Genomic DNA, 57,671 nt, shown 5'->3' with positions numbered 1-57,671 from the left:
GCAATGATTAGTATGTTTTTATTTCATTATGCTGGGGAAACTATTTTATCAATAGAGGATTTGCGTTGAGACGATTTCGTAGTGGCTTACCAGGGTTTTTAAAAGGGCATGCCATTTTGCTTGCATCCTTATTGCTATTTGGTTGTAAAAGCCAGCCCAAATATACACCAGAAGAGGATCCTGCACTAAGGTTACCCTTCAGGGTTGCGCATACATCAGATAAAGCTATGATACGGCTGCAAAAGAACCTTGCCAATCACGGTGTAAAGGTTGTCACTATAGGTGAAGATTATTTGGTCAGTATCCCTTCCTCTGCGTTGTTCCCTGATCAATCACCTCGATTAACCTGGGCTTCCTATGGTTTGTTAAATAAAGTGGCTTGTTATCTAAAAGAATTTCGTAAGGTTGGTGTGAATGTAACCGCATATAGTAGCAAGTATGTCTCAGCAAAACGTGAGCATGCTTTGACACTTGCAAGAGCAAGAGCTGTAGCTGATTATTTATGGTCGCAAGGTATCGATAGCCGTTTTATCTTTACAGAAGGGTTGGGGAGTGATAAACCTATAATGACCTACACTCAGGCCGGTGATAAATCACCAAATTCGCGTATTGAAATTACTTTTAGAGATACGATTGTTTAAATGAGGGTGCAATGAGTCGAGAGACTTGGAATACAATAAAAAATTCTAAGACGTTTTATATTCAAACCTATCGTAGGGCGAGTAAATACCTTATTGTATCGGGATGTATAAACTTACTCTTGTGCTTGATTATATATTACCTTCACCTTCATCAACCGGAACGTGATTTTTATGCTACCAGTGGGATTACTCCTCCTATAAAGTTGAATCCCCTGAATGAACCAAATTATACAGGCAACGCATTGCTTGCGCCTGATCCAACTAATGATGAAGAAGTGAAAGTTATACCGCAATAACCGAGGAAATTATGGCTGAAGATGCTTTGACAATTGTTGCTATGAGGAATGATTTTTACCGTGATGGCCAACGTAAAACGATGATCACGCTTATCATTTCAATATTAGTCAATTTCGTTCTGGCTTCACTGTTAGTTTACATGATTACTCATCCACCGGCGCCTAAGTATTTTGCTACAAGCATCAACGGCAGAATCACTCCCTTGTATCCTCTTAATGAGCCTAACCAGTCCGATTCTGCAGTACTGCAATGGGCAAACCAGGCTGCTATTGCTGCCTTTACCTATAATTTTGTGAATTACCGTGATGAACTGCAAGCTTCGTCAGGATTCTTTACTGCTGATGGTTGGTCCCAGTTTTTAACTGCTTTGCAGCAATCAAATAATTTGGATGCGGTAAAAGCCAAGAAACTTATTGTCTCTGCAGTAGCGACTCGGGCTCCCATTATCTTACAAAAAGGGATCTTAAATGGCCGGTACTCTTGGCGTGTGCAAATGCCGATTTTGGTAACCTACCAGAGTGCTAGTGAATTTTCACAGCAAAATAACGTAGTGACCATGTTAATCACGAGGGTATCAACACTTAACTCTCCTCGTGGGATTGGTATATCGCAGTTTGTTGTTGGGCCAGCTAGCGGTGGTATAAGTTGATGAATAAGAAGAAAAAAGCCGTTCTTAGGCTTGGTGCGCTTACTGTTTTGTTAGGCAGTGTGATTCCTTTTGCTGCTTATTCTGCTGATCAATCTGATTCAGCACAACAGGCATTGCAACAACTCCGGCTTTTGCAACAGCGTTTATCGCAAAATCAAGGCCAACCGGGGCAACCCCAACAGCAAGGCAGGCCAGGTGTTCGGCCGCCGCAAAATACAGTTCCGCAACCGACGGCACCCGCTCCAGCAGTTCCAGATGGTCAGGTTGTCAGTGATGCTGATAATGAGCTAATTGATGTTAAGGCGTTTGAAGGCGTTACAAGGCAAATGTTTCCACTGACACCGGAGCAGCTCTTGCGCCTTAAACAACTTTACCAAACCAATGAGTATGCTAAAGCAGCAACAGCAGGTGTTCCACCAAAACCAACCGCGACATCTCAATTCGTTAATTTGTCGCCCGGTTCGACGCCGCCGGTTATTCGTTTGTCACAAGGATTCGTTTCTTCCCTCGTTTTTCTTGATTCAACCGGTGCACCATGGCCCATCAGTGCTTATGATTTGGGTGATCCTTCCGCTTTTAATATTCAATGGGATAAAACAAGTAATACGTTAATGATTCAGGCTTTGAAGTTGTACAACTACGGTAATCTTGCGGTCAGGCTTCGCGGCTTGAATACGCCTGTTATGTTGACCCTCATTCCTGGCCAGAAGGCAGTGGATTATCGTGTTGATCTCCGTATCCAAGGCTACGGCCCAAATGCGAAGAGTACACCGATGGAGAATGGCATTCCACCTAGTGCGAACGATCTTTTATTGCACGTTCTGGATGGGGTTCCCCCACCTGGCAGTCGACGCTTAACCGTAAGTGGTGGTGATGCAAGAGCTTGGATAATCAACGACAAAATGTATGTCCGAACCAATCTTACTATTCTGTCTCCGGGTTGGATAGGAAGTATGACCAGTGCTGATGGTATGCATGCTTATGAAATGCAAAAATCGCCTGTATTACTGGTTTCCTGGCATGGAAAGGTCATGCAGCTCAAGGTAGAAGGGTTATAATCAAATGGCAGGCAAAAAAGAGAATATTAAGGCATTATTTACCAATACCCGTTCACGGGTAATTATTCTGTTCACAGGCATTTTGCTGATCACAGCGATTGTAATTGGCGTAACAAAGTTAAAATTCTCAAGTGATTTAGGACCAGAAGCCAGTGCCAATGTGAGTATGGTTCCAGGGGGAATTCAATCGATTCCTGGTGCACTTGATCCAACGGTACAATACGCAAAATTACAGGAAGCTCAAAATGTTGAGCAGGCGCAATCAGCACTAAAAACTGGCGGAAGTTCTATACCAACTATTATTCGTACTCAGGCTTTGGGGGCGGGTGTCGAGCCGGTAGGGGCGCAAGCGGGGCAAGGTGGTGTCGGATTTACGACTTTGGCAATGGAAGATCAGGGCGGAGCCCAGAGAAGTTTATGGCTGCAAGCGTTAAAGAACAGCAACTGTAGTAAAGCTACAGTGACTAAGGTTGTAAATGAAGGAGCAGCCCTTGCTGATTTGAAATCCGCGTGTACTTGTATTCAATTAAAAGATAGTGGCTACCAACTTTCTGACCTGGAGGGGATTTGCTCTTGTAAAGAATTAAGAGCCGCAGGTTTTAACGCTCGCCAATTGAAAGATGCAGGGTTTAGTGCAGAAAGGCTTAGACTTTGTGGGTTTGATGCCTGCGAATTGAGAAATGCGGGATTTACAGCCCAGCAGATGAAAGATGGTGGTTTTTCTGACGGTGAATTGAAAGGAGCCGGTTTCTCGCCAGAGGAAATTACAAAAGCGAGTGGTTTGCCTAATGGAATAACTGAAGCTGACGTCCGCAAAGCAGGATGTCAAGTCGATGCATTAAAGCGCCTAAGAGCGGCTGGTGTGACAGCCGCAGCAATTCGGCGTATCAGCGGTTGCAGCGCTGCCCAATTAAAGGCAGCAGGTTATAGTGCTGCTGAGTTAAGGAATGCGGGTTTCAGTGCAGCTGATCTAAAGAATGCAGGGTTTACTGCGGCGCAGCTAAAACAAGCTGGTTTTAGTGCGAGAGATCTTCTTAACGCTGGTTTTACACCTCAAGACTTGGCTAATGCTGGATTTACACCAGGGGAAATTGCAGCGGGTGAGTCAGAATTACCACCAGGGATTACACCCGCAGATGTCAAAAGTGCAGGCTGTGATGTTGCAACATTAAAGATGGAGCGTCTGGCTGGTGTGAGTGCTAAGTTGATTAGGCAATATGCTGGCTGTAGTGCCAAGGCGCTAAAAGAGGCTGGATTTACAGATAACGATTTGGCTAATGCCGGTTTTACACCCGCGCAAATCAGTGCTGCAGGCCCAGTAGATGATAACACTATTCGAGCGGCTGGCTGTGATCCTGAAAAACTAAAGGCTCTATTTGCCAGAGGTGTGTCAGCTACCAGAATACGTACTTTAAATGGCTGTAGCGCACAAGCTCTAAAAGCGGCTGGTTATGATGCAAAACAATTGGCCGCGGCTGGTTTTACGCCGCAAGATTTATTGGCAGCCGGGTTCACACCTGCGCAAATTCGGGCAGCAACAGATGTGTCCGATGACGCGATACGGGCTGCCGGTTGCGATCCAGTCAAATTAAAATACCTATTTAGCCAGGGCGTATCAGCCAAACGCATACGCGAATTAAATGGTTGTAGCGCAGAAGCTTTAAAAGCGGCTGGCTATGATGCTAAAGCTTTATCGGATGCCGGTTTTACTCCTCAGCAATTGCTGGATGCTGGTTTCACACCACAACAATTAGGCCAGGCAGGAATTAAGACAGCAGCTGTAATTGCGGCTGGCAGAACGGCGGATTGTAGTGTTGCTTCATTAAAAGCGGCTCGTGCGTCTGGCGTCTCTGCGGCTACAATAAGACAAACACTAGGTTGTAGTGCAGCAGCAATGAAGGCTGCGGGTTATACTGCCGCAGAATTAAAAGATGCAGGTTTTACAGCCGCTGAACTTAAGGATGCAGGGTTTTCAGCTGCTGAACTTAAAAATGCGGGTTTTAGTGCCAAAGAATTGCGGGATGCAGGTTTCAGCGCTGCTGATCTTAAGAATGCGGGCTTTACTGCCAGTCAATTAAAAGACGCAGGATTCAGTGCAGCTGACCTTAAAAATGCGGGTTTTACTGCGAGTCAATTAAAAGCAGCGGGGTTTAGTGCCAAAGATCTAAAAGATGCTGGTTTTAGCGCGGCTGCTTTACGCCAAGCCGGTTTTTCGGCAAAGGATTTAAAAGATGCTGGCTACACCGCTGCAGACTTGAAAAATGCTGGTTTCAGCAACGCAGAGATACAGAGTGCAGGGTTTCCTCCAGATACTTCCCAGCTGGCAGGTTTACAAGCAGCCAATCAACCAACGGCTGTACCATCCAACTTGGCAGGGATACCAAGCATGCCAGGGCAAGCGCCTTCTGCCACTTCAGCACAGGCAGCCCAAGCGCAGCAATTACAGGAAATTTTGAAAAGGCAGAACCAACAGTTGGCTGATCAAAAATATCAGCAAAAAATTCAACAACGTACATCCCAAATGTTAGGTGTTGCAAATCAGTCACTACAAGAATGGAAAAAGGTAGCTACCCAAGCCTATACTGGTGGCCAAGAGGAAAAAGCACCAGGTGCCGAAGGTGCTCAGGTAAGTGGTGCCCCTCAGTCGGGAATGGCTGGTGGCATGGCGAGTGGCCCTGGTGGTGCTGGTGGTAGTACTCCTCCACAGAAAGCAATTGTTAGAACGGGTGATATCGTATTCGCCGTTTTAGACACCTCTGTTAATAGTGATGAGCCAGGCCCCATTCTCGCAACGATTGTGTCTGGTAAATTAAAGGGCTCTAAACTAATCGGCAGTTTCAATTTGCCTGCAAATGCCGATAAAATGGTGATTAGTTTTAACACATTATCGGTTCCGGGGGCTGCTAAAACGGTGAGTATTAGTGCTTATGCAATTGATCCAAATACAGCGCGCACTGCATTATCCAGTAATACGGATCACCATTATCTTCTCCGTTACGGTTCTCTGTTTGCTTCTTCTTTCCTGGAAGGTTTTGGTAATGCTTTCCAATCAGCCAATACAACAGTGACAATTGGTGGGACTGGGGGTGGTGATAATATTACCGTCCAAAACGGTATTGGTCGCTCTGCATTGGAAAACGCTGTGATTGGTTTGGCGACGGTGGGTAAAAGTTGGGGGCAGGTTGCGCAACAGCAATTTAGTCGACCCACAACCGTGGAAGTATATTCAGGTACTGGCTTGGGTATATTATTTACTCAAGACTTAACCTCACTTTAACTTGATGAGCAGGTAAAAAATGGCAGACGACAAAGATGAATATAGCGATGAATATCAGTTTGCTGATCTGGATGTAATAAGTCCGGATTCATCGGATGGAGATGCAGTTTCTTCAGAAGCAGCTGGCGCGGAGAAAAAACAGTTTAATAGCGGTGGCAGAAAAGATATTAGGCGAAATGCGTTAATTGTTGTTGGTATTGTGATTGTCATCATGCTTACTTATGAATTTTGGGGGATGTTATTCTCTGGCAAAACAACTGATGCAGAGACAACAACCGTTCCACCAATAACAACAGCAACGCCTCAGCCGACTCCAACACAGCCAGTTGTTACTGCGCCAGTACAGCCTGTTACGCCTCCGACTCCGCCAGTACAGACTGGGCCTGATAATACACAAATCACTCAAAAATTGTCTGCTTTGGAATTAAGTCAACAAAATCTGCGGTCTGAAGTAAATGCGCTGAACGATCAGTTAAGTGGTATTAATAGCAATGTCAATGAATTAGCCAGCAAGATAGCTGATCTTAATCAAATGCTAACTACCCTGGCAGCTAAAGTAGATCAGCAGTCGAATCAAATTGACATATTAACAACCAGAACTGCTCCAAAACCTGTGCCCCGTATAGTTCATAAGGGGCCCCCACGACCTGTTTTCTATATTCAAGCAGTAATACCTGGCAGGGCATGGTTAATTGCAACAAATGGGTCTACACTTACTGTTAGAGAAGGATCACAAATAGCTGGTTATGGTGTAGTTAAGCTGATTGATGCACGTCAGGGACGTGTAATAACCAGTTCAGGTCAAGTAATAAGGTTCAGTCAGCAAGATAGTTGAGGCAAATAAATATGTCAGGAACTAGTAATTCTTGGATAGCAAGTCAAGTCGATGTTTTAACTAATCTTGCAACTAATTTGCTCCCTGTCGAGCGGATGGTAACAGGAGCCGCTTATGTAATCGGCTTGGCATTCGCTTTTAAAGCCATTTACAGTTTGAAGATGTACGGCGAAGCCAGGACAATGATGTCGAGTAATACCAGTATAAAGGAGCCAGTAATTTATCTCATAGTAGCAGGAATGTTAATTTATTTCCCGACGGGAATGGCTATTATGTTAAATACTACTTTTGGCTCTTCGAATATTTTACAGTATGCACCGGTGAACAGTAATAATCCGTTGATTGGCAGTCTGTTTGGCCCGGGCAACCAGGCAGGTTGGGCGCTATCTGTTATAATCCAGGTAATAGGAGTCATTGCGTTTGTGAGGGGCTGGGTATTGATAGCTCGTTCTGCTTCACAAGGCCAACCTCCGGGGGGGACAGGGAAAGGGCTGATGCATGTTTTTGGTGGTATTTTGGCGATGAATGTTGTAGCAACGCTACAAATCATCAATAATACATTATATGGTACGGGTGGTTAATAATTAGGAGACATTAAAGTGAAGAAGCCAGTAACATTAAATAAAAAGCGTAGTAATAAAAAACGCCTATTGATGTACACAGCTTGTATTGGTTTATTGATTATTGCCGGGGAGGCAGCTGCCACTACTAGCACTATTGGCGGTATGGCCTCACAAATTACTGCATCATTTACAAACCTGGCTAAATTAATTACTGCAGGCTCGTACTTGGCGGGGCTAGGTTTTTCTATCGGCGCCATTATGAAATTTAAGCAGCATAAAGATAACCCTACCCAGATTCCAATTGGTACACCTATCGCATTGGTTTTTATTGCGGCAGCGTTATTATTCCTGCCCTCCATTCTCGGTGTGGCCGGTGCTACCATGTTTGGTGGTTCTGGTGGTTCAACTGCTGGTCCTACTGGTACAATTTTCAGTGGCAGTGGTGGTTAAACGTTCAATTTATTTTTAGAAATCAGGAAGGCAGGTTTTGCTTCCTGATTTTGTTATTAATTATTGCTAATTATTGAGAGCATAGTCACATGGCTGAGAACCAGGGGCGTAATACGACTTTAAAGCTTGTAGCGAGTCCTGGCTCATGGCGTCTGTATTCAGCCAGAAAGGCGGATGAGCGTTTTAAAGCCTATGAACTTAAGGTTTTTCAGCGTGATCGCTATACCTGTCAGTTTTGCGGTTTTCAGGCAAGGTTATATCAAGAAGTTGTGAACCTTGATCATGATTTTTCTAATAACCGATTATCTAATCTTGTAACAGCCTGCTGTTTTTGTGCCCAATGTTTTTTTGTTGAGTCAGTTGGTGTTGGTGGCTATGGTGGCGGCACATTAATTTATCTTCCTGAACTAAGTCAGCCAGAATTAAACAGTCTTTGTCACGTTCTTTTTTGTGCAATTACTAATGACACAGGATACAAATCGAGTGCGCAAAATATTTATCGCAGTTTTAAATTTCGCTCTCAGGTTGTGGAAGAAAAGTATGGTGAAGGAACCAGTGATCCAGCGATATTTGGCCAATTAATTATTGATTCGAATATTACATCAAAGGATGTCTCTGAAAGCCTTTTTAAAAACATTCGCTTATTGCCTTCCAGAGCTAAATTCCGCAAACAAATCGAGCGATGGGCTGCAAGTGCCTTAGAAGAAATTACAGAACAGAAATAAGTAGTCAGCTTAATTGCATAAAGGTTAAATTTGTAGGGTTCATTGAAATATTCGTTTAATGGTAGGGAAATGGCATGGGGAACTGGTCAGAATCATTTTTTGAAGGTGTTGATACCTTTTTTGCCTGGTTAAGTACTTCATTGAAGCAAACAACCGAGTCTTATTGCGATTTGGAAACTGCTGATAGTCCAACTGTCCTGGTTAACCATGACGGTGCTTTATTGTCTATTCTGAAAATTGAAGGGGTTACTGCGCTTGCCGGTGCCGAAGAATTTGATCGCCTGGTTGAGGGTTTGAGTAATGCGTTTCAGGCTGCTATGGGCAGACCAGGCCATGCCCTGCAAGTCTATTTTAGCCATGACAAACAAAATATAAGAAAACTTATCCAGGACATTTACGCGCCCGCTGATGCAACTGCAAAGCGTTTGGAACTGAGCCTTGACGATTTATTCAGTGAACGGGTTAATTTTCTGGCTCAATATTGTGCTGAAGAACGGTTATATTTTGTTCTTTACACGCGTCCTTATAATTTATCGCAAGAACAATTAAAGGCGGCAAATAAAGCTAAAATGAAAATGCTGAAAGACACCAAAGCGCCGCCTTTTAAAAATACCCAGACTATTTATGCCGCTATTCCAGAGTTACGTGATACGCATGATGCCTATGTGCGTTCCATACTTAACGATCTTGATGCGCTTAATATTTATGCAAAATTGGTCGAAGTTCATGATGCAGTGCACGCTATCCGTATGACTGCAGATCCTGATTTTACAGCTGATGATTGGCAGGCGACACTTCCTGGCGATAAGATAATCCCACGTGAGGTGAATAATTTTGATGGTGACCCCTCCGATTTGTTATGGCCCTCTTTAGCAAAACAAGTACTTCCACGTGATGCGGAAGCACTCGATCTACGCACAGTAAGGGTTGGGAATAAAATCTATTCTTCTGTTTTTATTGATTTATTCCCCAAAGATATTAGGCCGTTTATTAATTTGTTTGCCCGTATTTTACCATCTCATATTCCATGGAGAATATCCTTTTTAATAGAGAGCGAAGGATTAGGTACCATCAAACTTAAAGGGTTATTGTCTGCGATCCTCAGCTTTTCTTCTGCTCAAAATAGATTAATCAGTGATTCGGTAAACTTATTAAAATATTTACAGCTCAATACGGATGATTCCATCATACGCTTGCGGGTAGTCGCTGCTACCTGGGCTCCAGAAGGCGAGCTTGCCTTATTGCGACGACGTAGTTCGGAACTGGTTAAAGCGATAGAAGGATGGGGTTCAACTGACGTATCTGAAATCTGCGGCGATCCTTTTGCGGGGTTTGTTTCCAGTATGCTGGCCACAACACTCAATAGCACTGCCGTGCCTTCTGTTGCTCCATTATCAGACGTGATCAGCATGTTACCGATTACACGGCCTGCATCTCCCTGGGAACATGGCGCCTTGTTATTTCGTACACCCGATGGAAAGCCCTGGCCATTTCAGCCTGGCTCGACCCAACAAACTACCTGGATTGATTTGGTATATGCTCGTCCTGGTTCTGGTAAGTCAGTATTATCGAATGCGATGAATTTGGCACTTTGCCTATCAGGGGGGCTAACTCGCTTACCTCGGATAGCTATTATTGATATTGGCCCTTCAAGTAGCGGACTCATATCGCTTCTTAAAGAGGCGTTGCCTGCATCTAAACGCCATTTAGTAGCCTATCATCGCTTACGCATGACGCCTGATTATTCAATTAATCCTTTCGATACCCAGTTAGGTTGCCGCTACCCGACAGCGATTGAGCGTTCATTCTTGGTTAACTTCTTAACGCTGCTAACCACCCCGTTAGGTGCTGCTAAACCTTATGATGGTATGCCTGATTTGGCAGGTATGGTCGTCGATGAATTATATAAAAGTTTAGCGGATGAATTTAACCCCACCCCCTATTCGCCGGGTGTGGAAGAGTTTATTGACAGTATTTTAGAGGAAATTGGTTTTGTTCGGGATTCAAAATCAACCTGGTGGGAAGTAACCGATTCCCTTTATTCAGCAGGTTTTATCCATGAGGCTATGTTGGCACAACGTTATGCAATGCCCTTACTTGCAGATGCCGCCTCAATCTGTCGTACACCCTCTATTGAGGATTTATATGAAAAAGTAACTGCGCCAACAGGTGAATCATTGATTAATGCGTTTTCTCGTATGATTTCTGGTGCGGTTCGTGAATATTCAATTCTATCAAGGGTAACAAGCTTTGATATTGGAGATGCGCGTGTTGTGTCCCTCGATTTGGATGAGGTTGCCAAGAGTGGGGGAGACGCTGCCGATCGCCAGACTTCGGTTATGTATATGTTAGCGCGTTATGTACTTGCACGACATTATTACTTGACCGAGGAAAGCTTGACCAATATTCCTGAGCAGTATAAGGAATATCATAAAGAACGGGTCTTAGAAATTAGGGAAGATCCTAAACGGATTGTTTATGACGAATTCCACCGTACTGCCAAATCCTCGGCAGTTCGCGATCAGGTCATTATCGACATGCGTGAGGGTCGTAAATGGAAGGTACAAATTGCTTTGCTATCGCAATCAGTTGATGACTTTGATGCAGTAATGATCGATTTCAGTACCGCAATTTATGTGATGGATGCGGGCCCATCACAGGCAGTAGAAAAGACCAGTCAGATCTTCGGTTTGTCGAATACAGCCAAAGTTGCATTGCGTACCCGGGTACATGGTCCTCGCCAAGGGGGGGCAACCTTCCTCGTGCAATATGCAACCAAGAATGGTGTTAACGTGCAATTACTGACTCTGACTTTGGGACCTGTCGAGTTGTGGGCGTTTAGTACCACAGCAGAGGACGCGGCAGTTCGGAATCAATTGTATCGTCACTTAGGTCCTGGGGAAGCAAGAAGATTGTTAGCTGCGATGTTCCCCAATGGCTCTGTTGCAAGAGAAATTGAAGCCAGATTGGCTGCGATGAGAGAGCAAACTGGCCTCATTGAGGAGGATGCAAAATCCAGCGTTGTGGAGCAACTGGTCGTTGATATATTGAACGCCTACTCTAAAGACCCTAATGTGAAGATTTTGCCCAAGCACTAAACCATTATCCAAACAATGAGAGGAGACTCCCAGTCTATGGCGGCAACCTCTCACTGTAGTCAACATGACGTTGACTACTTCAGCCCGAATGCAAGCCAAAACTCAATTTAATGTTGGGTTTAAATGCATCGATCTCTTGCAGGTCACTAAGTTTGGGCCAGGTTTTGAAAGTACCATTATCGGGCATGCCATAGCCATCATTGTGATAGTTTATCAACTTATCGGTATAATATCTTACACTTCCCATGCCCTCTTGTGTATATACTTGGAGGGTTTTGGGATAGTCTGCTTTGATTCGATTTGCTAGCTCAGCAATACCTGGAATATCTTCAAGTGAATAAGCTTGGGTATGATTGGCTATAAAAACTCGTCCCTCTTTTTTCAGTATAGAGGTAATCGCTTCAGCCATTGTTTGGCATATTAACGAGTCTGGCCGGTCATCAATAATACAACCAAAAATTTCAACGCTTACATTAGGGTTCTCTCTTGGTTTAAAGACTCTATCCGTACTATCCTTCCTTTCAAGCTCATGTTGATTTATCAAAATTTTAAGCTGCTTTTCGGTGCAAAAATTCGCGTCAATTAGCAAAATAGTAACTTCTTTATCCTGTGCAATATTTTTTAAGTAGGATGGGATTTGCTGCTCGCTGTTGGACCCTCGGCTAAAACAACGGAGCCCTCGCCAGCACTTTCAGCCATTCCTTTTAAAGACGCAAGTAAATGGAAGTAGGAAGAAGTCATTGCTTGAAATTCATCTTCAGGGCGGGGGATGGAGACTTTCTCTTAAAAATCTTGATAACGCCGCTTTTCTGCTTCTTCTTCATTTACTGTTTCGCATTTAAAAAACCCATCATCTCCATTTAAAGAAGCACAAATTAATTATAGTTAAATTTAACAATTTTATAGAAAAGCGATATAAACAGCACAGAAAGAGATTATATAACTACAATTTTGCTTCTTAAGAAGCAGGGATCTTTATCATTCACAGGGAGCTTTTTCTACATAAAGTTTATTCAGGGAGTAAAAGCTTGGTTTGGCTGTGACTTGTTTCCTGAGTATGGTTTTGGATTTTTACCCTGGATTTGCTGATCAATAGGTAGGCTAGAGGGACTACATACAAAGAGAAAAAGGTACCTACCACCATACCCCCAAGAATCACTAAACCGAGTTGCTCACGGCTTTCACTACCTGCACCAGAAGCTAATGCCAAAGGCAGAGCTCCCAGAACCATTGCCAGAGTAGTCATTAATATAGGGCGTAATCGAATGCGAGCACTTTGCATGACTGCATTTAATCGATCATGACCAAGTTTGAGTTGTTGATTGGCAAACTCTGTAATCATGATTCCGTGTTTGGTAATCAAACCGATAAGGGTCACCATCCCAATATTACTATAGATTGATAAGGAACCACCAAACAGATACAGCGCAATAACCGCTCCGACCAGGCATAAAGGAACACTAAAAAGTACAATGAGAGGGTCAATAAAACTTTCAAATTGTGCAGCTAACACAAGATAAATAAATAAAAGGGCTAGTAAAAAAGCGTATAAGCTACTGCCTGATGATTCGAGATAGTCTTTTACTGTACCGGTAAAGTGGTATTGAATATCCTCTGGTAATTTTTCCTTCAACAGTCTTTTTACCTTGGTGATTACTTCATTTAAATGAGCACCAGGAGCCAGTTCCGCAGTTATATTCGCCGTACGTAAACGATTTAGGTGGGGGAGACTGTCTGGACCAATGGTATTTTTTATCTGAATCAGGGTTGATAAAGGGATCATGCGTCCACGCCCGCTTTGGACATAAAGTTTGTTTAATACAGAAATGTCACGGCGCTCAGTCTGTTGTAGCTGTAGTATCACTTTGTAGGCTTGACCGTCGTAATTAAAATTAACCGGGTTACTACCTCCCAGCATTGTAGAAAGTAATTCTGCCACGTCCGCAAGATTCACATTCAGATCAGCCGCTAATTGCCGATCAATTTCAACATCAATCTGTTCGCTATCCAAGGCTAAATTATTTTTCACATGCCTGAAGCGCGAGTCCTCAGAAAGGGATTTGGTAATGTCGTTAGCAATTTGGTTTAACCGTAGGTAGGAGGTATTCCCTAAAAGGGCCATACTAAACTGACTATTAACTCCTCCTCCGCCTCGATGGCCCAAGGGGTTAGGACTTGCGGGAAAAACATTGATACCAGTAATTTTTTGCATTTTCTCGCTAAGCTCATTACTTATTTCTCTTTGACTTCGATGCCGTTCATTCCAGGGGGCTAATTTTAGGAGAGTAAAGGCCGATGAGGGTTTTACTGAAGTAAGATAGACTACTTTCTCAGGAATTGTTTCATAAACAGCCTCTAGTTCACGACTGTATTGATCAGTATAAGACGTGCTGGCATTAGTCGGCGAAGAGATAGGGGCTATGATATACGATTGATCTTCCGTGGGAGCAAGTTCCGCACCCAGGCGTAGATAGCAAAACAAGCCAATGAGACAAGAACAGAAAACTAAAATACCAAGGCGTGAAGGTTGCTTAAGTACGGCAAACAAACTTTGATGATAACGAGTGCTTAGTTTTTCAAATTGTTTGTCTAACCACAGGCTGTAGCGGCCTTCTTGATGCCGTAAAAGCCTTGAACACATCATGGGTGATAAACTTAAAGCAACAATACCGGAGATAATCACTGTTAAAGCCAGTGTGGTTCCGAATTGCAGGAACAGTTTGCCAGTAAAACCGGCAACAAAGCCCATAGGGGCATAAACTGCTGCCAGGGTGATTGTCATTGCCAAGACAACAAAAACGATTTCTGTACTCCCTTTTATTGCTGCTTGCATGGCAGATAATCCTGCCTGCATATGGCGGTGGCAATTTTCGAGTACAACAATGGCGTCATCAACTACCAGGCCAATTGCCAATACCATTGCCAGTAAAGTAATCGTATTTAATTCAAAACCCAGCCAGTACATAGGCCAGAAAGCAGTTACCAGACAGATAGGAATAGTAATGATGGGAATCATCGCCGCGCGCAAATTACCCAGGAAAAGGAAAACCACCAGTCCAACAAATAAAATAGCTTCAATAAACGTTTTATAGACTTCATGGATAGAACGTTTAATAAAATTGGTTGAATCAAAAACCAGTTGAATGCTAAAACCTGGCGGCAAGGTTTGCTGCAAGGAAACCAATGTTTTTTTAACGGCTGCTGCCACGTCGACGGGATTTGCAGTTGATTGCGCAAGGATAGCTAGTCCAACTGCAGATTTACCATTAATGCGGAGTAAATTATCTTCATTTTCACTGCCTACCGAAACGGTTGCCACTTCGGCCAGACGGATGAGTTGATTATTACGATTGGCAATGACGAGATCAGCAAAATGTTTAGCATCTTGCAAACGTGCATGAGTGACTACCGTATAATAACGGTTAGTGCTTTTAATTTGACCGCTTGGAATGTCGAGATTTTGCTGGGTAAGTGCATTTTTAACTTCCGCAACAGTGACTCTGCGGGCTGCCATTTTTACCGGATCGAGGGCAATTTTAACAGCGTAATCTCGTCCACCATGATAGGTTACCTCTCCGACCCCTTTAATTTCTTGTAGCCTGGGTTTGATGTGACGGGAGACATAATCGGTGATTTCAAGGGAGTCTTTTGTTTTATCATGAAAGCCAATGACGGCAACAGGATTTGCATCAGCGTCGTTTTTACTGACGACCGGTGCATGGCTATCTTTGGGGAGTTTTGCCTGGATCGCCGACATTTTGTTACGGATATCGCTAACAACCTCATTGATATCAACGCCCAGTTGAAAATCAATATTAACCCGGCTTTTACCCAACATGCTGGTGGAGCGTAGCGAGTCAACGCCTGATATACCTGACAAGGCATTTTCAATCGGAATAGTAATTTCTTTTTCTACTAATTCAGGACTTGCCCCATCATATTCAGTAGAAATATGGACAATGGGTTTATCAATGTTGGGTAAATGTCTTACCGGCAATTTGTTGAAATGAATCAAACCGGCAATAACCATCAGTAAAGTAAAAACAATTGTAAAAACGGGGCGTTGAATGCAACGTTTGGAAAAATTCACTCTATTTCCTACCCTTCATGAATATCAATGACGTGACTTCCTTCCTTGAGCTTGTGTTGACCTCGCACGATAACGATATCATCGGCTTGCAAGCCACTGCAAATCTCGGTCATCGAGGCATGATGTGCGCCTGTTTCAACAGGGACAGCGACGGCTATATCATCGCGTAATACAAAGATTTTTTGACCATGGATCGTCGGGATCAGGCTTTCTTCGGGAACCAGAAGACGTTTTTTCTTTTCACCAAACTGGTGGCTGACTCGCACAAACAAGCCCGCAGATAGTATGCGTTGCGGATTATCGATCAAGGCTTCAACAGCGATAGTTCGTGTTTCGCGGTCAACTGCCGGATCAATGTAATTAACCACGCCTTGAAAAACTTTTTTAGGAAAAGCATCAGAAACCACACTTACTTTTTGTCCCTCTTGTAAACGGGGTAAGTAACGCTCTGGCAGATTATATTCTACTCGCAATTTTTGATTGGCGACCAAATGTACCAGGGGTTGGCCAACTTTTACATATTGCCCTACACTGACTTGTCTTGAGCCCAGCGTCCCGGAAAACGGAGCCCGAAGGCTTAGTTTTTCCAATTGAGCCTTTTTAGCTTTCACTGTATTCTGCTTTTCCTGCAGATCAGCTAAGGCTTGGTCCAAGGCTTGTGCCGAGGCGAGTTTACGCTTGGCCAATTCACTCATACGTTGGTAGCTTGTTTCACTTAAGGTGAGATTGGCTTCTGCACTGGCCAATTCACTTTTTAAAACGGTATTATCGAGCTGGATTAAAAGAGTGCCTTTTTTTACACTAGCGCCTGGTTTGAAATAAATTGCTGCAATTTGTCCAGCTAGCTCGGAACTGATATCGATGTTATCGGTACTGGCAAGACTGCCCAGGGTTTCAAATTGTTCTGCTAAGACTTTTTCCGTAACCGCTGCCGTTTCAACGGCAATTGCATTCATAGGAATGGGGTTACTAACCGTTTTCTTGTGTTGAAAAATAAAGATAGATGTTGAAACGATGCCCAAGAGTGTCATGAGCAAGATAATGGAGCGAGATTTCATGCCGAGGGCACCCAGTAGCTATAGATCGGTAGATTATAAAGCACTTTGGACGAAGATTCAAAAAAACGGTAATCAGGTATAGGTTTAATAGATATCAATTAGGAAAATGACTGCACAAAGCGATTAATGCGATATTTTCTAATACCGCATTAATCAACTTCGTGGATTAGCTAGGCTTACTACATTGTACAACGTTCTGGATTCTCTTCGGGAAGAAGTGATTGTCTACGTGTCTCAATTAATGTTTGCTTATCATCTAATTGGGTTTTGTATTCCGTGTATGCCAGATAATTACGTGCCATGGTCTGGTAGTTTTCGAAATTAGATAAAGCATCCTCCTTGACCAATGATTTTTCAGAAGAGAAGAATTGCAACTGACTACTGAGTGCTTGGAGTTTTTTCATCTGTTCAATAACGATACCACTGGCATGGTTATTAATAAGTTCTAGTGTTCGCTGCTTACTAGCACCTGGCTCGAATAATTCGAAAAGACTCCAAATGGAAGTGACTAGTTTATTAAGCGCTTGAAATTTTCCAAGATGGTCATTTGTTTCTTCAAGTGTAAATTTTTTAATCTGATCTTCAGTAAGATTCACCAGGAACTGCATTTGTTCTTTCATGATTTTATTCTCATCAAATAGACAAAATAATAGCGTTCGATACTAACAAAATAGGGTAGTTGTTACTACTATAAAAGAGTTATTCTTTTAATAGGGAGATAAAATATGGACATGAGACTTGATTATTATAAAGTTTCTCCTGATGCGGTCAAAGCCCTCTACAATCTTGAGAGCCATGTTAGCAAAAGTAGTTTGGAAAAAACCTTATTAGAATTGGTTAAATTAAGGGTATCGCAAATCAATGGCTGCGCTTACTGCGTTGATATGCATACTACTGAGGCTCATAAGTTAGGTGAAGCAGAGCGCCGCTTACATGCGGTGGCTGTTTGGCATGAATCGCCTTTTTTTACTGAGCGTGAGAGGGCAGCTCTGGCTTGGGCAGAATCCGTTACCTTATTATCAGAAACACAGGCTGACGATGAGACTTATCAACAAGTCCGCCAATGTTTTAATGAGTTGGAAACGGTCGAGTTGACGATGGCAATTATTACCATAAATAGCTGGAATCGCCTTGCTGTATCTTTTCGTAAATTGCCAAAATGAATGGAAATTAAAAGAATTGAATTGGAGAGGGGTAACACCTTGCCAGCAGTAGAGTGTCACTGCATGGCAAGGATTAAGATTTTACTTATTGCCTAGCATAGCATTTTGGTTACAAAAGCGCACTTCATCTTGTTTATCAAACCCTTGAATTGCAGTAACCACAGGTCGACTAATCAGGCTAATAGCCGATTTAAGGAAACTTGCTGCGGCCAATAAAAAGGCAGCGCCAGCGGTCAACAGATAATGAGACGTCTGCAAATCTTTATCGAGAGAAACTTTGTCTTTAGCCTTCATAAAACCAGTGTGAATTGCCAAATCTTGAGCACCTTCCCAAATAGCAGCTGCTGTAGCTATGGTTGCGACGGCTAAACTCATAAGCGGTATGGCAGTGGCACCAACGACTTCATCAAAATAATCATGGCCATCACGTAAGCTTTCAAAAATCTTCAAACGCTCTAATGCTTGGTCAGATAAAAAAGCAAGACCATCATCAAAGGTCATTTCCATGAGTTTTGCACCTTTTTTCTTAAACTCTTCTTCCAGAAAATCCAAGTGATCTGCATAGTTTTGGAAAAAATTCTTTTTTACATCAGGTGTTTTTTGACCTGTACAAATTTTTACATTTTGGAAAAAACTAAGGACGCCCATTTCCACTCCTATATGTTAACTAAATTGAATTTATGGTTAGCAATTATACATTTATTTTATTTTTCGTCAATGCTGTACAGAGAAATTCAAATAAGTTTAAATGTCTTTACCCAGAAAGAAGATACAGTTTTTTTAGCCAATTAATTTAACAGACTGATAATAATATTTGAGAGTAATTTTACAGCTTATTTGAAAAGAAGCTAGACTTGGTTAGTGCTGGTTTCTTGACTGTGCAGTAACGAAATGAATTTTAAATCAAAATTAAAACAATTCTGTTCAAAAAATAGGGATTTCTCGAAACCCAGCCTCTTTCGAGGCAGTAAGTTAAAAGTCTCGGGTCTTCGATGGTTATTACTTATCCTCTGCTAACCAGGTGGTCAAAACATCAATAATTTTGCGCGCTTGTTCTTCACTGGAGATATTGAATTTGGATTTCATCCAGTATTGGTTATTGCGTTTTTGATAACGTCTGATGGAGTATTTGATTGGACCAAACTCTTTTTTACTATTATCCCAATCCTGGTAGCGGAACATAATCGTCGTCCAGGCGCCTTTGGATAATACCTCTTTTCCCAGTTCGCGAGTCGTTTCCGTTCCATCTTCACTATAAGCAATTGTTAAATCATCAATCGTTTCACTCATGGTTATTTCCACGCTGTAAATTAATCGATGGATTGTAATTTGCCGTTAACAAATGTCAAGCTAATTGGTGATTGGTATTGTCCAGGCTGATAAATCCACAATTCTGGTTTTTGATTACTCACGATGGGTTGATTAATAAAGGTATTGTTGACAACGGAGGGATTACCACAGGCGTTGTAAACGGAGGTGACGGGATCCCCCACTTGAATACTCCGGCCGCCACAGATAGAAAAGGCATTGCTGCTATTACCATTGAGACGGATGGCACTTACTTTATTATCAATCACATCAACTTCCAATTGTGCGCCGCTATTTGTACCCACAGGGACAGACCAAACACCATAAAAGGCTGTTTGACTACCCTGATTGTTAAACATGAGTTGTTGCATGGGTACTTTTTGAGTGACTGGACGATTTAATTGCTGTTTACTTAAGGGTTGCCCACAAGCAGCCATCACTTGGTCTGTTGTCATACCAATATTGATGTAACCCGCATTCTGTGGACAATAAAAAGATTCGGCAGCAAACACATTAAAAGATAAAGAAAAAGAGGCTATCCCTAAGGCAGTTATGAGTCGGCTAGTCATAAGCGTGTCCAAAATGATTGCAACCTGATTCAAGTATAGCTCTCCCAATGTATTTTTGCTGTTTAAAAACGGGGCTAAATCAGTCGTAAAGGCATTGATGCACTCATGAACAGGGTAATCACCTTTAAAATAATTAAAACAATAAAAGGAGAAAAATCAAAACCAGAAATATCAGGTACCAAACGGCGTCCTAAATCCAATAAAGGATCGGTCACCATCTTGATAATATCATTCACAGGATGTTGCCATGCTGGATTAACCCAACTCATAACTACCCGGATTAAAATCATATAGAAAAGCAGGTTACAGGGTTGAACAATAAAATCAGCCGCAGAAAATAACAGAATATAGGATATTGGCATGAGGGTTTTATAAAGAAGCAAGCCAAGTACTGTAAATTTAATAATTTCAACGACAATTAGTAGGCCAAGACAGACCCAGTCATAGCGCTGTCTTGCAGGTAATTTATCTGTTCCTATCAGTCGCTCTATTGGGACGAGCAATGGATCGGTTAATTTGTTTATCCCTTGGTGTACAGGATGCAGGCTACTTACATGGAAGTAACGCAAAATAAGGCGCAACCATAAAACAAACAAAAACAAATTGAAAAATAGGCTGATCAGAAAATAGGTAACCGCTATCAGTCCCGCCATCATATCCTCGCAAAAAATATTAATTAGAAATTTATCCTAGCGTGTTTATAGCATAGATTTGTTGCCGAATATCACTAGGATCCCAGTTGTTGTGCGCGTTCACAAGCTGCTTTCATTGCCTGAAATATCAGCTCTTCGAATCCTTGTTGTCGCAGTATATCGAGTGCAGCGGCCGTTGTACCAGAGGGTGAGGTGACCTTTTTTCGTAAAGCAGACAGCTCAAGGGCATTATTTTTAGCCAAATGAGCGGCTCCAAGAACTGTTTGCAAGGTGAAAGTGTGAGCAATTTTCTCATCGAGTCCAAGTTTTTTGGCCGCATTAATCATTGCTTCCATGAAAAGAAAGACATAAGCCGGCCCACTACCGGATAATGCTGTGAATGAATCCATATCGCTTTCTTTCGTAACCCAGGTAGTGAGGCCTGTGGCTTGAAAAAGTTGCTCAATTAGGTGCTTCTGTTTGTTGGTTACATAATCATTCGCTATTAAGGGAGTGGCTCCTTCCTCCACAGCGATTGGTATATTAGGCATACTACGGACGATGGCTTGGTTAGTTGGGCAGTATTGGGCTAACCAGGAGAGGCTCATGCCTGCAGCAATGGAAACCAGTAAGCAGTTGGGAGGCAGGTGAGCGCTAATTTGGGTTAAAACAGTTTTCAGGTTCGCCGGTTTAACGGCTAAAAAAATGACGTCAGCACTGTTAATGACTGCCAGATTATCATGGTCAGTGTGAAAGCCATCTTCATTAATTCCTTTTGCAAGGGAAGGAGAGGCAGCAAAAATTTGGTAATCTCGATTATTACGTAAAGTATGCGCAATTGTCTGTGCCATGTTGCCGAAACCAATAAAACTAATTTTCATCGCTGTTAACCTTGTCTTTCACCAAAGATAGCGCGGCCAATACGTACTATAGTAGTACCAGCACGAATCGCTGCTTCAAAATCATCACTCATTCCCATGGATAGGGTATCCATGGATAGGTTTAACTTGTTGTTCAAATCACATAATAAACTAGCAAGACGCAGAAAACTCTCATATTGCTGCTGCGCGTTGTCTTGAGGACGGGGAATGGTCATTAATCCTCGCAATGTCAAGGAGGGCAATTGACTAACAAAAAGAGCAAGTTTTTCAGCCTGAGTTGGGCTGACACCCGATTTACTCTCTTCCCCATCCAGATTAATTTGCAGGCAAATATTAAGTCGAGGCAGGTGTTCGGGACGATATTTAGCCAGCATCATTGCAATTTCTTCGCGGCCGACACTATGTACCCAAGCAAAATCTTGCGCTATAGCCCGAGTTTTATTGCTTTGAATGGGGCCGATGAAATGCCAGTGAATTGCTAAATCAGACAAGGCCCGCATTTTGACTTGTGCCTCCTGTAAATAATTTTCACCAAAATCACTGATCCCTGCTTCAAATGCCTGTTTAATTGCATCGCTTGACTGACCTTTGCTGACAGCCAGTAATTTTACTGTATTTGCTTCGCGCCCGTAACGTTCAGCAGCTATAGTGATGAGCTTTTGAATTTGATGTACACGTTCGCCAATGGTCATGATTGAATGCAACCCAAAAAGCCTAAAGGTAGCAAATTATGGTGCTGTCTAACAATAGAATGGGATCGAAACGCTACCCCATTGGTGTCAAGCGAGTTTCGATTAAAAACAAAAGTTAGGTAGACACAATCCGGGTTACTCTGCATGATAGCTCAGGATAACGAGTTGCAAAAACAGGGATTGATATGGATATCAGGGAATTATTAATATTTGCAGTAGACAACAACGCCTCGGATTTACACTTATCAGCTGGGTTACCCCCTGTGATTCGTGTAGATGGAACTTTGCATCAGACAACACTTCCAGTCTTGGAGCAGCCAGAACTTAGTCAGCTCCTTTCCAATACTATGACTACCGAGCAACGAAACGATTACAGGCAAAATAAAGACATTGATTTTGCTTTCGAAATTGCAGATCAGGCGCGTTTTCGAGCGAATGTCTTTCATCAAGCTCGGGGTGCTGGAGCGGTATTTCGTGTTATTCCATCAAGAGTTCCCAGCATGGCGGAGCTAGAACTACCACCGATTTTTACTGAAATTGCTTTTTATTCTCGTGGCTTGATATTAATTACCGGGCCTACCGGTTCGGGTAAGAGTACTACGGCTGCTGCATTGATCGATCACATCAATACAGTTCGTTCGCAACATATTCTTACGATTGAAGATCCGATTGAATTCATCCACCAAAGTAAAAAGTGCCTGGTTAACCAGCGTCAGGTTCGGCGTGATACAATCAGCTTCCATGCAGCTTTACGCTCAGCCTTAAGGGAAGATCCCGATGTTATTTTGGTTGGTGAGTTGCGTGATTTGGAAACCATTCGTCTGGCTATGACTGCTGCTGAAACAGGTCACTTGGTGTTTGCGACTTTACATACGAACTCTGCAGTAAAGGCAATTCACCGTATAATTGATGTGTTTCCTGGCGTGGAAAAATCACTGGCACGCTCGATGCTGGCGGAATCTTTGCAAGCCGTTATTGCGCAAAATTTATTGCCAAAAATAAAGGGCGGCCGCATTGCTGCCTTTGAAATCATGCTTTGTAATACAGCTATCCGTAATCTGATCCGTGAAGATAAACTCGCACAAATGTACTCTTCTATGCAGACTGGACAGGCTAAGGGGATGCAAACGCTAGAACAACATTTAAAGCAACTATGGCGAGCTAATTTGATTGCCGCGCATCATATCCAGGAAGGTGGTGTTTATCTAAGCTAATGGATGGTGCCTTCGAGATGAAAGGAGCAAGTTTTTCACTTGCTCCTTTGCTGGATAGGGGGTTAGGCGTTTTTCTGTATTTCGATCAGCTGAACAATCCCATTTTCTGCCAAGGCCAACATGTTATTGAGTTGATCACGACTAAAACTCTTATCTTCTGCTGTCCCTTGCACCTCTATGAATTGTCCTTCCTCATTCATCACAACATTCATGTCGGTTTCTGCCAGGACATCTTCGGCATAATCTAAATCAAGGACAGGTTGGCCGCGGTAAATGCCGACGGAAACAGCCGCAATGTAATTAAATGCTGGCATTTTGCGTAGTTTTTCCCTTGTCACCATCCATGAAAGAGCGTCTTTCATTGCTACACAGGCACCAGTAATTGCTGCGGTACGAGTGCCGCCATCTGCCTGAATCACATCACAATCAAGGGTAATGGTGTTTTCGCCCAAAACTTTCAAATCGATGCAAGCGCGTAAAGAGCGGCCGATGAGCCTCTGAATTTCAAGTGTCCTGCCACCTTGCTTCCCTTTGCTGGCTTCCCTTTCTGTCCGGCTGTGTGTGGCGCGAGGCAACATACCATATTCAGCAGTAATCCAGCCCTGGTTTTTGCCTTTAAGAAAACGAGGTACGCCATCAATAACCGAGGCATTACATAAAACGCGAGTCTCGCCAAACTCAACCAGGACTGAGCCTTCGGCATGACTGGTAAAGTTACGAGTGATTTTGATCGCACGTAATTGATTGGGTTCACGATTGCTGGGGCGCATGCTTAATCCTCACTAAAAATGGGCGATTATAAACCTTTCAGCCGGACTATGCACCTGGGCTTGCATTTGTACAAATTTAGTTTATAGTCGCCCAACGTTAAATTTTACTAGTATTTTTTATGACCTATAGTATGACCGCCTTTACCAGAGTGCAGAAACAGCTCGATGCAGGTATTCTGTGCTGGGAAATCAAGTCAGTGAATCACCGCTATCTGGATGTATCTTTTCGTTTGCCGGAAGTCTTCCGTTTTTTAGAAACTTCTTTACGTTCAATGATGCGTGGAAAAATAAGTCGTGGTAAATTGGAGTGTCAACTTAAGTTCCAGAGTAGTACAACAGACGCCCAATCCATACGTATTGATGACTGCCTGATCAACAGTCTGATTGCGGCAGGAAATCAGTTGGCGACGACTAGGCAATTACCTAATGATTTAACGTTAAGTACCATTTTATCCTGGCCTGGGGTGATACAAACCTCCCAATCTGATCAGGAGGCATTAAGCCAACAGGTGGAGTTATTATTTCAGGAAACCTTGGCCCAGTTATTGGCGGTAAGAAAGTCCGAAGGGCAGGCATTGAGATTACATATACAAAGTCGTTTAGATAAATTACAGGATGAAATTAAAGTGGCGTGGCAATTGGTTGCCCCCCTTACTGAACAAATAAAAGACAAATTGCTGACTCGGTTGCATGTGTTGCAACTGGAGGTCGATAAGACGCGTGTAGAACAAGAGCTTGCTCTGCAATTGGCTCGTTTGGATGTGACTGAAGAGCTGGACAGGTTGCAAACGCATGTGGTTGAAGTAGAAAAAGTGCTGCAACGTGAGGAAGCGATTGGACGCCGCCTGGACTTTTTGATGCAGGAATTGAATCGGGAAGCGAACACGCTGAGTTCAAAATCAGAGTCGGTTGCTCTGACCCAGAGCGCTGTTGAAATGAAAGTGTTAATTGAGCAAATGCGTGAACAAATTCAAAATATAGAGTAAGACCATGGCCGATGCTTATGCAGGTAATTTAATAATCGTTGCTGCTCCCTCGGGGGGAGGGAAAACCAGTTTGGTGCGAACGTTAGTCACTTCACTCCCTGAAATTGAAGTCTCTATTTCCCATACTACCCGTAAAAAACGACCGGGTGAAAAAGATGGGGTGGATTATTTTTTTGTTGATGAACAGCAATTTCTGGCCATGATAGAAGCCAATGCATTTATAGAGCATGCCCTGGTATTTAATCATCATTATGGTACTTCCGTAGCGCAGATAAATACCCGTCTCCAGGCAGGAATTGATGTGGTTTTGGACATTGATTGGCAAGGTGCCCAACAAATTAAAGATATTTTTCCTGATGCTGTTTCTGTCTTTGTCATACCACCTGCACTGGAGACCCTTAAACAGCGTCTTTTAGACCGGCGTCAGGATAATGAAGAGGTTATTTCCAGCCGTATGCGGCGGGCGCAGGATGAACTAAGCCATTTTTCGGAATTCGACTATCTGATAGTCAACGATGATTTCAACAAAGCAGCGGCTGAGTTACAAGCCATAGTCATTGCAAACCGGCTCCGAATGGCTCGTCAAGTCAATCAGCAAGGAAAATTACTTTCATTCTTGATGGCATCGCAGTAAAATAGACTATTTTGGCTCCAAGTTGGTATCTTTTTTAAGTTCTGGAGGAGAGGTGTATGGCACGTGTAACCGTAGAAGATTGTTTAGAGCATGTAGCAAACCGGTTTGAGTTAGTCATGGTGGCTACCAAACGTGCTCGTGAGATAGCTGTTCGTGGCGAACAACCCATGGTGGAATGGGAAAATGATAAACCTACTGTGGTTGCTTTGCGGGAAATTGCTGAAGGGTTAATCAAGCCGGATATCCTGGACAAAGACTAGAGTCTGTTGACATTTCTACTCTCTTGGTCGATAAACATTGATTTCCTGCGCTTTGCTGCGCATTTACTCTCACGTAAACTGTGCTACGATGCTCGTAAATCAACGCTTTTCGACTCAAGCTAGCGAAATGTCAGGGCCTCTGGTTTTGATGGTCAATTTTACTATAATGGTGAAACAAGGGTGTTTTTATACTGATGTTTCAAGGTTGTTTTACCGCGCTAAAACAAGCTGATCCAAGCCATTAGAAAATTGACGAGAGAACTCAATGTTGTATCCGGGGGCATTAGCCCAAATAAATTCAGCGGTAGTTGAAGGGAGTGTTGTGTGAGCTACTTTAAGGAGTTAGACGAAGAGCTTAAATGCTACCTTGAGCAACCGCTTATTGAAAAATGTTATCAAGCTTATCTGGTCGCTGAAAAAGCACATCGCGGCCAAATGCGTCGCTCAGGTGAACCATACATTACCCATCCGGTTGCCGCTGCGTTGATTTTAGCCCGTATGCGCCTGGATTATCAAACGATAATGGCCACTCTACTCCATGATGTGGTTGAAGATACCTCCATTAGTAAAGATGATTTAACCCAGCAATTTGGTGAAGATGTTACTGCGTTAGTCGATGGAGTAACCAAACTTACCAAAATCAAATTTGAATCCCGCGCCGAAGCCCAGGCGGAAAATTTCCGTAAAATGGTTTTAGCGATGGTGAAAGATATCCGCGTCATTATTGTGAAACTCGCTGATCGTTATCATAACATGCGTACCTTAGGAGCAATGCCCTCGGTAAAGCGAAGACGCATTGCGATCGAAACCCTGGAAATTTATGCCCCCATAGCCAATCGTTTGGGGATGCATGCTATCTATATTGGTCTTGAGGATTTGGGCTTTCAAGCACTTTATCCCATGCGTTATAGGGCTATTAAGTCAGCAGTCGAAAAATCACGAGGTAATCGGCGTGAGCTAACCCAAAAAATTGAACAGGATTTGCAGCAGGCCTTGGAGAAACTCAATATTCCCTATGAGCATGTTTTTGGTCGGCAGAAACATTTATATAGTATCTATCGCAAAATGCGGCAAAAAAAGGCTTCTTTTACTGAAATAACCGATGTTTTTGCTTTTCGAGTGATTACTGAGGATATTGATTCCTGTTACCGGGTTCTCGGAGCCTTACACCAAACTTATAAACCGGTGCCACAACGTTTCAAGGATTATATCGGGATTCCCAAAGCCAACGGTTATCAATCCCTGCACACCACTTTATTTGGCCCCTTTGGGGTTCCCCTGGAAGTACAAATACGTACTCGCGACATGGATAAGGTTGCTGAAAACGGGGTTGCTGCCCACTGGATTTATAAATCGTCTGGCTTGGAAGTGAATGAAGCCCAATTACGTGCGCGTGAATGGGTACAGCGCTTGTTGGAAATGCAGCGCAGCACAGGAAATTCTTTGGAATTTATTGAAAACGTTAAAATTGATTTATTCCCGGATGAAGTTTACGTATTTACCCCAAAAGGCCATATTATGGAATTGCCCAAGGGCGCTACACCCGTTGATTTTGCCTATACAGTGCATTCCGGTGTAGGAAATAGTTGTGTTGCCGCCAAAGTCAATCGTCGGCTGGTTCCACTGAGTATTCCATTAACGAATGGCCAGACAGTCGAAATTATTACAGCACCTGGTGCTCGTCCTAACCCTGCCTGGCTTAATTTTGTGGTGACTGGCAAGGCGCGCAGTAACATACGTCATTTCTTGAAAAGTCAGCAACATACGGAATCGATTGTCTTGGGCAAACGTTTGCTGGAACAATCGCTTGTTGAGTTAGGCAGTGATTATGCCAAGGTACCGCCAGAGTCTTTGCAAGCCTTGTTACATGATCTGAATTATAAATCAGCCGATGAGTTACTTTATGCTATTGGTATTGGCAATCAGATGCCAATGATTATAGCCAAACGGCTGGTGATTAGTCAGGAAAATAGTGAACTTGATAAAACAGCGAAAAGTGGTCCTTTGGCTATTAAAGGCACTGAAGGGATGGTGGTTCATTTCGCTGATTGTTGCCAACCGATACCAGGCGATAATATTGTTGGGCGTTTTCAGCAAGGTCGCGGTATTATAGTGCATGCCAGTGATTGTCCTAACATTAATCAAGGGCGAAATCACCCCGAACAATTGGTTTCTTTACGCTGGGATGACCAGGTGCAAGGTGAGTTTTGGGTAGATATTACCGTTGAAGTCGCTAATCAGCGCGGTGTTTTGGCTGCATTAGCAACAGCAATTTCTGAGGCGGAATCTAATATTGGTAATATTAATGTCGATCCACGAGATGGGCGGCATAATGGAGTGACTTTTTCCATCAGTGTGCGTGACAGAACTCATTTAGCACGAGTGATGCGTCGTTTGCGTGCTAATAAAGTGGTGATGCGCCTATATCGTAAAAAGCAGGGAGATTAATTGATGCAACCTATTCACAGTGCGTTAGCGCCAGCAGCGATTGGCACCTATAGTCAAGCAGTTCGTTGTGGCGATATTGTTTATCTATCGGGGCAGATTCCGCTTGATCCGCAAACCATGCAATTATGCAGCGATGAAATTCGCCTGCAAATTAATCAGGTTTTTGATAACTTGGATGCTGTTTGTAAAGCGGCAGGTGGCAGTTTGGCGAATTTGGTTAAGTTGACTGTTTATCTGGTTGATCTCAACCATTTTCCTTTGGTTAACGAAGCAATGACGCGTTATTTTGATGAACCTTATCCAGCCCGGGCAGCAATTGGAGTAAGTGCCCTGCCGCGTGGAGCGCAGGTAGAAATCGATGGAGTGATGGTTTTACCTGCATCAGTTCAAGGTTAAGGACGTGGTTGATAAGCAATATACCCAAACCGGGCGTTGGATGTTTCTCATTGCCTGGTTGATGTTTTTTGGGTTATTGCTTTTATTTTTTTATTATTACGGTGAGAAGGAACAAGGTTCCTACCAAATCACTCATGGAGCCGTCACGATTGTTGCTGATGAACAGGGACACTATTACATCGATGGTTCCATTAATGATTATCCGGTTAAATTTATATTGGATACAGGGGCTACTTTGGTGGCCATACCCCAAGGGCTAGCTACCAAGTTGCAGTTGCAGGGCCGTTATCCAATTAGTATCCAAACAGCCAGGGACTTTGACTCGCCTGAAACAACTAAGTTTTGCCAGGTTTACCTTAAATAACGTTAAGGCAGTAATTGTACCGGGCAGTGATGATGACACGATTTTATTAGGTATGAATGTGTTGTCCCAGTTTAATTTATCACAGCAGGATAAACAGTTAATTATAAAAAAGTGACTTACCCTCGGGACTTACGAAAGATGGTGAAGTCGAGGCAAAATGGGATTTTAATGAGAGAGTTTAGCCTGACTAAATGACCGAATTAAAAGCAAAATTTTAACGAAGGGGATCGGAGGTTGCGTAAGTCCTGATCCTATTGAGTTTAGATAAAGAGTTGTTGAGCTAGAAGGATAGCAACCAAAATATAAGCACATCAGGAAAGTATCAACAGCTCTAAAAAAGCGATGAGTGTGTATGAGTATAGTTTCTCTTCATGGGGTAACCTTAAAACTTGCTGGCAATTGCTTGCTTGATGCAGTTGATTGGCAGATCCAGCCGCAGGAGCGTATTGCCTTGGTGGGACGAAATGGCGCTGGTAAATCGACTTTGTTGCGTTTATTGCAAGGCGATCTGCTGCCTGACAGTGGGCAACTTAATAAACTTGGCGGGTTACGCGTTGCTGGTTTAACTCAGGAAGTTCCCATAAGCGGTGAAGAAACCGTTTACCATTTTTTGGTAAAAAGTTTGGGTGAAGTTGGGGAGGTCCTTGCGCAATTCCATCATTTATCAACAACCAATGATTTAGCCAGGTTAGCTGTATGTCAGCAGCAAATGGATAATCTGCATGCCTGGGATTTGCTACCTAGGGTAGACATGATGGCAAGTCGTTTAGGTCTTGAACCGCAGGCGCAAATGAGTCGTTTATCAGGGGGCATGAAACGGCGGGCTTTGTTGGCTGCAGCCCTGATTGCTGCACCTGATCTCTTGTTACTTGATGAACCTACAAACCATTTGGATGTGAATGCCATTGAATGGTTGGAATCTTATCTAAAAACCTATACGGGCAGTTTACTGGTTGTAACGCACGATCGTGAATTTTTGGGCCAGATTGCTAATCGCATTGTCGAAATTGATCGCGGCAAGCTTTACAGCCACGAATGTGATTACGAGACTTATTTGGACCGGCGTGAAGCACTACGGTTAAGTGAACAAAAGCAAAATGCTTTATTTGATAAACGTCTGGCAGATGAAGAGACATGGATTCGCACTGGTATCAAAGCTCGCCGTACTCGCAATGAAGGACGTGTACGCGCGTTAAAAGCAATGCGAGAAGAATACAAAGCCCGCCGCGCGCAATTAGGCAAGGTACAAGCATTAACCTTGGATGTATCACGTTCAGGTTCTTTGGTTATCGAGGCGAATAAGGTTAATTTTTCCGTGGCAGGCCAAACCTTGCTGCGCGATTTTTCACTGTTACTGACCCGTGGTGACAAGATTGGCATTATTGGTCCAAATGGTTGTGGTAAAACCACGTTAGTCCGTTTGCTTTTAGGAGAATTGAGCCCTGACTCTGGGACAATTCGACAAGGAACCTCTCTGGAAATCGCCTATTTTGATCAATTACGCCGTCAACTGGATGAACAACAGACGGTGATGGCCAATGTAGCAGAAGGCGCTGATTACGTAACCATCAATGGCAAACAAAAACATGTGGCGACTTATCTGCGGGAATTTCTATTTCCATCCGAGCGTTTTAATCAGCAGGTTGCCACACTCTCCGGCGGCGAACGTAATCGCTTATTACTTGCCAAGCTATTTGCCAAACCAGTTAACTTGCTGGTCATGGATGAACCGACCAATGATTTGGATATTGAAACCCTGGAATTATTGGAAAGCATGTTAATGGATTATCCTGGTACCTTATTGTTAATTAGCCATGATCGCGCGTTTATTAATCAAGTCGTGACTTCCGTACTGGTTCATGAAGGAGAGGGCGTCTTTAATGAATATGTCGGTGGTTATGATGATTATCGCAGACAGAAAAAAGAGCGGCGTGAACAGGCCCCGGTTAAAACAGCAGTTAAACCTACTATTGCTTCAACAAAGTTAAGCTTCAATGAGCAACGGGAATTAAGCCAACTGCCCCAGAAAATTGAGCGCCTGGAGCAAAAAATTGCTGCTTTACAAACAAGAATGGCTGAAGCTGATTTTTATCAGCAAGAAACCCAGATTATTACTTCGCATACCCAACAATTAGCGGCAGACGAAACAGAGTTAACTAAACTTTATGCCCGCTGGGAAGCACTTGAAGAGAGGGGATAAGCACAGAAATGGATATGGTCGTTTTATCTTTGATCGTTGTAGGCTGTTCAATTGTGGTGTTTTTCTCACAAGAGTTTGGCAATGCTTTTAAAAAATTATTTGCTATTCGCGGGATGAAACTCCTGTTACCTCTTATTTTAACGACGGCTTTGATTGTTTATTATGAACATTGGGTGTTATGGGGGTTGTTGCATTTTCAAACCATCTTGCAAGGTTGCGTCACGCTGTTTGCTGGTTGGTTACCATTTCAAACGGGTGCTTCCAGTGTGGCCAAGGTTCTTATTCTCTTTGTTAGCTCCATTCTTCCTGTTTTTGCACTTCATGTCTGGTTGAAGAAAAAAACATATCAGTCTTTTAAGCATGCTTACGTGACCAGTACGATGATCTGGTTGCTGGTAGCGATATTGTTGATAGTGAGTTATCAAGCAACGATTGCCTATGTTGAGAATCTATTACAACCCGCTGCAAAAGTCGTTACTGGGCTTACGCAAAACTCCACGTTCGAGGCAACATTTGCATAAATCATTGAGTTAATGGGTCTGCATCTCTCCCAGATGGAAAGGATAGCCTTGGCGGCAGCGATTGTAGGAAGAAAAAACATAGCCGGGATTAGCTGAGTAACTGTAGTGGGTTGCATCATAATTACAACAGGGAATGCGGCTCATGAAACAACCGCGCTTGGCTTGCCAGACTAACCCCCCTCCTGTTCGGCTGAGCGAACGCCCATCGACACAGACATAACTGGGTTTCTCCGATACTTTGCCTGTAATACATCCTTGGGCAAAAACGGTTGTAGGTACCAAGGCCAAAACAAAGCAAAAGTGTCTCTTCATTCCCTTGTCCAATTGCTTGCTATACTCTTAAAATAGATGAGTTTAGAGACAATTCAAGTTGTTTTCGCAAAAATCATGCAAAGTTTAAGGACTGCTTAAGATTTTATGTTTAAAATGATCGTATATGACTTCCGGAGTTATCCATGCCTATCCAAAATGCGGAACTTTTAGCTGCCCTTCGAGATGATACTATAATCAGCCGTCCTGATGGAGGAGGTGCCATTGCTGCTCTGGATGCACTGATGAAGGCCGATCCTGCTACGGCCGCTAGTTTTAGAGGAGCGATTCTTGCGAAAAAGGATTTTTGGCATGGCTTTAACGCCATGGTTGTAGTTCCGCCTCCCGTCAATGATGATAATTTTTTAACTTTAGCTGGTGCTGGTGCCGGACAGAGTTTTGCAGAGTTACACAAACTTGTGACACAAAGAAGGGTCCAGGCCGGTTTAAAAGGATTGGGTCATACCTTAGATGAAGCATTTTTAGTAGATCTTATTAACAATGATGCGAATAATGCGCGTGCCAAGCTTGCTACTAAACCTGCAGTCTTTGGTGATTTAACCTCGCTTTCTCAGCCAGGCCCTTGGGATCCTACGTCGCAGAATTTTTTAACTGACCCAGCAATAGACGCGATTAAAGCTCAAGCAAAAGAACAGCTGTTACTCAACAAAATCAAGAATACGGTGGCTACTGAAGCTCAGATTAAAGAACTCATTGCTGAGGCAGCATTCGGAGATGGGCAGTTTCAGGCAAAATTGCAACTAGCTCCATGGAATTTAACTGCACCCACTGCAGCTAATCTGACTGTTGCTACAGGTTTTACGGATATCGTTAAGAAAGCTGCGCTTGAGAAAGGTTTAGCATTAGCGATTAATGAAATAACGCCAGATGTGATAGGGACGCCTGCAATATTAGCGACGTTGAATGAAACTCCCGCCAATTTCAAAAGAGATTTTGGTGTTCCTTATACTGGTGAGGTTTTATTAGATGATGCTGCAGTTAACAAAGCCAAGGGCCAGCTTGGCCAACGTTTTTTATTGGCTAAACTGCCTCAATTAGGGGCACCTAGAGTCGACGATTTGGCAGCTCTTGCTGCACAGGGGAGTGTCGCTGATTTTGCGAGGGTGCTAAAAACACATCCTGATTTAGCGGGTGGGCATCCTGGAGATGCTAATAATTTTGTGGATCACGCCATTACTCCCACTTCTTTGCCCATTTTGCGCCAAACTGCGGCTTTGCAGGCACTTAAAATAAAAATCGCACAGTGTGAAGATCCAGCTGCTTTAGATGCCTTAATCGCAGCAACAACAAAAGAACAAGTGAAGCAAGTTTTAACTGACAAGCCAGCTTTTGGTTTCAGCACCAGCCCAGCATTTCGTGAAGCGCTTAATAATCTTCGTAGTGTCGATGACATTGTTGTTGCTGCTCAAGTACAAAAAAGATTGCTTGCAGCTGGTCCTGCTCAATTGAAAGCCTTGGCTACAGTAGATGGTACGGGCACCTATGCTAATCTCAAGGCCTACATGAAGGCGAATCTCCCGACAAATATACCTTCTACCAAAATTGATGCGTATTTAACACCAGAAAAAATTACAGAGATACGTCAGAGAGCCTTATTGGGTTATATTTCAACACCTTTACGCACAATGGATGTTGGTGCTCTGGATACCTTGGTTGCCTCTGGGGGAGGAATTAATGATGTAAGGGATGGCGTTCGGATTTTAATGGGGAATGTTAATGATGCCGATGATTTAACAGCAGGCGGAGATCCCGCCGCAGGATTCGCTCAACAGATCCGCGCTTATGCGGGTGCTGAAAAAGTAGTCAGGAATGCGTTAGCAATTAATGCCAACACCAATTACGATGATATAACGGCGATTGTCAATGATACCCCCAATCATGTTGGTGGTAACCCTCTGCAGACATTAGTGGGAGTCTTACCACCAAAAGAAAAACAAATACTGCAGGAACGTGTAGTAACCGATTTGGTAAATAGATTTCCAGATGCTCGACCTACAGCGCAACTAACAGCACTGGCTACAGCAAAAACTGACACTGAGTTCACTGATGCCCTGCGAACAATAGGCATAACTGAGTACAGTTGGGTGAATAAGGATTCCAGAGCACATCTGCAAGCCCTGGCCTCTGAAAAAGCCCTAACCCGTCAAATTAGTGCGACTGCTCAATTCGGTGCAGAAGCACATCCAGAATTATTGGCTTTGGTAAAACAATTACCCTTGAACAAGCAGCAGGAATTATTGAGCAAACCAGAAGTGATGAAGGCTCTGCTGAATGTTCAGGATGCACACGATGAGCTTGCTAAACGAGAAGCTGAACGTGTAGTGAAAGACATTCTGGGTGAAGCGATTGATGTGAAGCCATTTGTAGAAGAAAATTACAGATTGTATCTTATTAATCAGATTGCTAGCCCCGAGATTGCCAGGATTATTGCGCAACAATCGCCACCCGTAGACATTAATCCAGGAAAAATTCGCGATATTAACAATATACTCCATGCTCATCCGGGTGCTGATGGTTTGCGAAATATATTCGATAATAACGGTGGGGCCAACAGTAACTATGTAGAAACGGTTAAGGCGATACAGGGTATTATAGGAGTGGTTCCAGAATCCTTCTATCGTGCGTTTGGTTTGAATGCTGGTGGGAATCATGATTTTTTGGCTGGAGGCGACTATGCGCTCCTCAGAACACCATTGAACCAGCAACTTGGTCGTAACGCTCACATGATTGCGAAAGCGAGAGGATTGAATACCGATGCTCCTGACTATCGTCTGATTACTTTTTGTGCGGCGTTACCAAAAGCAAACGATCGTTTCGATGATGGGCAATTTGACGCCTTGAAAGCTGATCTTAACGCAGCCCCATCTCTTGAGAATTTTATCACTACTGCGAGGACGAAGCCTTACCATGGAATGCTTAATGGGCAGAACTTTGAACAACAACTAACGCCAGAAGTTTTCAAACAATTAAAGCGTGAACAGAGTCGCCAAATTATATTGAATAATGGTACCTACGCAGCTGATCTTCGTGACAAAAAAAGAGAGCTCGACACAGTTACTGATCTCTTTGCGAAAATGAAGAAAGCAGACGATAAGGTACGGCAGCAATTGGAGCGCTTCGGTAATACGAAGTCGATTGACTGGTTTAATCCTGCTTTCCATGCTGCTGCTAAACAGAATGCCGAAAAATTAGGGCCGGAATTTTTACAATTTGCTAAAGGTTGTGATGCTTTCGTTACGCAATTGGCCCATCAGAAAGCGGTGATTGATGAGCAATTAGCAAGTTTACCATCCCAGACTGCCGTGGCTGCTTTACCCAGTCCTGGAGGTGATGCTCAAAAACGTGATATTGAGGCCTATCGCAAGGTGTTAATAGATAAAGGGAATCTCGTTGGAAAAGAGCTGGAGCATTATCAAAAAATACAAAAAGTACTTAGAGGAGATCCTGCTAATCCTAATCCCCTGATGCAAAAAGGTCTTGTGAAAACAGTGGAAGAAGCAAAAGCAGGAAAGCAAGACATCCGATTTCACTTCGAAAGTGAGTGTGGACCAGATCGCCCCGTTTCAGAGATGGCGGAGTTTTTTAAACCAGATTGGAGAGGTCAGAAGACTATCCCTGCTGGGGGGGGATCGACTATGTCAGCGACAGGTGGAAGTAGGCCAGCGTACTACCATGCTGTACCTGTAGTCGCTGAAGGGATGGTGCGCCCCCACCGTATTTCCTATGGAGGAGATTCAACACACCCTAATGACAGGCTTACGGGAGGATTTCTAGAGCAACGAGGCTCAGACAGGGGAACGCCTGGTAAAGACGGATCGATGGAATACTTGCCAAGCATTAAATTAACTGTCAATGCCTTTCCGCAAAAGCTGCCAGGACCTCCACCAACCAGTGATAAAGCTTTGCATGAGGCACGCGTCAATTTTTCTATGGCAATGGCCTGCCAAATTTTGGCAGGTTTACATGATGCACCGAATAAAGATAATCGGATTATCCTGGATGGAACAGATCATGATGAGTTACGTTACTTATGGTCTGGTCTGGTTGCGATGGGCAAGGCGAATCCGGATATGGCGTTTGGCCCGGATGCAATTAAGGTGATATCGGGGGCATTTCAGCCTGAGAATGAAAAGGGTACTTTCTACGGGTTATCCAGTAAATCACTTTATGAAACAGGCTTTAAAGGAAGTCCTGCACTGACTAAGGCGGAATCCTTTTTTACAGAGGCTAGTGGTCATAAAAAACCCCAGGCACAAACCACTCAAGATCTTATTAAACTCTCTCAAATGTTTAAAGGAGGCGTTCAGGTGTTAAGGGAAGTAGAGCAGTCTAATCAGACCCCGGTTGTGGTTTCGAAAACAACGCCAAAACTGGGTGGATAGTATTAAACAGGGATAAAATGAATAAGAATAAATTACCTATCGGGGTTTTTGACTCAGGAATGGGCGGGTTGACGGTACTACGTGCTCTTAAGGCAGCCTTACCTTGTGAGTCGTTCGTTTATTTGGGCGATACAGCACGCTTGCCTTATGGGACTAAAAGCCCGGATACAGTGCAGCAGTATGCCCTGCAAATGGCGCGGGTTTTGGTGGAGAGGCAGATAAAAGCCTTGGTAATTGCCTGTAATACGGCCACTACAGCGGCTTTACCCCATTTACAAGCCATGCTTCCCGATATGCCTGTCTTGGGTGTCGTAAAGCCTGGGGCTGCAGCGGTTGTTGCAGCAACCAAAAATCACCGTATCGCTGTGTTAGCTACCGAAACGACGATTGCTTCCAATGCTTACCAACAGTTGATTTGCGAGCAATTACCCCAGGCTGCTATCTCAGCTCGTGCCTGTAGCGTATTGGTCGCCTTGGCTGAAGAAGGGATGGTAAATAATGCCATTGCGCGAGAAGCGTTAAAACATTATTTATCCGATTTTAACGAGGAAGATACCTTACTCTTGGGTTGTACCCATTTTCCTGTGTTTAAATCCTTGTTAACCTCGTTGTTGCCCGATGGTGTCACGGTGGTTGATTCGGCTGATGCAACAGCAAAAGCACTTCAGCAGGTACTGGCGCAAGCGGCCTTGCTTAATCCCAATCAATCTGCAGAAACTAAAATAAGTTACTTGGTAACGGATTCTATCAAGCGCTTTCAGGCGGTCGGGGAAATTTTTCTCGCTGAACCGTTAGCAATCAATAATATCGAATTGATTGATGCCCGCCCGTCGTGATTTAAAGTGAGAATTCTCTCGATAAGCCCGAGATGACAGGGAAATGTGCTCGGGCAAGTGAGCCTTGAGTACGCTGCGCTGCATCAAGGCTACCAGCTACAATCAGGCGAACACCTTCAAATTGACAACCTTTTCATTCATTTTCATTGACTTCAATTTGTTTCTTGCGCGCTGATTCATAACGCGCCTGCATTTCAACATCAATATAACGATCAGTTGTGGCGCTTGAGCTATGGCCGGCATCATCGCGTACATGCTCGCGTGGGCGGATTTTTACATCTTCGGAGATTCCCGTATGTCTTAACCAGTGAACGGTTGCTGCACCTAAATTATCGGCCTCCTCTGCTTGACCGCGCTGACGTAATTGGGCTGCAGCCAAATCAAAGCATAGCTGCACCAGACGGCGAATAGGCGCTGTGTCACTCATGGGGCCTACACCGCGAATTTTTGGAATAAGCGGCGAATTATCGGCAGGGGAGGGCAAAGGGGACAAGCCTAAAAAACCCCGCCAACGCATTAAACTGGCGAGCATAGCCTCACTAACCGCAACCTGCCTTTCCTTGTTGCCTTTGCCAACAGTAGTAAACCACCAATGACCATTGCTATCTTTGGCAAAATCATTCATACAGGGGATCCAGCGCTCGCTGGCAGCGAGTTCTGAAATGCGTAAATACATGCCAAAGAGCATACTCAAGATAAATCGGGTGCGCTCATGTTTTTCCGGCTCCTCTTCAGCCAGCTTATCGGCAGCGGCTAAGACCGCTTCCCATTGTGTCAGACTAAGCCGCCTGACAGGCGCATTTTGTTGGCGTTTACGAATAAATTTACTTTTTTGTCGAATCAATGCGACTGGATTGGAAACCAGGTATTCTTCGGCAATCAGGAAATTAAAGAAGGTGCTTAAAATGGCAAATATTTCCTGCACAGCACCTTGCGATAAATTAAATTGCTCTATTGATAAATTGCCCCCTTGTTTTCTCGCAGCTTTGGATTGTGTTACTACAAAAGGACGCCACTCTGCGTTGGGAATCCGTTTCCCCTCTTTTTCGATAAATCGTGGTACTTTTTTTAGGCCGATCCAGGTTTGGGGAGGATTTTGGCAAAAGCGGACGAATTGTTCGATGTCATCGCGTTTTAATGCAGATAAAGTGGTTTTCTTAATGTGCCAACACCACTGCAGCAATCGCTCGGCTTCGCGGCGATAACTATTGAAAGTTCCCTGGCTGCCAGCATAACTTTTGAGAAAGTTCAGACTATGATAGAAATCCTGTTGATAGTCTTGGGCCGGAAGGATGACATTGTCTTGGTTCTTGTGGAGATTGTCTAAACTATCAAACAAAGGCAAAAGTTGTATTTTCATAGCGAGCTAAATACAGTTGAGAGAATAGGTTAATGCTAACTGAAAAGGCACTCCATCAATAGTCTTTATAGAATAGAATGGATTTTTATCTTAACGAATTAAAGATAGAAGGCGGATATTGCACCAGCTTGAGTGGTTACGCGCACATTTTCGAGCATCCCAGGACAGAAAATCAGTGCGTCATTGCCAAGATAGTAGAAATCTCAAAAGTCCTATTGACCTCCAGAGTCGCTGCGGGTATTATTGCGCTCTGTCCTCGGGGGACGGGTTAATAACGGGGTGTAGCGCAGTCTGGTAGCGCGCCTGCTTTGGGAGCAGGATGTCGGGAGTTCGAATCTCTCCACCCCGACCAGTTTCAGTTTGCGCCCGTAGCTCATCTGGATAGAGCATCGGCCTTCTAAGCCGAGGGTAGCAGGTTCGAATCCTGCCGGGCGTGCCAGCCTTAGAGCAGAATTCCTGATTAAAACAAAGTTGGCAAGAATGATATGGTGAGCGTAGCTCAGTTGGTAGAGCCCCGGGTTGTGATCCCGGTTGTCGTGGGTTCGAGTCCCATCGTTCACCCCAGACTTCAGAGTCGATTAGCCATCTTATCCTTAAGATTCATCCTGAGTCTTTACAAGACAGTTATACTGTTTGATAATTCCACCCTGTTTGCGAAAGTGGCGGAACTGGTAGACGCGCTGGATTTAGGTTCCAGTGGGGTAACCCGTGAGAGTTCGAGTCTCTCCTTTCGCACCATTACTTGATAATTTCCGAGAGGTGACTAGATGCAAGTTTCTGTTGAGACCTTGAAAGGTTTGGAGCGTAAAATAACAGTTTCGGTACCAACCGAAAAAGTAGAGGAAGAAGTGAGCACGCGTCTCCACAATCTTGCTCGTAAAGTAAAAGTTGATGGCTTCCGCCCTGGTAAAGTTCCATTCAGTTTGGTAAAGAGCCGTTTTTCACATAGCGTCCGTGAAGAAGTAGCCCGAGAAATGATGCAATCAACGTTATTTGAAGCGTTGCAAAAAAACGAGCTGGTTCCCGCTGGGTCACCCTTTGTTGAGCCTGAGCAGCTTGAAGCAGGGAAAGACTTTAAATATACCGCCGTCTTCGAAGTATTTCCAATATTTACCATTACAGAATTGAATCAGGCAGAAGTCGAAACTATCCATGCTGAAGTCAAAGATAGCGACGTATCTGATATGCTGGAAAAATTGCGTGAGCAAAACAAAGAGTGGCACGAGGTTTCACGTGCAGTGGCTAAAGGCGATAAAGTAGTCATTGATTTTGAAGGTTTCCTTGATGATAAAGCCTTTGAAGGCGGTAGTGCTAAAGGACATGAACTGGTTATTGGCTCTGGCGCAATGATTCCAGGCTTTGAGGACGGTATAATCAGCGGTAAAAAAGATAAGCCTTTTGATATTAAAGTAACTTTCCCAAAAGATTATGGCCACAAAGAATTGGCGGGTAAAGAGGCAACTTTCAAAATTACCATCCAGAAAGTCATGGAAGGTAAATTACCGGAATTAGATCAAGCGTTTGCTGAGAAATTTAATATTACAGAGGGTGGTATTGATGCTCTCAAAAAAGATATCAAAGAGAACATGGTTCGTGAATTAGAACGCCGTGTAAGCTCGATGAACCGTGAGAAGCTTTTTGATAAACTGATGGAGCTAAATAAATTTGATCTGCCAATGGCTCTGATTGATAAAGAAATCGAGCATTTAAAGCATGATATGTACCATCGTCTTTTTGGTCACGAGCATTCCGAGGATGAGAAGATACCTGATTTCCCACGGGCGTTGTTTGAAGAGCAAGCCAAAAAGCGTGTTCATCTTGGTTTACTGTTCTCTGAATACGTGAAGAAGCATGCATTGGTTGCTGATAAAGCGCGTGTTGATGCAATGATTGAAAAATTTGCCAGTGCTTATGAAAGCCCTGATGAATTGCGTGCTTGGTATCAAGGTAGTAAAGAGCGCCTGGCTGAAATAGAAGCACTGGTTATGGAAGAAGTTGTTGCTGAAAAAATCAGTGAAGATGCTAAACTTAAGCGCAAAAAAATGGGCTACGAAGATGTCATGAACCCTAAAAAGGACGCTGAGAATAAAGGAGAGTAAGTATGTCAGGTTATGCAGACAACTTAATAAGAAGTGCCAGTGGGTTAGTGCCGATGGTTATTGAGCAAACCTCCAGAGGTGAGCGCTCTTATGATATTTACTCACGACTTTTGAAAGAACGAATTATCTTTCTTTTAGGTGAAGTTGAAGATCATATGGCTAACCTGGTAGTGGCTCAATTGTTGTTTTTGGAGTCCGAGAATCCAGAGAAAGACATTGCCTTGTATATTAATTCGCCGGGTGGGGTGGTTACTGCTGGCTTGGCGATTTATGATACCATGCAGTTTATTAAGCCGGATGTCAGTACATTATGTATTGGCCAGGCAGCCAGCGCAGCAGCGTTATTGCTATGTGCCGGGGCTGACGGGAAGCGTTTCTGTTTGCCCAACTCAAGAGTTATGATTCACCAACCGTTAGGTGGGTATCGAGGTCAGGCAACGGATATTGAAATCCATGCGCGAGAAACATTGGCGGTGCGCGAGCGTTTGAATAGCATTATGGCAAATCACACCAAGAAAACACCCGATCAAATTATGCGTGATACGGAGCGTGATAATTTTATGAGTGCTACCCAAGCGATGGAATATGGTTTGATTGATAAGGTTCTCTACGACCGCAATGCGTTGGCTACAACTGAGTAATTAAAGCAGCCGGTTTGCTTTTTTCGTAAAGGCAAACTGGCGTTATTTTTCCGATTGTCTAAAATTTTACTAGGATGTCTATTATTAATTCGAAGTAAACATGTCAGAACATTGGTTTAAGTACCTCTAAAAGAGGTAACAAATCAGTGGGTGAGGCTATTTTAGGGACTGATGAGCAATAGATACTCTAGATTACTACATTGGTGTGGTAACAGTAGAAAGAGGGGTTCGTAGATGAGTAAAACCGGTAACGGCGATAATGAAAAAGTCTTGTATTGTTCTTTTTGTGGAAAGAGCCAGCATGAGGTAAAAAAATTAATTGCAGGCCCTTCGGTTTTTGTTTGTGATGAATGTGTTGAATTGTGTAATGATATTATTCGTGAAGAAACCCAAGACATTCCAGAGGAAGCTGAGACCCATTTACCTACGCCTAAAGAAATTTCCAATTTTCTTGATGAATACGTGATCGGGCAGCCCCATGCCAAAAAGGTTTTATCGGTAGCAGTTTATAACCATTACAAACGATTACACCATAAAACGGAAGATGGTATTGAATTGGGTAAAAGTAACATTTTGCTTATTGGCCCCACAGGCAGTGGTAAAACCTTGCTTGCTCAAACGTTGGCACGTTTACTCAATGTACCCTTCACCATGGCTGATGCTACTACATTAACTGAAGCAGGGTATGTCGGTGAGGATGTTGAAAATATCATCCAGAAATTATTGCAAAAATGCGACTATGATGTTGATAAGGCGCAGCAAGGCATTGTTTATATTGATGAAATCGATAAGATTTCGCGTAAATCGGATAATCCTTCCATTACTCGCGATGTGTCCGGTGAGGGTGTGCAACAAGCGTTGCTGAAATTGATAGAAGGTACTATTGCCTCTGTGCCCCCACAAGGTGGGCGTAAGCATCCCCAACAAGAGTTTCTTCAAGTAGATACCTCCAATATCCTGTTTATTTGTGGAGGAGCCTTTGCGGGGTTGGAAAAAGTGATTCGTGAGCGCAGCGATAAATCCGGAATAGGTTTCTCTGCACAACTCAAAAATCCAAAAAGCAGCCAGGAAATGGAACAGGTACTAAACTCCCTTGAATCAGAGGATCTGGTTAAATATGGTTTAATTCCTGAATTTGTTGGCCGTTTACCGGTAGTAACAACCTTGCACGAGTTAGATGAAGACGCGTTAGTGGATATTCTTACCACACCAAAAAATGCGCTTACCAAGCAATTCCATGCTTTGTTTAAAATGGAAGGTGTAGAATTGGAGTTTCGGGATGATGCTCTACGCCTCATTGCCAAAAAAGCGTTGGAAAGAAAAATTGGTGCTCGTGGTTTGCGCGCCATCCTTGAAAATATTCTTTTAGACACCATGTATGAATTACCTTCCATCGAAGGAGTTAATAAAGTTGTTATTGATGAAAGTGTAATCAATGGCGTCGGAAAACCTATCTTTGTCTATGAAGGGGAAGAGGGTAAACAATCTGCTGCAGGTGGAAGGGAATAAGAAAGCGTGTAGTAGCAGTAGCAATCTGCGCTGCTGGAATTTATCGGAATTAAATCCAGCAGGGCCGTCCAGGATGCTTGCTTAAATAGCAGGCATTTCAACTGAAGGCCATACTATTTCTCTTAGGATTATCGTTTGAATAAGGGCTTATTATGTCTAGCGAAAGCGAAAATGAATTCACAGCGACTGAAGAAGAAAATGACTTGACATCACCGTTACCTGTGTTACCTCTGCGCGATGTTGTTGTTTATCCGCACATGGTTATTCCCTTGTTTGTCGGGCGTGAGAAATCAATAAAGGCCTTAGAAGCGTCAATGATTGACAGTAAGCAGATTTTTCTGGTTGCCCAACGTAAATCCTCTAATGACGATCCAACTTCACAGGATGTTTTTACGGTCGGTACAATTTCCAGCGTTCTCCAATTACTAAAATTACCTGATGGCACCGTCAAAGTATTGGTTGAGGGTGAGCAACGGGCAAAAGTAACAGCCTATTCTCAGGAAAAAGGGTATCTCGAGGCCTCCTTAGAAATTATAGAGGAAGTGAGTTCTGACTTAAAAGAACAAGAAATTGAAATTTTAATGCGCTCTTTGATGTCTCAATTTGAGCAATATATCAAGCTTAATAAGAAAATCCCGCCGGAAGTACTAAGTTCCCTGGCAAGTATCGAAGAGCCTGGCCGTTTGGCTGATACCATCGCGGCTCATTTATCCCTCAAAGTAGATGATAAACAAGAATTACTCGAAACCACTGATGTGGGAACACGCCTTGAGCGATTAATGGCGGCGATCGAGAGCGAGATTGACTTGCTTCATGTTGAAAAACGAGTGCGTGGTCGCGTTAAGCGTCAAATGGAAAAAAGCCAACGTGAGTATTATCTCAACGAGCAGATTAAAGCGATTCAAAAAGAGCTCGGCGAAATGGGTGAAGAAGGCAATGAAATTGAGCAATTGGAAAACTCGATCAATAAAGCCGGCATGCCCAAAGAAGCCAAAGAGAAATCACTTGCTGAACTGCAAAAATTAAAATTGATGTCACCCATGTCCGCAGAAGCAACGGTCATTCGCAACTATTTAGACTGGATGCTTAGTGTGCCGTGGAAAAGGAAAAATAAAATCCAGTTTGATTTGCTGAAGGCGGAGAAATTGCTTGATAAAGAGCATTATGGCCTCGAAAAGGTGAAAGAACGGATTATTGAGTATCTTGCGGTACAACAACGTGTAAAACGCTTGAAAGGACCTATTTTATGCCTGGTAGGACCTCCGGGGGTTGGAAAAACCTCATTAGGCCAATCAATCGCTAATGCGACGGGTCGAACTTTTATTCGTATCGCTCTAGGTGGTGTAAGGGATGAGGCGGAAATTCGCGGTCATCGACGAACCTACATTGGTTCTATGCCAGGAAAAATAATTCAAAAACTATGCAAGGCCGGTGTTAAAAATCCTCTAATCATGCTGGACGAAGTAGATAAAATGGCCATGGATTTCCGTGGTGATCCAGCTTCAGCCTTGCTGGAGGTACTTGATCCAGAACAAAACCATACCTTTAACGATCATTATCTTGAAGTTGATTATGATTTGAGTGATGTAATGTTTATAGCGACTGCTAATTCACTGGAGATTCCAGCACCGCTCCTTGATCGTATGGAGGTTATTCGTCTGGCTGGTTATACCGAAGATGAGAAGATCCATATTGCTGAAAGCTATTTGGTACCGAAACAATTGGTTTTGAATGGCCTAAAGCCACAGGAAATCAATATTGGAGAAAGTGCCATCCGTGAAATTGTACGTCATTATACCCGTGAAGCAGGTGTCCGTAATCTGGAGCGCGATATAGCCAGTATTTGTCGTAAGGTGGTCAAAGAAATACTGACAGGCAAGCGGGTGAAAAAAGTAGCGGTATCCCGTACCAATATTGAAAAATATTTAGGCGTGAAAAAATACCGTTATGGGCTTGCCGAAGAATTTGATCAGGTAGGACAGGTCACAGGGTTAGCCTGGACCAGCGTAGGCGGTGAATTACTGACCATAGAAGCCTCTATGATGCCAGGTAAGGGTAAAACCACACACACTGGCCAATTAGGTGAGGTGATGCAGGAATCAATTCACGCCGCAATGACGGTGGTAAGAAGTCGGGCGAAGGCCTTTGGTTTGGCTGATGATTTTTACGATAAAAATGATTTCCATGTGCACGTTCCAGAAGGGGCAACACCCAAGGATGGACCTAGTGCCGGTATTGGCATGTGTACAGCCCTGGTTTCGGTAGTCACGCATATTCCTGTACGTGCTGACGTGGCGATGACCGGGGAAATTACCTTGCGTGGTCAAGTGCTCCCTATCGGTGGCCTGAAGGAAAAACTGCTTGCTGCCCATCGGGGTGGTATCAAGCATGTTATTATTCCTGAGGAAAATCGTAAGGATTTGGAAGAGATACCTGATAACGTATTGAAGAAACTGACCATCCATCCTGTGAAGACAGTTGAGCAGGTGTTAGAGCTTGCTTTACAGCGCAGTCCGATCGTTGATACACCTATTCCGACCATTCCTGAGGCTGCAAAAGGAAAAAGTTCTAAAAAAAATAAAAATAAGGATTTACATGCCCATTAATACCGAGTATATTTCACTCCGTTGCCCGCTACTGGCGGGCGATGCAGGGATGTGACTGCTTGACTGAGGTTGATGAATCTGTTTTAATCGCTTCGGGTAAAGGAAGAATAACTGATAGGGGAAAAGATGAATAAGAGTGAATTGATTGAAGCAATTGCAAGTGGTTCTGGCGTAACTAAAGCAGACGCTAGTCGAGTTCTCGATACTTTTATGACTACCGTGACCGATGCTTTGAGAAGTGGCGATCAAGTTGTGTTGCCTGGTTTCGGTTCTTTTTCCACTGGTAACCGTTCTGAACGTACCGGTAGAAATCCACAGACTGGAGCGACCATTCGTATTAAAGCTTCACGTGTTGCCAAGTTCAAAGCTGGTAAGAACTTGAAGGAAGCTGTGCAGTAGAGTTTTTGGGTGCTTAGCTCAGCTGGGAGAGCATCGCCCTTACAAGGCGAGGGTCGCAGGTTCGATCCCTGCAGCACCCACCAAGAATTGGAGTGGTAGTTCAGTTGGTTAGAATACCGGCCTGTCACGCCGGGGGTCGCGGGTTCGAGCCCCGTCCACTCCGCCAAGATTAACGCGCCGAAGGGCGCGTTTTTTTTACCAACCACGTTAAGTCAGTATTTTCTTGCGAAACACCAATATGGAATTTCGAACATGTTGCAGAAGTTGAACGAACGCATACAAGGTGTCATAGCCTGGATAGTCATTGGTTTGATTGTTATCACTTTTACCTTATTCGGCGTGGATTATTATATGCAATCACGTCAGACCTCAACTGCCGAGGTTGACGTTAATGGCCAGCCGATAAGTAAACAGGCTTTCGAAGCAAATTACAGGCGAGCCCGACAGCAGCGTGATCCGTCGCAAATGACAGCGGCTAGCGAAATAGCCTTGAAGAACCAGGTTCTGCGAAATATGATTGTTAATGAAGTCACTATGCAGGCAGCAAGGGTCAGTGGCTTTGAGGTGAGCGCAGAACAAGCGAATGCAGCTATTGTTAATATCCCTCAATTTCAGGAAGATGGGCATTTCTCGGCAGAACGTTACCAACAAGCACTGAGCGGAGCCATCTTTACTCCTGAATCCTTTCAAAAAGAAGTCAGGCAAGGCATGTTGCTTAATCAGCAGCGTTTTGCGTTTATAGGTAGTGCCTTTGCTCTACCCGATGAGATTGAGCGTTTTGTCAAGCTCTACATGCAAACTCGAGATTACGAGTATTTGCAAATACCAACGTCTCTATTTATCAAAGAAGGAAATGTTTCTTCTGAAATGATCAAGGCTTACTATCAAAAGCATCAAAAAGAATTTCTTGAACCAGAAAAAGTCTCGCTCGATTATGTCCGCTTATCCATGCAAAAAATCAAGGACACAACGAAGGTCAGTGATGAGGAGATCAAGCGCTACTATGAAGATAATCAAAGTAATTTTCTGACGCCGGCACAGTGGCAGGTTGCTCATATCCTGTTTGCTATTCCAGAAAATGCGACTGCAGAAACTCAGGAGCAGATAAAGCAAAAAGCTGAGGAAGCTTACCAAGCCCTGCAAAACAATCCTCTTCAATTTAACGAATGGGTCAAAACCATGTCGGATGATAAATTGTCTATTGCCAACGAGGGTGTTTTGCCCTGGCTGGTTGCAGGTCAATCCGGTTTTGATAAAACCTTGGCAAATTTAACCAAACCAGGACAAATTTCGCCGCCAGTAAAAGCAGCGCACGGCTATGAGATTTTTAAGCTGGTCGCTTATAAGCCAGCAGCATTAAAACCATTGTCCGACGTGCAAGAAACGATTAAAGAGCAGTTACTAATTGAGTTATCACAGGCTCAATATGCACAAGCCTTAGAGCAGCTCGCAGATTTAAGCTATCAGACCCCAGATTCCCTGACCCCTGTAGCCGATGCATTAAAATTGCAAGTTGAGCAGACTGAGCCTTTTTCGCGACACGGTAGTAATAGTGAATTGGGTAAAAATAAGCAAGTAGTCAACGCGGCTTTCAGTCATGATGTCTTGGAGCTCGGCAATAACAGCGAGCCAGTCCAATTAGATAATGATAGTGTTGTTGTCATACGAGTTAATAAACACATACCCGCCGCCAAGAAATCTTTGGCGCAAGTCAGTGAAGCCATCACTAAAAAATTAGCCTTGCAAGAGGCTGGGAAGCGGGCAAAGCAATTAGGTATAGAGTTGCTATCGAACAAGGAAGAGGTTGGTGTGCAAGACAAGCTCATGCAAACCAATCAGCTGCGGTGGCAAGAGGTGGATAAAGCAACACGCGATACAGACAAAGCAGATGCTACGGTTAATGATTTAGCCTTTAGCCTGCCGCGTACTAATAGTCGTGATGGACGCAGCTTAAGTAATGGTGATTATGTCATCGTGCGATTGAAAAAAATCAATGATGGCCAATTATCATTGCTTGATAAGGAACAACAGGCAAGCTTAGCCCAACAAATTGAAGCCAACTATGGCTTAATGGATTACGATTTGTACGTCAATAATTTGGTTCATAAGGCTAAGATAGACAGACATTAAACCTAAGTTAAAAGGGGATGTAATGGCGAAATTTACCGATAACCAATTAGCAAAATTTTTTATACAGCTCACTAACGATTATAACGAATTAGCAGGCAGGCAAAACCCTCAGCTCTCAATGGAACAAATTAGAGATGAATTAAGACGAAGAGTCCTGTTCGCTTTAAATAATCCCGTTAGCAACTTGTATTGGTTAAGACTAGCTGATAACCAGGAAGACTGCCAAAGAGAGGCAGACAAAGTAATGCACGCGTTGAATACTTTTCTGAGCACGCGCCCGGCCTTTGCTAGAGTAGAGGAACCACAAGCATTTTTTGCCCATCCCCAGTTTGTTCACATTGATATCGAGATTGACGAGTATAACGAGTACCGACACCGTCACCACTGTTATTGTGCCAGCAATGACGTATTATTTAACTGGTTTTTGTGGCGCTCATTAGTGACACCTCAAGTTGTTGTTATTGACCATTCCTCTACCCATAGTCATGGTCGTCCAAACAAGGATGAGAAGAAGAATAATGGTGATGTGATCGCTTTCCTCTTTTTAGCCGCCCTGGCTGCCTTGCTCTTGGTTCTGGCAACGCTTGCGCTTTATTATATGCTAGGCCAGGCCTTAAATAGTCTCGATCGTATTCGTTACAATGAGGGTTGGCTGCAAGGAATGACAACAATGGCAGGTATGATTGCTGCTGGTTACGTTACCTCTGTCTTAAGCTCGGCTTTTGCTGCTACGCCATTAATGAACCTTGCCCTGCTGGCTGGTCTAAGCAGTCCAGTAGGTGTGGTTGTTTTGTCTCTGACTTGTATAACCATTATTGGTGCTGGATTAGGTTGTTTCGTTACGGATAAAGTACAGAACTATATTTTGCGGAAAACCAATCCTGATGCCCTGGATCCCAACGATCCAAATCGTTTTACTTTAACGGCAGAAGAAGAACGTAATTTATTGAGCAAGGGCTTCGATCTTATGCGGGTAAAATATGCTATTTTTACTCTGCGGTCTGAGTTAGAGGAAGAGGGGGTTCCTACTTTGCTGCATAGACGATCGTTTGGGTCGAATAGCAGAAAAGTGCAGGAAAATCTTGATCTCATAAGAAAAATACGTGCAGGTGATTTGGGTGCTGAGTCACTTCTTGAACAACCTCTAACAGTTCCTTTACGTCAAGGTGATGAGACGATTAACTTTGATTTACGCCGTTGGGATTACTACCAACCTCCTGTTTACGCGATGTATCCTGATGTACATGCCTACATGCAGCCATCTGCCCCGCCACAATATACCTAGAATTTGTACTGAGTTTGTGCCTTTGCAAAAAGGCACTTACTTGGTTAATTCATTTAATTTATGTGACTTTGAAACTGCGCGGTAATACGCATAAACTTGCACAACTTTAGTAATTCCAAAAACTGAATCAAAATGAAGTGCCCTATATAAGGCACTTCGCTTAAAAGAAGCAAAACAGGTTAGGTGAGATCTGACATTGAAACCGCGTGGTAACCCGCGTCAACATGAACCACTTCTGCAGTAATCCCAGAAGCCAAATCAGAACATAGAAAAGCAGCCGTATTACCTACTTCTTCCGCAGTAACATTGCGCTTTAATGGGGTAGTATTCGCATAGGCAGTTTGCATTTTACGAAAATCTTTAATCCCTGCTGCTGCTAGTGTTTTAATAGGGCCTGCTGAAATCGCATTGACTCGTAGGCCTCTTGGACCCAAACTGGCAGCAAGATAACGGACAGCGGCTTCCAGACTCGCTTTGGCGATACCCATTACGTTGTAGTTAGGTACGGCTTTCTCGGCACCATAATAGCTTAAGGTCAGAACCGAGCCTTGTGTGCCTTCCATCATCGGTAAGGCAGCTTGCGTCAGGCCAACCAGGCTGTAGGCACTGATATCATGGGCAATACGAAAACCTTCGCGGTTAGCTTGTTCAATGAAGTCACCGCTGATTTGATCTGCGGGTGCAAAGGCTACTGAGTGGATTAAAATATCCAGTTTATCCCAATGGCTTCCCAATTGTTCAAAGACAGATTTAATGTCCAAATCACTGGCAACATCGCAAGGAAAGGTAAGGCTGGAATTAAATTCTGCGGCCATGGTTTCTACGCGGCTTTGCAGTTTTTCATTCTGGTAAGTAAAGGCTAATTCTGCTCCTTGCTCATGAAAGGCTTGGGCAATGCCATAGGCAATGGATCGGTTAGAAGCCAGGCCAACAATTAATGCTTTTTTCCCGCTTAAAAATCCCACATTATTCTCCTTCTAATCTTTTGAGTGCGTTGCAAGTAACTCACGCATTTTTGCTTGGATCATGTCAATAGCAATACGATTTTCCCCTCCGCGAGGGACAATGATATCAGCGTACCGACTTGAGGGTTCAATGAACTGTAAATACATTGGTCTTACTGTTGTCTCATACTGATGGACGACTGATTCAAACGAGCGGTGTCTTTCAACCACATCCCGTTTCAGGCGGCGGGTCAGGCAAACATCCAAAGGAGTGGACATAAAAATGCGAATATCCATAACTTCACGCAGTGCCTTGTCGGTAAATAATAAAATACCCTCCAGGACAATAATCGTATGGCGCCCAACATAACGTGTTTCTGGCAAACGAATGTGCTTCGAATGGGAATAAATAGGAATATTAACGGATTCCCCTTGCTGTAATTGACGTAGATGTTCACAAAGCAGGGCGTGGTCAAACGCTTCAGGGTGATCGTAATTAATTTTTTCTCTTTCCGCGAAGGGGAGGTGGCTGTTGTCTTTATAGTAAGCATCTTCTGAAATCACAACCACTTGCTCTGAACCAAGTTCAGTGACAATAGTATTAGCCAGAAGACTTTTACCAGAAGCAGAGGGGCCGGATATTCCGATAATAATCGCTTGTTTGCTCATGATAAGGTCGTTAAAAATTTTGTACAAATAGTAAGGGTTTATGAGGATAAATTCAATCTGAAATGTAAATCGAACCACGTCATATCGCCAAAATTGGAGACATTCGAAAAGACATCTTTTGAGTGCCCAAGCAATAGAGATAACTTCATCCTATCGTTTTTGTTCTCTCTGGCGCTTCAACAGGACATATAAAGCACCTGAACCACCATCACGAGTTAAAGCACTGTGGAAAGCTAATACCTCGGGAAATTGCTGAAGCCAGTGATTAACCAAATTTTTCAGGACAGGGGGTTCCCCTTGGGGACTGCCTTTGCCATGAATAATTAAAAGGCAGCGGTGAGCCAAGACATGTTGTTGTCTAATAAATCGAATCAAGGCATTTTTTGCGTCATCACTGCGTAAGCCATGCAAATCAAGTCTGGCTTGCCAGGAAATTTGTCCACTTTTTAATTCACGCAATCGCTTGGCTGGAATACTGTGATTACAATAACTCAGTGGGGTGCTTGCTTGGACGGCCTCGGTATAATAATCCGATAAATAAAAGTCATGATCCTTTGTCATGGGGAGTTGAGGGCGATAGGTGGGCGACTTTGTTGCCTGAGGCGGGTTTTTAGCCTCTTCGGAAACAATTTTATTGCTTTTGGCTAAAGGCTTCACTTTTTCCACGACCTGGCGAAATAAAGCCTTGTCTTCCTCAGACAGAAAATCATTAGACATAGAACTCATTAATTTAGACATTTGAAGTACTCTTAAAATTATAACGTATATACGGGGCCTAAGGACAAAGAATCGGAATTAGCGTACAATTTGTGGTAATTGTATGCATCGATGGTTTTCCGCCCCCTTGGAGTCAATGGAAAATAATGATTAAGGTAAAGTTATGACTGATTCTTATGCAGCGCTTACGGCTGATTTTACAACCCTTGTTGATTTCTTGCGTTTTGGTTTAACTCAGGCGAGGGCTGCTGATTTGTATTATGGGCATGGTACGGATAACGCTTGGGATGACATGATGGCCTTGGTGCTTGGCAGTTTATCATTACCTCCGGATGTTGATCCCTTGCTTTTGCAAGCTCAATTGACACCTGCTGAAAAACAAATGCTCAACGAACGTTTGGCAAGACGGATTATCGATAAAGTTCCGGTGCCATACCTAACGAGGGAAGCTTATTTCTGTGAATTGCCCTTTTATGTTGATGAGCGCGTGTTAATCCCACGCTCACCCATTGCGGAGCTCATTCGAGAGCAATTTTCTCCCTGGCTTGTTGCTGATAACGTAGAGCGTGTACTTGATCTTTGTACGGGAAGTGGTTGCATAGCCATTGCCTGCAGTTATGCATTCCCGGAAGCAGTCGTTGATGCAGTCGATATTTCAGCAGAGGCCTTGGAAGTGGCAGCGATTAATCGTGATCGTCATGGCTTGCAAGATGTCCTTAACCTGATTGAATCGGACTGCTGGGCCAATGTACCTGGAGCTCGCTATGATTTGATCGTTTCTAACCCTCCTTACGTTGGTTATGAAGAAATGCAAACCTTGCCGGATGAATATACTCATGAGCCGCGATTAGCCTTGGAGTGCGAGAATAATGGTTTGGCTATTGTTGAAAAAATCCTGGCAAACGCCCATGATTATTTAACAGAGGAAGGCATTTTAGTCGTTGAGGTAGGGAACAGCGAATATGCTTTAGTTGACGCTTTTCCCCAGCTGCCATTTACCTGGCTTGATTTTGAACATGGCGGGCAAGGCGTGTTTCTATTAACCTGCCAGCAATTAAAAGCCTATTTTGGTAATAAGTAATGAGTGGAAACACATTAGGTAAATTATTTACGGTAACGACCTTTGGTGAAAGTCACGGCAGAGCGTTAGGTTGTGTAGTCGATGGCTGCCCCCCTGGTTTAGCGCTTGGTGCTGAAGATATTCAGCCCTTTCTCGATAAACGCAAGCCGGGACAGTCCAAATATACGACTCAGCGGCGAGAAGAGGATAAAGTGGAAATCCTTTCGGGTGTCTTTGAGGGACTAACTACCGGAACCCCCATTGCCCTGTTAATTCAAAACAGTGATCAGCGTTCCAGTGATTATAATGAGATTAAAGATTTATTTCGGCCAGGACATGCTGATTTTACCTACCACTATAAGTATGGACATCGTGATTATCGTGGTGGTGGCCGCTCATCTGCTCGTGAAACGGCAGCCAGGGTTGCAGCAGGCGCGATTGCCCGTCTCTATTTGCAACGCACGTTAGGTATTGAAATAGTCGGTTATCTGCAGCAGATGGGTACGATTAGCATCGATTTTATTGCTGAGAGTGAAATAAACAATAATCCCTTTTTTTGCCCTAATGATTATCAAATACAGCAGTTGGCAGACTATATTGATCAATTACGTCGCCAGGGTGATTCAGTTGGTGCCCGAATTGCTGTGATGGCTCGCGGTGTTCCTGTAGGGCTTGGTGATCCTGTTTTTGACAAGCTCGATGCGACACTTGCCTATGCTATGATGTCTATTAATGCAGTGAAAGGAGTGGAAATTGGAGCGGGTTTTGCTGCCGTTAGTCAGTTAGGTAGTGAACATCGTGATGAAATGACGCAACAGGGCTTTTTAAGCAACCATGCTGGCGGCATTCTTGGCGGGATTTCAACTGGTCAAAATCTGCAAGTCAGTGTTGCCTTGAAACCTACTTCAAGTATTATCAAACCTGGAAAAACAATTAACACTCAAGGTGAGGAAGTAACGGTTGTTACCAAAGGCCGTCATGATCCCTGTGTGGGTATTCGAGCGGTTCCTATTGCTGAAGCAATGATGGCTTTAGTGTTGATGGATCATTATCTGCGGCATAAAGCCCAGAACAAATAGGGACTGTTTACATTTCTACTATTTTGGTACTTATGGCTTGATTTTCTGTGCTTCGCTGCTCACATACTAGTTGTATGCTCCGCTGCGATGCTCGAAAATCAAGCCATAAGCACTCAAACTAGCGAAATGTAAACAGTCCCTAATAACCAGGTATTGGCGTCAAGTTGGAACAGTTGTTGAAATTTGACGGCAGAGCCTATAAAAATCGAGGTAGTAATGAATAGACGATTAAATGTTGCTATTGTGGGTGCTACAGGCGCAGTGGGGGAAGCATTGCTCACCGTATTGCAGGAGCGCGATTTTCCTGTTGATAATCTTTATCCACTTGCGAGTGCACGTTCAGTAGGTAAGACGGTAACGTTTAATAATAGCCAGTTGGATGTTGAAGATTTATCTAGCTTTGATTTCAGTCAGGCTGATATCGCATTGTTTTCTGCCGGTGGTTCCGTCTCGAAACAATTTGCTCCGATTGCAGCGGCTGCCGGTTGTGTTGTGGTGGATAACACATCCTGTTTTCGTTATGACAATGATATTCCTTTAGTGGTTCCGGAGGTCAATGCACACCGCATCGCTGAATATACTAACCGGGGTATTATAGCGAATCCTAATTGCTCCACGATTCAAATGGTGGTTGCTCTGAAGCCGCTACACGATGCCGTGGGAATTAGCCGTATTAATGTGGCCACTTATCAGGCAGTTTCTGGTACAGGTAAAAAAGCGATCACCGAATTAGTCAATCAAGTGGGGGAGTTATTGAATGGTCGCCCAATAAAACCGTCAGTTTATCCACAACAGATTGCTTTTAATGTGTTGCCACATATTGATGAGTTCCAGGAAAATGGTTATACCCGTGAAGAAATGAAGATGGTCTGGGAAACCAGGAAAATTATGGAAGACGATACTATCCTTGTTAACCCAACAGCTGTGAGAGTCCCTGTTCTTTATGGTCATTCAGAAGCAATTCATCTTGAATTAAAAGCACCTCTGACCGTTGTTGAGGCACGTAAATTGTTGTCCAAGGCGCCAGGAGTTCGGGTAATTGACGATGTGTCTAAATTACAATATCCGACACCTCTTACTCATGCTGTAGGTCATGATGAAGTCTTTGTTGGCCGTATCAGGCAAGACATTTCTCATCCTTGTGGCTTAAATCTCTGGGTTGTAGCAGATAATATCCGCAAAGGTGCGGCAACTAATGCTGTACAGATTGCTGAAATTCTGCAACGTGAGTATTTATAATTTATACTTGTGGTTATGACGAAAAAAATTTTACACGATCCCGATATTGAAGAGACTGATACTGGGGATTCCGGTACTAAGGAGGGGGGTACTGGTTTACCAACTCGAAAGCCTCCGGGCTTTGAGGGTGGTTCCTTTTTGGTCGATGAAACCTTCCTGATGGATAGAGAGCAACGCGAAGCTGAGCAGCAAGGTCATCGCCAATTAGCGAAGGTGAATGCTCGTGAGCATCACGAAGAGCAACAAAAAAATGCTCCTGAGCGTGAGTTACAAAATAGTATTCATCAACATCCCTGGTTAGACAGGCAGATCTTTGATGGTATAGATACGGGGCCATTGAGCCCGGATCCGCCATTAAATTCAGAAGCCTATACCGAGATGCAGAATCGGGAACGGGAAGAACAACTGGAAAAGCAATTGCGTTTGGGTAATATGCCTAAATTTTCTTCAACCCCTGAATTTAAACCCTAGGACTGCTTATGACTATCGCCAATGATATCATCAGTTGTCGTATGCCTGACTTTGAGCATTATTTACGTTTAGGGGACTCGCTGGATGATACGGACGAGTATGGTTTTACCCCTTTGATCGAGTGTGCAATTACGCAACAAATAAATATTGCAGAGCAATTGCTCGCTCGTGGTGTGAATGTGAATAAACCAGATGTTACGGGTCGTACTCCCTTGCACTGGGCGGTCGATAATAATGATATTGAGCTTGCCCGGTTGTTACTGACTCATGGAGCCGACGCCAATGCTTATACGCGTGCCGGTTTGTCAGTCTTGGTCTATCCTGTTTTAAGGGCTCAAGATCCACTCAAGCATTTGCTGTATCAATACGGAGCAAAACTTGATTTTGCGCTGGATTTTATTCATGGCAAGTTACTTGGGCATCGCTATGAATTAAAAGGTGACGTGGATATTGTTAATGCGCAGGGAGAATTCATTGAATTAGATTATGAAGGTTTTATTCTTGAATTTACGGTAGCAATCGTGAAAGACTCTTTGCGCCGCTTTACGAGTAGTTATTCGACCCGCCATTTGCGTGAACAATTCCCTTATTTATATAACATTATGGATGCGTTTGGCTTAGCGGCTGAACTGTTGCAATTGCAGCATCATCGCCATTTAAATGAACGACATAAAGCACGCCTCACCCAGATTATTAAGACAGCCCCTATCTTGATATTGCCAGCCGCGAGCCGTGGTCATGCCTTATGTTTTGTTCGTTATCAACAATGGTGGGCAAAGATTGATCGCGGTGAAAATAGCTTGACGGAAGGCTCTGCCAACATTTATCGCATCACTCGCCCTGAAGCATTCAATGCGCATTTTTTACAAGAGTTTTTATATAAAAAACAAAGTCGACGTTATTTTCATCATACAATTAATCAGCAATTGGGTTTGTTACCAATCACGCAAATGCCGATTAGTTCACAAATTTCAGGAAACTGTTCCTGGGCGAACGTGCAGGCGATAGTCCCGGTAGCGTATGCCTTACAACAACTTAGTTTAGAGGGCATAGAGAAGTTTAAACCTGACATTGCTATGAACCTTTATGATATTTGGGTTGAATGGGATAAAGATAGGGCACTGGATGAATGTGTACACCGTTTTTATTTAGCTGATCCAGTAAGGAAAGCAAGTTTTGCTTCCATGCTTGCTGCTGTGCTATTTCAAGCCTGTGATTATGCTAACCGTCATCATATCGAGCGTGCGGAGAAAATTCTGACTATTTTAACCTTGCCGGAATATTATTATATTCTACAAAGTTATTTACAGGCCTATTGCGTGAAACGGTTAACCAGAAGAGGGAATAATTTGCTCAAGCTATTGGATGATTGCGGGGTAAATCCAAATATTGGTGTAACCCCCGTCGCGACAGGTTTGCGAGACGAATAGCACATAACAATGAGTGAGCCAGCCCTCTCTCTTAAGGAATTGGAAAGCCATAAGGGTGCTTTTGGAGAAGAGGGACAACAATAACTGACGAGTTTTCCTTAACCCTCTCTCGCGAAAAACGTCCTCATGCTATTCGAATTCCTTGCGCAAGAGAGTAGGTTCTGGGCTTCATGTCATTCGGGCATAGGCATCCAACCGATTAAAATGGAAAAGAAAAATTCTATATTGGGCAGGGTCGATTTACATCGTGCCCCCCATAAAAATTCCAAGAATTTTCATTGCAAGGCACTGCAGAATAAAATAACATGAATGTGCTTTTAGTTGTTTTAAGCAGTAAAGCGCTGATAGGAGGGACTGGCATCCCCCGCTACCAGCTGACCACAATCTATCTGGAGATAAATTATGGCTGACGTCATGTTATTTCATTTGTATTCCTTTTTTCAACGTTTCCTTCGCAAGAAACGGCTTAAAATCCCCCTTTTTTCGACGTGACCTTTAGGTTTTGTTAGCTATTTGCGCAAATAAATCGCTAAACGAACACGAATGTTTCCAATACTCACTGCACGGGTAGGAACAGCCACGTCTCTTGCTCGTGTTCTTTTTAATGTAGGTCGGGTCTCGACCCGACGCGCTGCCCAACCTACGCTGGAGAACAACATGGACAGTAGTAACATTAACAAACAAGATTTTGTTAATTACCATAGCA

General features: G+C 43.5%; 49 protein-coding genes, 6 tRNA genes and 1 pseudogene. 40 read left to right on the top strand and 16 right to left on the bottom strand.

Annotation, left to right across the window (positions count from 1 at the left end; genetic code table 11):
* The first annotated feature begins 65 nt into the window (after window positions 1-65).
* The 10 genes from icmN (at window position 66) to Lfee_RS11490 (ending at window position 11,593) form a co-directional block, all read left to right on the top strand.
* Window positions 66-641, top strand: a complete 576-nt coding sequence (gene icmN, locus Lfee_RS11535; protein WP_058446971.1) for a type IVB secretion system protein IcmN/DotK — start codon at window positions 66-68, stop codon at window positions 639-641.
* An 11-nt stretch (window positions 642-652) separates the two neighbouring features.
* Window positions 653-937 (top strand): type IVB secretion system protein IcmM/DotJ, encoded by a 285-nt coding sequence (gene icmM, locus Lfee_RS17495; protein WP_058446965.1) that lies wholly within the window; start codon window positions 653-655, stop codon window positions 935-937.
* Window positions 938-948: 11 nt separating this feature from the next.
* Window positions 949-1,587 carry a type IVB secretion system apparatus protein IcmL/DotI gene (locus Lfee_RS11525; protein ID WP_058446962.1) on the top strand — a complete coding sequence of 213 codons (639 nt, stop codon included), beginning with the start codon at window positions 949-951 and terminating at the stop codon, window positions 1,585-1,587.
* Window positions 1,587-2,645 carry a DotH/IcmK family type IV secretion protein gene (locus tag Lfee_RS11520; RefSeq protein WP_058446960.1) on the top strand — a complete coding sequence of 353 codons (1,059 nt, stop codon included), beginning with the start codon at window positions 1,587-1,589 and terminating at the stop codon, window positions 2,643-2,645. Before Lfee_RS11525 ends, Lfee_RS11520 begins: the two co-directional genes overlap by 1 nt.
* Before the next feature lie 4 nt (window positions 2,646-2,649).
* Window positions 2,650-5,922 (top strand): type IVB secretion system protein DotG/IcmE, encoded by a 3,273-nt coding sequence (gene dotG / locus Lfee_RS11515; RefSeq protein ID WP_058446958.1) that lies wholly within the window; start codon window positions 2,650-2,652, stop codon window positions 5,920-5,922.
* Between the two features lie 19 nt (window positions 5,923-5,941).
* Window positions 5,942-6,757: a type IVB secretion system protein IcmG/DotF gene (gene icmG, locus Lfee_RS11510; protein WP_058446957.1), complete on the top strand. Its 816-nt coding sequence runs from the start codon at window positions 5,942-5,944 to the stop codon at window positions 6,755-6,757.
* 11 nt (window positions 6,758-6,768) lie between these two features.
* Window positions 6,769-7,338, top strand: a complete 570-nt coding sequence (locus tag Lfee_RS11505) for a hypothetical protein (protein ID WP_058446955.1) — start codon at window positions 6,769-6,771, stop codon at window positions 7,336-7,338.
* A 72-nt stretch (window positions 7,339-7,410) separates the two neighbouring features.
* Entirely contained in the window at window positions 7,411-7,770 is a 360-nt protein-coding gene (locus tag Lfee_RS11500) for a hypothetical protein (RefSeq protein ID WP_058447170.1), read from the top strand.
* A gap of 89 nt (window positions 7,771-7,859) precedes the next feature.
* Window positions 7,860-8,495: a type IVB secretion system protein IcmJDotN gene (gene icmJ / locus Lfee_RS11495; RefSeq protein ID WP_058446952.1), complete on the top strand. Its 636-nt coding sequence runs from the start codon at window positions 7,860-7,862 to the stop codon at window positions 8,493-8,495.
* A 74-nt stretch (window positions 8,496-8,569) separates the two neighbouring features.
* A complete protein-coding gene (locus Lfee_RS11490) occupies window positions 8,570-11,593 on the top strand; it encodes a type IV secretion protein IcmB (RefSeq protein ID WP_058446950.1) in 3,024 nt (1,007 codons plus the stop codon).
* A 79-nt stretch (window positions 11,594-11,672) separates the two neighbouring features.
* Here Lfee_RS11490 and Lfee_RS11485 read toward each other — a convergent pair whose 3' ends face one another.
* The 4 genes from Lfee_RS11485 to Lfee_RS11470 form a co-directional block, all read right to left on the bottom strand.
* Window positions 11,673-12,137: a hypothetical protein gene (locus Lfee_RS11485; RefSeq protein WP_131753161.1), complete on the bottom strand. Its 465-nt coding sequence runs from the start codon at window positions 12,135-12,137 to the stop codon at window positions 11,673-11,675.
* Between the two features lie 465 nt (window positions 12,138-12,602).
* Window positions 12,603-15,683 (bottom strand): efflux RND transporter permease subunit, encoded by a 3,081-nt coding sequence (locus Lfee_RS11480; protein ID WP_058446941.1) that lies wholly within the window; start codon window positions 15,681-15,683, stop codon window positions 12,603-12,605.
* An 8-nt stretch (window positions 15,684-15,691) separates the two neighbouring features.
* Entirely contained in the window at window positions 15,692-16,741 is a 1,050-nt protein-coding gene (locus tag Lfee_RS11475) for an efflux RND transporter periplasmic adaptor subunit (protein ID WP_058446939.1), read from the bottom strand.
* Between the two features lie 179 nt (window positions 16,742-16,920).
* Window positions 16,921-17,361 carry a hypothetical protein gene (locus Lfee_RS11470; RefSeq protein WP_058446937.1) on the bottom strand — a complete coding sequence of 147 codons (441 nt, stop codon included), beginning with the start codon at window positions 17,359-17,361 and terminating at the stop codon, window positions 16,921-16,923.
* A 105-nt stretch (window positions 17,362-17,466) separates the two neighbouring features.
* Here Lfee_RS11470 and Lfee_RS11465 point away from each other — a divergent pair, with 105 nt between their 5' ends.
* Window positions 17,467-17,904 (top strand): carboxymuconolactone decarboxylase family protein, encoded by a 438-nt coding sequence (locus Lfee_RS11465; RefSeq protein WP_058446935.1) that lies wholly within the window; start codon window positions 17,467-17,469, stop codon window positions 17,902-17,904.
* 81 nt (window positions 17,905-17,985) lie between these two features.
* On the opposite strand, the gene Lfee_RS11460 is transcribed toward Lfee_RS11465, so the two are convergent.
* From Lfee_RS11460 to Lfee_RS11435, 6 genes are all read right to left on the bottom strand, one after another.
* Window positions 17,986-18,552 (bottom strand): hypothetical protein, encoded by a 567-nt coding sequence (locus Lfee_RS11460; protein WP_058446933.1) that lies wholly within the window; start codon window positions 18,550-18,552, stop codon window positions 17,986-17,988.
* 351 nt (window positions 18,553-18,903) lie between these two features.
* Window positions 18,904-19,194, bottom strand: coding sequence for a hypothetical protein (locus tag Lfee_RS11455; protein WP_058446931.1), 291 nt, complete (start codon window positions 19,192-19,194; stop codon window positions 18,904-18,906).
* 20 nt (window positions 19,195-19,214) lie between these two features.
* Complete coding sequence (locus Lfee_RS11450; RefSeq protein WP_058447168.1) at window positions 19,215-19,781, bottom strand: DUF2845 domain-containing protein; 567 nt, start codon at window positions 19,779-19,781, stop codon at window positions 19,215-19,217.
* Between the two features lie 74 nt (window positions 19,782-19,855).
* Window positions 19,856-20,434, bottom strand: coding sequence for a YggT family protein (locus tag Lfee_RS11445; protein ID WP_058446930.1), 579 nt, complete (start codon window positions 20,432-20,434; stop codon window positions 19,856-19,858).
* A 74-nt stretch (window positions 20,435-20,508) separates the two neighbouring features.
* On the bottom strand, window positions 20,509-21,294 hold the full coding sequence (proC, locus tag Lfee_RS11440; protein ID WP_058446928.1) for a pyrroline-5-carboxylate reductase: 786 nt from the start codon (window positions 21,292-21,294) through the stop codon (window positions 20,509-20,511).
* A 5-nt stretch (window positions 21,295-21,299) separates the two neighbouring features.
* Complete coding sequence (locus tag Lfee_RS11435) at window positions 21,300-21,986, bottom strand: YggS family pyridoxal phosphate-dependent enzyme (RefSeq protein WP_058446926.1); 687 nt, start codon at window positions 21,984-21,986, stop codon at window positions 21,300-21,302.
* Between the two features lie 185 nt (window positions 21,987-22,171).
* Between Lfee_RS11435 and Lfee_RS11430 the strand changes: the two genes are divergently transcribed.
* Window positions 22,172-23,200 (top strand): type IV pilus twitching motility protein PilT, encoded by a 1,029-nt coding sequence (locus Lfee_RS11430; protein ID WP_058446924.1) that lies wholly within the window; start codon window positions 22,172-22,174, stop codon window positions 23,198-23,200.
* A gap of 62 nt (window positions 23,201-23,262) precedes the next feature.
* Here the strand turns inward: Lfee_RS11430 and rph are convergent, their stop codons facing one another.
* The gene (gene rph / locus Lfee_RS11425; RefSeq protein WP_058446922.1) at window positions 23,263-23,970 is read right to left on the bottom strand and encodes a ribonuclease PH; all 708 of its coding nucleotides are present in this window, start codon (window positions 23,968-23,970) and stop codon (window positions 23,263-23,265) included.
* Window positions 23,971-24,089: 119 nt separating this feature from the next.
* Between rph and Lfee_RS11420 the strand changes: the two genes are divergently transcribed.
* The 8 genes and pseudogenes from Lfee_RS11420 (at window position 24,090) to Lfee_RS11385 (ending at window position 31,779) form a co-directional block, all read left to right on the top strand.
* On the top strand, window positions 24,090-24,956 hold the full coding sequence (locus tag Lfee_RS11420) for a YicC/YloC family endoribonuclease (RefSeq protein WP_058446920.1): 867 nt from the start codon (window positions 24,090-24,092) through the stop codon (window positions 24,954-24,956).
* A gap of 4 nt (window positions 24,957-24,960) precedes the next feature.
* Complete coding sequence (gene gmk / locus Lfee_RS11415; protein WP_058446918.1) at window positions 24,961-25,590, top strand: guanylate kinase; 630 nt, start codon at window positions 24,961-24,963, stop codon at window positions 25,588-25,590.
* A gap of 56 nt (window positions 25,591-25,646) precedes the next feature.
* Window positions 25,647-25,850, top strand: coding sequence for a DNA-directed RNA polymerase subunit omega (gene rpoZ / locus Lfee_RS11410; RefSeq protein ID WP_019216259.1), 204 nt, complete (start codon window positions 25,647-25,649; stop codon window positions 25,848-25,850).
* Window positions 25,851-26,174: 324 nt separating this feature from the next.
* A complete protein-coding gene (spoT, locus tag Lfee_RS11405; protein ID WP_058446916.1) occupies window positions 26,175-28,298 on the top strand; it encodes a bifunctional GTP diphosphokinase/guanosine-3',5'-bis pyrophosphate 3'-pyrophosphohydrolase in 2,124 nt (707 codons plus the stop codon).
* 3 nt (window positions 28,299-28,301) lie between these two features.
* Complete coding sequence (locus tag Lfee_RS11400) at window positions 28,302-28,694, top strand: RidA family protein (protein WP_058446915.1); 393 nt, start codon at window positions 28,302-28,304, stop codon at window positions 28,692-28,694.
* Window positions 28,695-28,734: 40 nt separating this feature from the next.
* Window positions 28,735-29,173: pseudogene (locus Lfee_RS11395) on the top strand (retropepsin-like aspartic protease family protein).
* Between the two features lie 237 nt (window positions 29,174-29,410).
* A complete protein-coding gene (gene abc-f, locus Lfee_RS11390) occupies window positions 29,411-31,258 on the top strand; it encodes a ribosomal protection-like ABC-F family protein (RefSeq protein WP_058446914.1) in 1,848 nt (615 codons plus the stop codon).
* 8 nt (window positions 31,259-31,266) lie between these two features.
* Window positions 31,267-31,779, top strand: a complete 513-nt coding sequence (locus Lfee_RS11385; protein WP_058446913.1) for a hypothetical protein — start codon at window positions 31,267-31,269, stop codon at window positions 31,777-31,779.
* A gap of 9 nt (window positions 31,780-31,788) precedes the next feature.
* Here the strand turns inward: Lfee_RS11385 and Lfee_RS11380 are convergent, their stop codons facing one another.
* The gene (locus Lfee_RS11380; RefSeq protein ID WP_058446912.1) at window positions 31,789-32,091 is read right to left on the bottom strand and encodes a hypothetical protein; all 303 of its coding nucleotides are present in this window, start codon (window positions 32,089-32,091) and stop codon (window positions 31,789-31,791) included.
* A 143-nt stretch (window positions 32,092-32,234) separates the two neighbouring features.
* Here Lfee_RS11380 and Lfee_RS11375 point away from each other — a divergent pair, with 143 nt between their 5' ends.
* Entirely contained in the window at window positions 32,235-36,491 is a 4,257-nt protein-coding gene (locus Lfee_RS11375; protein ID WP_058446911.1) for a hypothetical protein, read from the top strand.
* A 17-nt stretch (window positions 36,492-36,508) separates the two neighbouring features.
* On the top strand, window positions 36,509-37,327 hold the full coding sequence (gene murI / locus Lfee_RS11370; RefSeq protein WP_058446910.1) for a glutamate racemase: 819 nt from the start codon (window positions 36,509-36,511) through the stop codon (window positions 37,325-37,327).
* A gap of 133 nt (window positions 37,328-37,460) precedes the next feature.
* Here the strand turns inward: murI and Lfee_RS11365 are convergent, their stop codons facing one another.
* On the bottom strand, window positions 37,461-38,687 hold the full coding sequence (locus Lfee_RS11365) for a tyrosine-type recombinase/integrase (RefSeq protein ID WP_058446908.1): 1,227 nt from the start codon (window positions 38,685-38,687) through the stop codon (window positions 37,461-37,463).
* 275 nt (window positions 38,688-38,962) lie between these two features.
* On the opposite strand from Lfee_RS11365, the gene Lfee_RS11360 reads away from it, so the two are divergent.
* The 13 genes from Lfee_RS11360 (at window position 38,963) to Lfee_RS11300 (ending at window position 49,356) form a co-directional block, all read left to right on the top strand.
* A tRNA-Pro gene (locus tag Lfee_RS11360) sits at window positions 38,963-39,039 on the top strand.
* A 10-nt stretch (window positions 39,040-39,049) separates the two neighbouring features.
* A tRNA-Arg gene (locus Lfee_RS11355) sits at window positions 39,050-39,126 on the top strand.
* Window positions 39,127-39,175: 49 nt separating this feature from the next.
* Window positions 39,176-39,251 (top strand) — tRNA-His (locus tag Lfee_RS11350).
* Between the two features lie 89 nt (window positions 39,252-39,340).
* Window positions 39,341-39,425: transfer RNA gene (locus Lfee_RS11345), tRNA-Leu, on the top strand.
* A 29-nt stretch (window positions 39,426-39,454) separates the two neighbouring features.
* A complete protein-coding gene (gene tig / locus Lfee_RS11340; RefSeq protein ID WP_058446907.1) occupies window positions 39,455-40,786 on the top strand; it encodes a trigger factor in 1,332 nt (443 codons plus the stop codon).
* 2 nt (window positions 40,787-40,788) lie between these two features.
* Window positions 40,789-41,427 carry an ATP-dependent Clp endopeptidase proteolytic subunit ClpP gene (clpP, locus tag Lfee_RS11335; RefSeq protein WP_058446905.1) on the top strand — a complete coding sequence of 213 codons (639 nt, stop codon included), beginning with the start codon at window positions 40,789-40,791 and terminating at the stop codon, window positions 41,425-41,427.
* 234 nt (window positions 41,428-41,661) lie between these two features.
* On the top strand, window positions 41,662-42,936 hold the full coding sequence (clpX, locus tag Lfee_RS11330; protein WP_058446903.1) for an ATP-dependent Clp protease ATP-binding subunit ClpX: 1,275 nt from the start codon (window positions 41,662-41,664) through the stop codon (window positions 42,934-42,936).
* Window positions 42,937-43,088: 152 nt separating this feature from the next.
* Entirely contained in the window at window positions 43,089-45,542 is a 2,454-nt protein-coding gene (lon, locus tag Lfee_RS11325; protein WP_058446901.1) for an endopeptidase La, read from the top strand.
* A gap of 126 nt (window positions 45,543-45,668) precedes the next feature.
* On the top strand, window positions 45,669-45,941 hold the full coding sequence (locus Lfee_RS11320) for an HU family DNA-binding protein (RefSeq protein WP_019216274.1): 273 nt from the start codon (window positions 45,669-45,671) through the stop codon (window positions 45,939-45,941).
* Between the two features lie 7 nt (window positions 45,942-45,948).
* A tRNA-Val gene (locus Lfee_RS11315) sits at window positions 45,949-46,024 on the top strand.
* A 6-nt stretch (window positions 46,025-46,030) separates the two neighbouring features.
* A tRNA-Asp gene (locus tag Lfee_RS11310) sits at window positions 46,031-46,107 on the top strand.
* 86 nt (window positions 46,108-46,193) lie between these two features.
* Window positions 46,194-48,071: a SurA N-terminal domain-containing protein gene (locus Lfee_RS11305; protein ID WP_058446899.1), complete on the top strand. Its 1,878-nt coding sequence runs from the start codon at window positions 46,194-46,196 to the stop codon at window positions 48,069-48,071.
* Between the two features lie 22 nt (window positions 48,072-48,093).
* Window positions 48,094-49,356 carry a hypothetical protein gene (locus tag Lfee_RS11300; RefSeq protein WP_058446897.1) on the top strand — a complete coding sequence of 421 codons (1,263 nt, stop codon included), beginning with the start codon at window positions 48,094-48,096 and terminating at the stop codon, window positions 49,354-49,356.
* Between the two features lie 179 nt (window positions 49,357-49,535).
* Here Lfee_RS11300 and Lfee_RS11295 read toward each other — a convergent pair whose 3' ends face one another.
* The 3 genes from Lfee_RS11295 to Lfee_RS11285 all read right to left on the bottom strand — a co-directional run bounded on the left by Lfee_RS11295 (window position 49,536) and on the right by Lfee_RS11285 (window position 51,686).
* On the bottom strand, window positions 49,536-50,321 hold the full coding sequence (locus Lfee_RS11295; RefSeq protein WP_058446896.1) for an enoyl-ACP reductase FabI: 786 nt from the start codon (window positions 50,319-50,321) through the stop codon (window positions 49,536-49,538).
* 12 nt (window positions 50,322-50,333) lie between these two features.
* Window positions 50,334-50,969 (bottom strand): uridine kinase, encoded by a 636-nt coding sequence (gene udk / locus Lfee_RS11290; RefSeq protein ID WP_058446894.1) that lies wholly within the window; start codon window positions 50,967-50,969, stop codon window positions 50,334-50,336.
* Window positions 50,970-51,119: 150 nt separating this feature from the next.
* Entirely contained in the window at window positions 51,120-51,686 is a 567-nt protein-coding gene (locus Lfee_RS11285) for a Smr/MutS family protein (protein WP_058446892.1), read from the bottom strand.
* Between the two features lie 163 nt (window positions 51,687-51,849).
* Here Lfee_RS11285 and prmB point away from each other — a divergent pair, with 163 nt between their 5' ends.
* The 5 genes from prmB to ankH all read left to right on the top strand — a co-directional run bounded on the left by prmB (window position 51,850) and on the right by ankH (window position 56,965).
* Window positions 51,850-52,767 (top strand): 50S ribosomal protein L3 N(5)-glutamine methyltransferase, encoded by a 918-nt coding sequence (gene prmB / locus Lfee_RS11280; protein ID WP_058446890.1) that lies wholly within the window; start codon window positions 51,850-51,852, stop codon window positions 52,765-52,767.
* On the top strand, window positions 52,767-53,825 hold the full coding sequence (gene aroC, locus Lfee_RS11275) for a chorismate synthase (RefSeq protein WP_058446888.1): 1,059 nt from the start codon (window positions 52,767-52,769) through the stop codon (window positions 53,823-53,825). Before prmB ends, aroC begins: the two co-directional genes overlap by 1 nt.
* A 216-nt stretch (window positions 53,826-54,041) precedes the next feature.
* Entirely contained in the window at window positions 54,042-55,064 is a 1,023-nt protein-coding gene (locus Lfee_RS11270; RefSeq protein WP_058446886.1) for an aspartate-semialdehyde dehydrogenase, read from the top strand.
* A gap of 15 nt (window positions 55,065-55,079) precedes the next feature.
* On the top strand, window positions 55,080-55,535 hold the full coding sequence (locus tag Lfee_RS11265; protein WP_058446884.1) for a hypothetical protein: 456 nt from the start codon (window positions 55,080-55,082) through the stop codon (window positions 55,533-55,535).
* 8 nt (window positions 55,536-55,543) lie between these two features.
* Complete coding sequence (ankH, locus tag Lfee_RS11260; RefSeq protein WP_058446882.1) at window positions 55,544-56,965, top strand: Dot/Icm T4SS effector AnkH/LegA3; 1,422 nt, start codon at window positions 55,544-55,546, stop codon at window positions 56,963-56,965.
* Window positions 56,966-57,671 lie beyond the last annotated feature (706 nt).

This window comes from Legionella feeleii, from assembly GCF_001467625.1.
Lineage (GTDB): Bacteria > Pseudomonadota > Gammaproteobacteria > Legionellales > Legionellaceae > Tatlockia > Tatlockia feeleii.
Note: the sequence above shows the minus strand (reverse complement) of the source record. Positions and strands in the feature narration are given on the sequence as shown.

Coding starts and splice junctions, on each gene's coding strand:
- Lfee_RS11320 (WP_019216274.1), top strand. CDS start 45,669: ATGAATAAGAGTGAATTGATTGAAGCAATTGCAAGTGGTTCTGGCGTA.
- Lfee_RS11365 (WP_058446908.1), bottom strand. CDS start 38,687: ATGAAAATACAACTTTTGCCTTTGTTTGATAGTTTAGACAATCTCCAC.
- abc-f (WP_058446914.1), top strand. CDS start 29,411: ATGAGTATAGTTTCTCTTCATGGGGTAACCTTAAAACTTGCTGGCAAT.
- Lfee_RS11300 (WP_058446897.1), top strand. CDS start 48,094: ATGGCGAAATTTACCGATAACCAATTAGCAAAATTTTTTATACAGCTC.
- icmG (WP_058446957.1), top strand. CDS start 5,942: ATGGCAGACGACAAAGATGAATATAGCGATGAATATCAGTTTGCTGAT.
- Lfee_RS11305 (WP_058446899.1), top strand. CDS start 46,194: ATGTTGCAGAAGTTGAACGAACGCATACAAGGTGTCATAGCCTGGATA.
- Lfee_RS11500 (WP_058447170.1), top strand. CDS start 7,411: ATGTACACAGCTTGTATTGGTTTATTGATTATTGCCGGGGAGGCAGCT.
- Lfee_RS11380 (WP_058446912.1), bottom strand. CDS start 32,091: ATGAAGAGACACTTTTGCTTTGTTTTGGCCTTGGTACCTACAACCGTT.
- Lfee_RS11430 (WP_058446924.1), top strand. CDS start 22,172: ATGGATATCAGGGAATTATTAATATTTGCAGTAGACAACAACGCCTCG.
- Lfee_RS11420 (WP_058446920.1), top strand. CDS start 24,090: ATGACCTATAGTATGACCGCCTTTACCAGAGTGCAGAAACAGCTCGAT.
- Lfee_RS11490 (WP_058446950.1), top strand. CDS start 8,570: ATGGGGAACTGGTCAGAATCATTTTTTGAAGGTGTTGATACCTTTTTT.
- Lfee_RS11475 (WP_058446939.1), bottom strand. CDS start 16,741: ATGAAATCTCGCTCCATTATCTTGCTCATGACACTCTTGGGCATCGTT.
- aroC (WP_058446888.1), top strand. CDS start 52,767: ATGAGTGGAAACACATTAGGTAAATTATTTACGGTAACGACCTTTGGT.
- rph (WP_058446922.1), bottom strand. CDS start 23,970: ATGCGCCCCAGCAATCGTGAACCCAATCAATTACGTGCGATCAAAATC.
- Lfee_RS11385 (WP_058446913.1), top strand. CDS start 31,267: ATGGATATGGTCGTTTTATCTTTGATCGTTGTAGGCTGTTCAATTGTG.
- Lfee_RS11375 (WP_058446911.1), top strand. CDS start 32,235: ATGCCTATCCAAAATGCGGAACTTTTAGCTGCCCTTCGAGATGATACT.
- Lfee_RS11270 (WP_058446886.1), top strand. CDS start 54,042: ATGAATAGACGATTAAATGTTGCTATTGTGGGTGCTACAGGCGCAGTG.
- Lfee_RS11455 (WP_058446931.1), bottom strand. CDS start 19,194: ATGAGTGAAACGATTGATGATTTAACAATTGCTTATAGTGAAGATGGA.
- Lfee_RS11400 (WP_058446915.1), top strand. CDS start 28,302: ATGCAACCTATTCACAGTGCGTTAGCGCCAGCAGCGATTGGCACCTAT.
- Lfee_RS11450 (WP_058447168.1), bottom strand. CDS start 19,781: ATGACTAGCCGACTCATAACTGCCTTAGGGATAGCCTCTTTTTCTTTA.
- icmM (WP_058446965.1), top strand. CDS start 653: ATGAGTCGAGAGACTTGGAATACAATAAAAAATTCTAAGACGTTTTAT.
- Lfee_RS11445 (WP_058446930.1), bottom strand. CDS start 20,434: ATGGCGGGACTGATAGCGGTTACCTATTTTCTGATCAGCCTATTTTTC.
- Lfee_RS11435 (WP_058446926.1), bottom strand. CDS start 21,986: ATGACCATTGGCGAACGTGTACATCAAATTCAAAAGCTCATCACTATA.
- Lfee_RS11520 (WP_058446960.1), top strand. CDS start 1,587: ATGAATAAGAAGAAAAAAGCCGTTCTTAGGCTTGGTGCGCTTACTGTT.
- ankH (WP_058446882.1), top strand. CDS start 55,544: ATGACTATCGCCAATGATATCATCAGTTGTCGTATGCCTGACTTTGAG.
- clpP (WP_058446905.1), top strand. CDS start 40,789: ATGTCAGGTTATGCAGACAACTTAATAAGAAGTGCCAGTGGGTTAGTG.
- Lfee_RS11285 (WP_058446892.1), bottom strand. CDS start 51,686: ATGTCTAATGATTTTCTGTCTGAGGAAGACAAGGCTTTATTTCGCCAG.
- Lfee_RS11460 (WP_058446933.1), bottom strand. CDS start 18,552: ATGGGCGTCCTTAGTTTTTTCCAAAATGTAAAAATTTGTACAGGTCAA.
- Lfee_RS11470 (WP_058446937.1), bottom strand. CDS start 17,361: ATGAAAGAACAAATGCAGTTCCTGGTGAATCTTACTGAAGATCAGATT.
- murI (WP_058446910.1), top strand. CDS start 36,509: ATGAATAAGAATAAATTACCTATCGGGGTTTTTGACTCAGGAATGGGC.
- Lfee_RS11265 (WP_058446884.1), top strand. CDS start 55,080: ATGACGAAAAAAATTTTACACGATCCCGATATTGAAGAGACTGATACT.
- prmB (WP_058446890.1), top strand. CDS start 51,850: ATGACTGATTCTTATGCAGCGCTTACGGCTGATTTTACAACCCTTGTT.
- Lfee_RS11505 (WP_058446955.1), top strand. CDS start 6,769: ATGTCAGGAACTAGTAATTCTTGGATAGCAAGTCAAGTCGATGTTTTA.
- Lfee_RS11465 (WP_058446935.1), top strand. CDS start 17,467: ATGGACATGAGACTTGATTATTATAAAGTTTCTCCTGATGCGGTCAAA.
- dotG (WP_058446958.1), top strand. CDS start 2,650: ATGGCAGGCAAAAAAGAGAATATTAAGGCATTATTTACCAATACCCGT.
- rpoZ (WP_019216259.1), top strand. CDS start 25,647: ATGGCACGTGTAACCGTAGAAGATTGTTTAGAGCATGTAGCAAACCGG.
- lon (WP_058446901.1), top strand. CDS start 43,089: ATGTCTAGCGAAAGCGAAAATGAATTCACAGCGACTGAAGAAGAAAAT.
- Lfee_RS11525 (WP_058446962.1), top strand. CDS start 949: ATGGCTGAAGATGCTTTGACAATTGTTGCTATGAGGAATGATTTTTAC.
- gmk (WP_058446918.1), top strand. CDS start 24,961: ATGGCCGATGCTTATGCAGGTAATTTAATAATCGTTGCTGCTCCCTCG.
- clpX (WP_058446903.1), top strand. CDS start 41,662: ATGAGTAAAACCGGTAACGGCGATAATGAAAAAGTCTTGTATTGTTCT.
- icmJ (WP_058446952.1), top strand. CDS start 7,860: ATGGCTGAGAACCAGGGGCGTAATACGACTTTAAAGCTTGTAGCGAGT.
- udk (WP_058446894.1), bottom strand. CDS start 50,969: ATGAGCAAACAAGCGATTATTATCGGAATATCCGGCCCCTCTGCTTCT.
- tig (WP_058446907.1), top strand. CDS start 39,455: ATGCAAGTTTCTGTTGAGACCTTGAAAGGTTTGGAGCGTAAAATAACA.
- proC (WP_058446928.1), bottom strand. CDS start 21,294: ATGAAAATTAGTTTTATTGGTTTCGGCAACATGGCACAGACAATTGCG.